The 57,484-nt window shown below is 69.2% G+C and carries 50 protein-coding genes, 2 tRNA genes and 2 pseudogenes (1 of these 54 cut by a window edge); 37 read left to right on the top strand and 17 right to left on the bottom strand.

Annotation, left to right across the window (positions count from 1 at the left end; translation table 11 throughout):
- The first annotated feature begins 314 nt into the window (after positions 1–314).
- Positions 315–548, top strand: a complete 234-nt coding sequence (locus ABD848_RS18675) for a hypothetical protein (RefSeq protein WP_344974062.1) — start codon at positions 315–317, stop codon at positions 546–548.
- A 108-nt stretch (positions 549–656) separates the two neighbouring features.
- Here the strand turns inward: ABD848_RS18675 and ABD848_RS18680 are convergent, their stop codons facing one another.
- Positions 657–1,559, bottom strand: a complete 903-nt coding sequence (locus tag ABD848_RS18680) for a nucleotidyl transferase AbiEii/AbiGii toxin family protein (RefSeq protein WP_344974065.1) — start codon at positions 1,557–1,559, stop codon at positions 657–659.
- Positions 1,556–2,257 (bottom strand): type IV toxin-antitoxin system AbiEi family antitoxin domain-containing protein, encoded by a 702-nt coding sequence (locus ABD848_RS18685; protein WP_344974068.1) that lies wholly within the window; start codon positions 2,255–2,257, stop codon positions 1,556–1,558. The genes ABD848_RS18680 and ABD848_RS18685 overlap by 4 nt, the downstream gene beginning before the upstream one ends.
- Before the next feature lie 130 nt (positions 2,258–2,387).
- Between ABD848_RS18685 and ABD848_RS18690 the strand changes: the two genes are divergently transcribed.
- Positions 2,388–2,750, top strand: coding sequence for a hypothetical protein (locus tag ABD848_RS18690; protein ID WP_344974071.1), 363 nt, complete (start codon positions 2,388–2,390; stop codon positions 2,748–2,750).
- A gap of 317 nt (positions 2,751–3,067) precedes the next feature.
- On the opposite strand, the gene ABD848_RS18695 is transcribed toward ABD848_RS18690, so the two are convergent.
- Positions 3,068–3,217 (bottom strand): hypothetical protein, encoded by a 150-nt coding sequence (locus ABD848_RS18695; RefSeq protein ID WP_344974073.1) that lies wholly within the window; start codon positions 3,215–3,217, stop codon positions 3,068–3,070.
- Positions 3,218–3,439: 222 nt separating this feature from the next.
- Here ABD848_RS18695 and ABD848_RS18700 point away from each other — a divergent pair, with 222 nt between their 5' ends.
- From ABD848_RS18700 to ABD848_RS18710, 3 genes and pseudogenes are all read left to right on the top strand, one after another.
- Positions 3,440–3,655, top strand: a complete 216-nt coding sequence (locus ABD848_RS18700; protein ID WP_344974076.1) for a hypothetical protein — start codon at positions 3,440–3,442, stop codon at positions 3,653–3,655.
- A 54-nt stretch (positions 3,656–3,709) separates the two neighbouring features.
- Positions 3,710–4,103, top strand: a pseudogene (locus ABD848_RS18705) (IS982 family transposase); the annotation flags it as partial.
- A 228-nt stretch (positions 4,104–4,331) separates the two neighbouring features.
- Complete coding sequence (locus tag ABD848_RS18710) at positions 4,332–4,553, top strand: hypothetical protein (RefSeq protein WP_344974082.1); 222 nt, start codon at positions 4,332–4,334, stop codon at positions 4,551–4,553.
- Here the strand turns inward: ABD848_RS18710 and ABD848_RS18715 are convergent.
- Together ABD848_RS18715 and ABD848_RS18720 are read right to left on the bottom strand one after the other, a co-directional pair.
- Positions 4,538–5,248 carry a glutamine amidotransferase gene (locus ABD848_RS18715; RefSeq protein WP_344974085.1) on the bottom strand — a complete coding sequence of 237 codons (711 nt, stop codon included), beginning with the start codon at positions 5,246–5,248 and terminating at the stop codon, positions 4,538–4,540. The two genes, ABD848_RS18710 and ABD848_RS18715, sit on opposite strands and share 16 nt — an antisense overlap.
- Positions 5,249–5,295: 47 nt before the next feature.
- Positions 5,296–6,147: an AraC family transcriptional regulator gene (locus tag ABD848_RS18720; protein WP_344974088.1), complete on the bottom strand. Its 852-nt coding sequence runs from the start codon at positions 6,145–6,147 to the stop codon at positions 5,296–5,298.
- Positions 6,148–6,288: 141 nt separating this feature from the next.
- On the opposite strand from ABD848_RS18720, the gene ABD848_RS18725 reads away from it, so the two are divergent.
- The 3 genes from ABD848_RS18725 to ABD848_RS18735 all read left to right on the top strand — a co-directional run bounded on the left by ABD848_RS18725 (position 6,289) and on the right by ABD848_RS18735 (position 9,078).
- On the top strand, positions 6,289–6,834 hold the full coding sequence (locus ABD848_RS18725; RefSeq protein ID WP_344974091.1) for a carboxymuconolactone decarboxylase family protein: 546 nt from the start codon (positions 6,289–6,291) through the stop codon (positions 6,832–6,834).
- A 111-nt stretch (positions 6,835–6,945) separates the two neighbouring features.
- Positions 6,946–7,896 (top strand): acyltransferase domain-containing protein, encoded by a 951-nt coding sequence (locus ABD848_RS18730; RefSeq protein WP_344974250.1) that lies wholly within the window; start codon positions 6,946–6,948, stop codon positions 7,894–7,896.
- 138 nt (positions 7,897–8,034) lie between these two features.
- Complete coding sequence (locus ABD848_RS18735) at positions 8,035–9,078, top strand: LLM class flavin-dependent oxidoreductase (RefSeq protein WP_344974094.1); 1,044 nt, start codon at positions 8,035–8,037, stop codon at positions 9,076–9,078.
- Here ABD848_RS18735 and ABD848_RS18740 read toward each other — a convergent pair.
- From ABD848_RS18740 to ABD848_RS18755, 4 genes and pseudogenes are all read right to left on the bottom strand, one after another.
- Positions 9,067–9,969, bottom strand: coding sequence for a nitroreductase/quinone reductase family protein (locus ABD848_RS18740; RefSeq protein ID WP_344974098.1), 903 nt, complete (start codon positions 9,967–9,969; stop codon positions 9,067–9,069). The genes ABD848_RS18735 and ABD848_RS18740 overlap by 12 nt on opposite strands.
- A 51-nt stretch (positions 9,970–10,020) precedes the next feature.
- Complete coding sequence (locus ABD848_RS18745; protein WP_344974101.1) at positions 10,021–10,509, bottom strand: hypothetical protein; 489 nt, start codon at positions 10,507–10,509, stop codon at positions 10,021–10,023.
- 221 nt (positions 10,510–10,730) lie between these two features.
- Positions 10,731–11,790, bottom strand: a pseudogene (locus ABD848_RS25085) (beta-ketoacyl [acyl carrier protein] synthase domain-containing protein); the annotation flags it as partial.
- Positions 11,791–11,835: 45 nt separating this feature from the next.
- On the bottom strand, positions 11,836–12,060 hold the full coding sequence (locus ABD848_RS18755; protein ID WP_344974107.1) for a hypothetical protein: 225 nt from the start codon (positions 12,058–12,060) through the stop codon (positions 11,836–11,838).
- A 58-nt stretch (positions 12,061–12,118) separates the two neighbouring features.
- Between ABD848_RS18755 and ABD848_RS18760 the strand changes: the two genes are divergently transcribed.
- Together ABD848_RS18760 and ABD848_RS18765 are read left to right on the top strand one after the other, a co-directional pair.
- Positions 12,119–14,071 carry a DEAD/DEAH box helicase gene (locus ABD848_RS18760; protein WP_344974112.1) on the top strand — a complete coding sequence of 651 codons (1,953 nt, stop codon included), beginning with the start codon at positions 12,119–12,121 and terminating at the stop codon, positions 14,069–14,071.
- 27 nt (positions 14,072–14,098) lie between these two features.
- Entirely contained in the window at positions 14,099–14,695 is a 597-nt protein-coding gene (locus ABD848_RS18765; RefSeq protein WP_344974114.1) for a hypothetical protein, read from the top strand.
- Between the two features lie 114 nt (positions 14,696–14,809).
- On the opposite strand, the gene ABD848_RS18770 is transcribed toward ABD848_RS18765, so the two are convergent.
- Positions 14,810–14,897, bottom strand: a tRNA-Leu gene (locus tag ABD848_RS18770).
- Between the two features lie 119 nt (positions 14,898–15,016).
- Between ABD848_RS18770 and ABD848_RS18775 the strand changes: the two genes are divergently transcribed.
- From ABD848_RS18775 to ABD848_RS18790, 4 genes are all read left to right on the top strand, one after another.
- Entirely contained in the window at positions 15,017–16,351 is a 1,335-nt protein-coding gene (locus tag ABD848_RS18775; RefSeq protein ID WP_425567608.1) for a M20/M25/M40 family metallo-hydrolase, read from the top strand.
- A 136-nt stretch (positions 16,352–16,487) separates the two neighbouring features.
- The gene (locus ABD848_RS18780) at positions 16,488–17,531 is read left to right on the top strand and encodes a hypothetical protein (protein WP_344974117.1); all 1,044 of its coding nucleotides are present in this window, start codon (positions 16,488–16,490) and stop codon (positions 17,529–17,531) included.
- Positions 17,532–17,764: 233 nt separating this feature from the next.
- Complete coding sequence (locus ABD848_RS18785; protein WP_344974120.1) at positions 17,765–18,205, top strand: hypothetical protein; 441 nt, start codon at positions 17,765–17,767, stop codon at positions 18,203–18,205.
- A 276-nt stretch (positions 18,206–18,481) separates the two neighbouring features.
- A complete protein-coding gene (locus tag ABD848_RS18790; RefSeq protein ID WP_344974124.1) occupies positions 18,482–19,147 on the top strand; it encodes a hypothetical protein in 666 nt (221 codons plus the stop codon).
- Between the two features lie 464 nt (positions 19,148–19,611).
- Here ABD848_RS18790 and ABD848_RS18795 read toward each other — a convergent pair whose 3' ends face one another.
- The gene (locus ABD848_RS18795; RefSeq protein ID WP_344974127.1) at positions 19,612–19,797 is read right to left on the bottom strand and encodes a DUF5703 family protein; all 186 of its coding nucleotides are present in this window, start codon (positions 19,795–19,797) and stop codon (positions 19,612–19,614) included.
- Between the two features lie 247 nt (positions 19,798–20,044).
- On the opposite strand from ABD848_RS18795, the gene topA reads away from it, so the two are divergent.
- From topA to ABD848_RS18835, 8 genes are all read left to right on the top strand, one after another.
- Positions 20,045–22,771, top strand: coding sequence for a type I DNA topoisomerase (gene topA, locus ABD848_RS18800; RefSeq protein WP_344974132.1), 2,727 nt, complete (start codon positions 20,045–20,047; stop codon positions 22,769–22,771).
- Between the two features lie 655 nt (positions 22,772–23,426).
- Complete coding sequence (tmk, locus tag ABD848_RS18805) at positions 23,427–25,490, top strand: dTMP kinase (RefSeq protein ID WP_344974134.1); 2,064 nt, start codon at positions 23,427–23,429, stop codon at positions 25,488–25,490.
- Between the two features lie 208 nt (positions 25,491–25,698).
- Positions 25,699–26,871 carry a DNA polymerase III subunit delta' gene (locus tag ABD848_RS18810; protein WP_344974137.1) on the top strand — a complete coding sequence of 391 codons (1,173 nt, stop codon included), beginning with the start codon at positions 25,699–25,701 and terminating at the stop codon, positions 26,869–26,871.
- Between the two features lie 107 nt (positions 26,872–26,978).
- Complete coding sequence (locus ABD848_RS18815) at positions 26,979–27,830, top strand: PSP1 domain-containing protein (RefSeq protein ID WP_344974256.1); 852 nt, start codon at positions 26,979–26,981, stop codon at positions 27,828–27,830.
- 29 nt (positions 27,831–27,859) lie between these two features.
- Complete coding sequence (locus ABD848_RS18820) at positions 27,860–29,368, top strand: alpha/beta hydrolase (protein ID WP_425567610.1); 1,509 nt, start codon at positions 27,860–27,862, stop codon at positions 29,366–29,368.
- Positions 29,369–29,854: 486 nt separating this feature from the next.
- A complete protein-coding gene (locus ABD848_RS18825; protein ID WP_344974143.1) occupies positions 29,855–31,357 on the top strand; it encodes an aminotransferase class V-fold PLP-dependent enzyme in 1,503 nt (500 codons plus the stop codon).
- Positions 31,358–31,448: 91 nt separating this feature from the next.
- A tRNA-Thr gene (locus tag ABD848_RS18830) sits at positions 31,449–31,522 on the top strand.
- Between the two features lie 270 nt (positions 31,523–31,792).
- Positions 31,793–32,785 carry an alpha/beta hydrolase gene (locus ABD848_RS18835; protein ID WP_344974145.1) on the top strand — a complete coding sequence of 331 codons (993 nt, stop codon included), beginning with the start codon at positions 31,793–31,795 and terminating at the stop codon, positions 32,783–32,785.
- 152 nt (positions 32,786–32,937) lie between these two features.
- Here the strand turns inward: ABD848_RS18835 and ABD848_RS18840 are convergent, their stop codons facing one another.
- On the bottom strand, positions 32,938–35,832 hold the full coding sequence (locus ABD848_RS18840) for a glycoside hydrolase family 3 C-terminal domain-containing protein (protein WP_344974148.1): 2,895 nt from the start codon (positions 35,830–35,832) through the stop codon (positions 32,938–32,940).
- Between the two features lie 673 nt (positions 35,833–36,505).
- Here ABD848_RS18840 and ABD848_RS18845 point away from each other — a divergent pair.
- The 6 genes from ABD848_RS18845 to ABD848_RS18870 are packed head-to-tail and all read left to right on the top strand — an operon-like array spanning position 36,506 to position 43,522.
- Positions 36,506–37,915 carry an extracellular solute-binding protein gene (locus ABD848_RS18845; RefSeq protein ID WP_344974150.1) on the top strand — a complete coding sequence of 470 codons (1,410 nt, stop codon included), beginning with the start codon at positions 36,506–36,508 and terminating at the stop codon, positions 37,913–37,915.
- Positions 37,915–38,925, top strand: coding sequence for an ABC transporter permease (locus ABD848_RS18850; RefSeq protein ID WP_344974152.1), 1,011 nt, complete (start codon positions 37,915–37,917; stop codon positions 38,923–38,925). The genes ABD848_RS18845 and ABD848_RS18850 overlap by 1 nt, the downstream gene beginning before the upstream one ends.
- On the top strand, positions 38,922–39,896 hold the full coding sequence (locus ABD848_RS18855; protein ID WP_344974154.1) for a carbohydrate ABC transporter permease: 975 nt from the start codon (positions 38,922–38,924) through the stop codon (positions 39,894–39,896). Before ABD848_RS18850 ends, ABD848_RS18855 begins: the two co-directional genes overlap by 4 nt.
- A gap of 41 nt (positions 39,897–39,937) precedes the next feature.
- Entirely contained in the window at positions 39,938–40,435 is a 498-nt protein-coding gene (locus ABD848_RS18860) for a beta-galactosidase (RefSeq protein ID WP_344974156.1), read from the top strand.
- Entirely contained in the window at positions 40,432–42,789 is a 2,358-nt protein-coding gene (locus ABD848_RS18865) for a glycosyl hydrolase family 95 catalytic domain-containing protein (RefSeq protein ID WP_344974158.1), read from the top strand. The genes ABD848_RS18860 and ABD848_RS18865 overlap by 4 nt, the downstream gene beginning before the upstream one ends.
- A gap of 37 nt (positions 42,790–42,826) precedes the next feature.
- Positions 42,827–43,522 carry a glycoside hydrolase family 12 protein gene (locus ABD848_RS18870; protein WP_344974160.1) on the top strand — a complete coding sequence of 232 codons (696 nt, stop codon included), beginning with the start codon at positions 42,827–42,829 and terminating at the stop codon, positions 43,520–43,522.
- Positions 43,523–43,574: 52 nt separating this feature from the next.
- On the opposite strand, the gene ABD848_RS18875 is transcribed toward ABD848_RS18870, so the two are convergent.
- Positions 43,575–44,588, bottom strand: a complete 1,014-nt coding sequence (locus ABD848_RS18875; protein WP_344974162.1) for a LacI family DNA-binding transcriptional regulator — start codon at positions 44,586–44,588, stop codon at positions 43,575–43,577.
- A 634-nt stretch (positions 44,589–45,222) separates the two neighbouring features.
- Between ABD848_RS18875 and ABD848_RS18880 the strand changes: the two genes are divergently transcribed.
- Positions 45,223–45,582, top strand: coding sequence for a hypothetical protein (locus ABD848_RS18880; RefSeq protein WP_344974165.1), 360 nt, complete (start codon positions 45,223–45,225; stop codon positions 45,580–45,582).
- 36 nt (positions 45,583–45,618) lie between these two features.
- Here ABD848_RS18880 and ABD848_RS18885 read toward each other — a convergent pair whose 3' ends face one another.
- Positions 45,619–47,001 (bottom strand): 6-phospho-beta-glucosidase, encoded by a 1,383-nt coding sequence (locus ABD848_RS18885; RefSeq protein WP_344974168.1) that lies wholly within the window; start codon positions 46,999–47,001, stop codon positions 45,619–45,621.
- A gap of 471 nt (positions 47,002–47,472) precedes the next feature.
- Between ABD848_RS18885 and ABD848_RS18890 the strand changes: the two genes are divergently transcribed.
- Entirely contained in the window at positions 47,473–48,633 is a 1,161-nt protein-coding gene (locus ABD848_RS18890; protein WP_344974171.1) for a carbohydrate kinase family protein, read from the top strand.
- 42 nt (positions 48,634–48,675) lie between these two features.
- On the opposite strand, the gene ABD848_RS18895 is transcribed toward ABD848_RS18890, so the two are convergent.
- Entirely contained in the window at positions 48,676–49,545 is an 870-nt protein-coding gene (locus ABD848_RS18895; RefSeq protein ID WP_344974174.1) for an exonuclease domain-containing protein, read from the bottom strand.
- A gap of 296 nt (positions 49,546–49,841) precedes the next feature.
- Here ABD848_RS18895 and ABD848_RS18900 point away from each other — a divergent pair, with 296 nt between their 5' ends.
- The gene (locus ABD848_RS18900) at positions 49,842–50,054 is read left to right on the top strand and encodes a hypothetical protein (protein ID WP_344974177.1); all 213 of its coding nucleotides are present in this window, start codon (positions 49,842–49,844) and stop codon (positions 50,052–50,054) included.
- Positions 50,055–50,210: 156 nt separating this feature from the next.
- Complete coding sequence (locus ABD848_RS18905) at positions 50,211–50,585, top strand: hypothetical protein (protein WP_344974180.1); 375 nt, start codon at positions 50,211–50,213, stop codon at positions 50,583–50,585.
- Positions 50,586–50,670: 85 nt separating this feature from the next.
- On the opposite strand, the gene ABD848_RS18910 is transcribed toward ABD848_RS18905, so the two are convergent.
- Entirely contained in the window at positions 50,671–51,276 is a 606-nt protein-coding gene (locus tag ABD848_RS18910; protein ID WP_344974184.1) for a hypothetical protein, read from the bottom strand.
- Positions 51,277–52,179: 903 nt separating this feature from the next.
- On the opposite strand from ABD848_RS18910, the gene ABD848_RS18915 reads away from it, so the two are divergent.
- Entirely contained in the window at positions 52,180–52,764 is a 585-nt protein-coding gene (locus tag ABD848_RS18915) for a nuclease-related domain-containing protein (protein ID WP_344974187.1), read from the top strand.
- 353 nt (positions 52,765–53,117) lie between these two features.
- Positions 53,118–53,717 carry an RNA polymerase sigma factor gene (locus ABD848_RS18920; RefSeq protein WP_344974190.1) on the top strand — a complete coding sequence of 200 codons (600 nt, stop codon included), beginning with the start codon at positions 53,118–53,120 and terminating at the stop codon, positions 53,715–53,717.
- A gap of 87 nt (positions 53,718–53,804) precedes the next feature.
- Here the strand turns inward: ABD848_RS18920 and ABD848_RS18925 are convergent, their stop codons facing one another.
- Complete coding sequence (locus tag ABD848_RS18925; RefSeq protein WP_344974193.1) at positions 53,805–54,323, bottom strand: inorganic diphosphatase; 519 nt, start codon at positions 54,321–54,323, stop codon at positions 53,805–53,807.
- Positions 54,324–54,412: 89 nt separating this feature from the next.
- Here ABD848_RS18925 and dacB point away from each other — a divergent pair, with 89 nt between their 5' ends.
- From dacB to tilS, 3 genes are all read left to right on the top strand, one after another.
- Complete coding sequence (gene dacB, locus ABD848_RS18930; protein ID WP_344974196.1) at positions 54,413–55,795, top strand: D-alanyl-D-alanine carboxypeptidase/D-alanyl-D-alanine endopeptidase; 1,383 nt, start codon at positions 54,413–54,415, stop codon at positions 55,793–55,795.
- 114 nt (positions 55,796–55,909) lie between these two features.
- Entirely contained in the window at positions 55,910–57,001 is a 1,092-nt protein-coding gene (locus ABD848_RS18935; protein ID WP_344974260.1) for a zinc-dependent metalloprotease, read from the top strand.
- 125 nt (positions 57,002–57,126) lie between these two features.
- Positions 57,127–57,484, top strand: partial view of a tRNA lysidine(34) synthetase TilS gene (tilS, locus tag ABD848_RS18940; protein ID WP_344974199.1) — the 5' end (the start) only. The gene runs 620 nt beyond the window's last position; the window shows 358 of its 978 coding nt (coding positions 1–358); its start codon is at positions 57,127–57,129; its stop codon lies off the right edge, out of view.

The raw sequence follows: 57,484 nt of genomic DNA on the forward strand, positions 1-57,484 counted from the left end.
GCGGTCGTGCGGCGCCTCTGGTGCCCGGTGACACCACCCCCCGGATCATCGGTGACAGGGGGACACAGTCATACCGGGACCAGAGGCCGGGAGTCCCATTGCGGGACTGCTCTAAAAGGTAATGGGGGCGGTACGGCAGCTCACTCGGGCGGCCTCCCGACTCGGTGACGCCGTAGAGACACTGGCCGAGCTGCACACCGGGGTCGTCAGCGCCACTCCCCGTGGGCGAGACGCCCAGGCCGCCCAAGCGTTCACCGCGGTTCCCGCGAACGAGATCGGTCCGACCGCGGGTGTCCTCGAAGTGCTCCTGACGGGTGGCGAGCTTTCGCACGGTGCGGTTCCTCTCGCCGCCGATGGGGGCGCGGTTGCTGGACTTCACCGCGATGGCCGATCGGCTGGTAACACCACCGCGACGCAGGCTCGACACCGGCGGTCCGGTGCGATCCGACGAGCCGCTTGAAAACGCCGATGAGGTGTATGAACAGTTCCCGGAGCAGTTTCACAACACCGCGCACGTCCTACGGACCCGGCGGGCCTGCCCGGGATGAAGGCGCGACTGTCGGACCTCTTGGAGGATGTGGACACGCTCTTCGCCCGCCCCGATCATTGAGAGGGCTGTAGCGCAGAACATCAGCTTTGTTGAATCTCCGGGCCTTTTATGCCGAAGGTTCCCATGAGGCCATGTGCGGATTCCAGGTCCCAGCGGCGGTCCCGTCCAGCAGCGGGTCGAGGAAGGGCGCTGCGATTGCGAGGGCCCCGTCGAGGGTGGTTGTCGGCAAGGGCGCCACGGCGCGGCGGGCTTCGGCGGCGAAGCCGCGTTGCCACAGTTGGCGGTCGGGCACCGTGAACCCGGACGGGAGCGTGAGGCGCCGGCGCTGAGCCTCGGATCGCAGCGCGTCGAGTTGGATGTCGGCGGCGACGTATTGGCTGCCGATGACGGAGAGCATGTCGACGAGGTCTTTGAAGCGGGTGGAGGGGCGCTGTTCCGACCCGTGCCGTTCGAGGATGGCGCAGGTCTTGTCGGCGATGTGGTCCGCAAGCGGGTAGACACGGTAGCCGGGGCGGTCCAAGCCGGGGATCGCGACCGCGGGCAGTGGTGGGACCTCATCCGGGGAGCCGGTCATGCGGATGTCCTCGGCGACCACGTCGACGTGGAAGCGCACCCATTCGGTGGTTCCGATACGGGCCGTCGTCGGTATACGAACGCCGTTGGCGCCGTCGGAGACCGGGCTCGCGCGGCCGGTTTCGAACGTGAACCAGTCTCCGAGATCGAGGGCGGCGGCTCGCCGGAGGTCGTGTTCTGCCTGGCCGCGGTCGCTGGGCCGGTAGACGTCGATGTCCACGGTGCGGCGGACCGCGAGTTCGCGGGCGAGGAGCGCGGTGGCGCCTTTGACGATCCATCCGCTGTCGAGGTGGTAAAGCCGCGCGAGCAGCCGGTCGTAGGCGAATTGGCGCTGGAGTTCGGCCAGCGGCCACGGGCCGTTGGGGTCGGCTGCTGCGCGCAGGCGTTCGGTCAAAGCGCGGCGGAACGCGGCCGGGGTGGTGTAGGGGAGGGTCATGGCGGCGGTGGGCTGCCTTCCTGATCGGGCGTTGCGTCGAGCCAGTAGCGCCGTTCCGGGGCGCCGGCGAGGTCGAGGAGCCAGCGCAGCAGTCCGGCGCCGTCGCCGCGGCGCAGTCCGAAGCGCGCGGCGCGCAGAGCCAGAGCCTGGGCAGCGGTAGTCGGGTGTTCGTGGCCGGCTCTGAGTGCGTCGGCGAGGACGTGTCCGACGGCGCCGGGATCCTCATTGTCTGTGAGCAGGTCGGCGGCGGTGCGGGCGGGTCGAGTGACCGGCAGGCCCCGTAGAACAGTGTGTTCGTCTTCGGACAGGCGGGCGCGGTGCAGGCGGACGTCGGGGCGCCGAGTCTGGCGTCGGGTCGGCAGAACGAACTGGTGGACGTCGGCGGGGAGATGTCCCAGCTCGTAGAGGGAAGCCGCTGAACGGTGGGAGACCACGCCAGTATCGGCGGTGCGTTCCCAGGCGGGAATGGCCGGTGCGAGTTGCAGCCAGGCGGCGCGCAGGTCGAGGTGGTCTGTGGGCGGGGCGCCGCGCAGGCGGTACACGCCGTGGGCGACGCGTTGGACGGTGGCCTCGTCGGTGGCCATGCGTGACAGGGTGCTCCAGGCCATCCCGGTGGACTCGGCCTGGCGCCGGGTGAAGAGTCCCCACTGTTCTTCGGCCAGGTCCGCTAGGGACGCGATGGCCGGCGAGCGGTGCATGGCTGCATTCTATAGCGGATAAGCGCTATATTGCAGAAACTCTAGAAGCAGAGCTGCGAAATATCCGGATGGGCTATACAACGCAGTTGCGTCCTGCGGCGAGCCTGCCCGCTGGTGCACCAACGCTGCCGTGCTCTGGGGCGAACTCCACCAGCAGGGCTCCAACGGGAGCTATGCGAGCGTGCACGAGCACATTCGTCCCTGGCGCTCCCATGCCGCCTCACCCTCGGCACCGGCCCCTCCGTCCTCCGTCTGCCAGGTCACCGCTTGGATCTTCACCCACCCTGGCCACCTCGAACGCGAGCAGCAACTCCAACTCAAGGCGGTGCTAGGTGTCTGCCCCGAACTGGCCCGGCTCAGCGAGCGCGTTCAGGGCTTCGCTCGGATGATGGTCGAGCGGCAGGGCCACCGGTTGGGAGAATGGACGAAGGCGGCCCGGGGCAAGCAGATCGGAGAACTCGACTCCTTCGGCCGCGTCCTGGTGCGCGACTGAGGTGTCGTCGTGGTGCCGCACAGCTTCCGGCGCAATAGGCTCAGATGTACGGGCACGCCAACCCCGGCCTGCTACGCAAACGCATAGCTCCTCACAGCCTGATCGTGGAGGCAGAGCTTCACCGAATCCGTGCCAGAGCCAGTGTTCACGCGTTGCCGACACACCGTAGGCCGGATCAGCCGCATGGACGGTTTGGATCGCCATGGTTGGCTTCGCGCCACCTCCGATCCGCTCGATACGTTGTCGATGGTCAGTGAGTTTTAGCCCTCGCTCTCACGTGGTGAAGCACTGGTGGGCGGTCGGGTCTCGCCTCCGATTCAGGAACCGTGTTCGTCGATCTCGCCATCATGGAGGCCGAGTTGGCGGAGCGCTTCTTTGACGGTGGGGTCGAGGGTTTGGCGGGGTACGCCTTGAGGGCCACCTTCGGCGGTGACCCGGATGTCCACGGAGACCTCGGCGTGACGCATTAACGGCAGCACGGCGGACTTGACGACCTCGCGCCTCTGGTCACCGGGGCTCCCTCGCGCGGCGACTGTGACCCTCGAAAGATCGTCCCTACCTTCACCAGGCTGGCTGCCGTTGTCTTGATTGAAGCGGCTGTAGCTGTCGTCGTTGCCGGATGTGGTGGTCTGCTGGCCCGTTGCTCCTTTCCCGCCGGTCTCCTCTTGCGGCTCTCCTGGGTGCCCACCGTGCTCGTCACCGTTCCGCTCGCCGGGCTGGCGACGGTCGAGGAGCTTTTGAGTGGAACCGGCACGTACAAGCCAGGTTTCGGGCTGGAAAGTGATCTCGACAGGATCAATGGTCTCCTTAAAGCGGATCAGCGCATCGCTGGCATCCCAGGAGGAGTCGCTGGCGAGGGCAAACTGCCCAGATTCGGCCCCGGCGGCCAGGGCCTAGATCGTTGATGGGAGTTTCCCGAACCGGCTGCGGACATGGCGAAGGGCGCCCATGCTCAAGCTGTGAACACGAACCTGGACGCCCTTCTGATCGCACTCTATGTCCATCTGGACGACCACGTCCTGCCCCTCGGGCCGCAGTCCGGGAAAACGCGGCCCCGCCCGGCTGCTCGCCGACGCCGAACTGGTCAGCGTGGCCATCGCCCAAATCCTGCTGCGCTGCGGCTTCGAGCGCCGCTGGATGCGCACCGCACCTGCCCGGATCGGCCACCTGTTCCCCCGCCTGCCCGGCCAGTCCGAGTACACCCGCCACCTACGCGATGCCGCCCCGGCCCTGCTCGCCGCCTCCACCTGGCTGGCCCGGCCGGTATCGACACGGCAGGAGAGCCTGTGGCTGATAGAGGGCACCCCGCTGCGCTGCGGCGCCTCCCGGGTTACGGTCAACGTTGGGGGCGTCGCTAGCGGGACCAGGCCAGGACTCGCTGAGCGGTGGTCGTGGCGAGGGGGCGAGGACGGTGAACAGTCGTGGGGCCTCGCCGAGGATGATCGCGATCAGGTCTGCCAGTGGCGCTTGCCGCCGTCCTGCTGTGGGCCGCCTCCGTGAGCAGTCGTCCTCGCTTCCGCGCTGGCGGCCGTCGGTGAGGAGCTCGTCGTCAACAGCCGGGTGGTCGAGGAGCTGGCTGGTGTGCGCGCAGGGGGTGTGGGCGGTGGCCCAGAGCTGCGTGAGGCACTGCTGCGCCGCCGTCCGGAGGTGGCGGTGGTCGACGTGCGGCTGCCGCCGAGGTTCACCGTGATGGGGAAGGCCGTCAGTAAGCACATCAACGCGGTCGTGAGCGAGCTCGACCTGCCGTCGACCGACCGGGAGGCCCGCCGGGTCCGCGTCGTCCTGTCCTACCTGGACGGCTGAGGGATCTCGTCGAGCCACCGCTCGAACACGCGTACCGCGGCCTCGGCGAGCCGGGGGCCGTGTGCGGCGGCGTCCGCCCGGACGCGGCCGGGATCGATGCCTGCGGTCGCGAGCTCGTGGGCGTGCCCGACCAGCCACTGCTCGATCCGCGCGTGGTCGGCCTCCAGGTGGAACTGGAGCCCCAGCACGTGCGGCCCCGCGCCGAACGCCTGGTTCGGGAACCCGGGCGTGTGCGCGAGACGGTCGGCTCCCTCGGGCACGGCGAACTCGTCTCCGTGCCAGTGCAGCACCGGGACACCGTCCAGGGGCGCCAGCACGGAGCGGCACCCCTCGTCCGTCAGCGTCAGCGGCGCGTAGCCGATCTCCGTGCGCCCGGTGGCGACGACGTCCGCCCCGAGGGCCGTGGCCACGAGCTGTGCGCCCAGGCACACGCCGAGGGTGGGCAGGCCCGCGCGCACCCTCGCCCTGACCGCCTCCTTCTCGGCGCGCAGGAACGGGTAGGCGTCGTCCTCGTACACCCCGACGGGGCCGCCGAGCACGACCAGGAGGTCGGGCCGTAGCGCTGCCTCCGGCGTGATCGGCTCGATCGGGACGTCCAGGTACGACGTCCGGTAGTCTCGGGCGCCCAGCAGGGGCGCGAGGAGCCCGAGGTCCTCAAAAGGCACGTGTCGCAGCGCCAGCACGTCGCGTGTCATGGGTGTTGTTGCTCCTCGGCAGACCTCGGGTGAGGGACAGGACAGGGTCAGCGGGTGCCGGCCAGCCAGGCGCGGGGCGACTGCCCCAGCTCGCGGGCGAACGCGCGGGAGAAAGCCGGCGGGTTGGCGTAGCCGAGCTCCGTCGCCGTCCGGGCGACGGAGGCCCCGCCCCGCAGCCGCTCCTGGGCGACGGTGAGCCGCCACCCCGTCACGTACTCGGCCGGCGACTGCCCGACGGCCGACTTGAACCGGGCGGCGAACGCGCTGCGCGACATGTGCGCCTCCCGCGCCATCGTGGCGAGCGTCCACGGCCCGCCGGGGGTCTCGTGGACCGCCACCAGGGTGCGGGCGAGGCGCTCGTCGGCGAGGCCCGTCAGCAGACCGGCGGGCATGGCGAGCTCCTCGGTGTGGTCCAGCAGCCACCGGAAGAGGTGGACGAGCACCACCTCGAACAGCCGGTCGGCCAGCACCCGGCGGCCGCAGCGCACGTTGTCGATCTCGGCGAACAGCAGGTCGAGCGACGGCTCCAGACTGTCGACCGCCGCCACGGGCAGGACGATCACGGCCGGAAGGGTGCGCACGAGCGGGTGCGTGGCCCCGCCGTCGAAGTCGAGCGTCGCGCACGCGAAGTCGGAGTCCTCCGTGGGCGCGTTGTGGAAGGAGTGCTCCAGGGGCCTCGGGTAGAAGAGCAGGCTCGGCCGATCGATCGCCCGGCGCTCCAGGCGCCCGCCCGCGCCACGGTGGGTCACCTCCATCTCCCCGCGCCGCAGCACGTGGAGGAAGCCTCGGCCCGGCTGCGCGGCGAACGTCGTGACGCCGCACAGCGGCCCGGTGTGGAAGACGCGCGTGCGCACCCGGAACCGGTCCAGGAGGGGCGAGAGCCGGTCGATGGAAACCACGAGCCTAGTATGCCAGACGATCTGGTACGAACCACGGACGATTTCACGCCGTTCATCCACGCTCCGATGCCAGTCTGTGAGTACGCCCCCTCGGGGACCCCCACGAGGGGGCGATTCCGTCACGACCGAAGGAGTATCCCCATGCCCACCGTCCACCTCGTCGAGCACGACTCGGCCACCGGCAGCGTCAAGAACCAGCTCGACCAGATCCACGCCACGTTCGGCACCGTCCCCGCGATGTTTCGGGCCGTCGCGAACTCTCCCGCCGCGCTCACCAGCATGTGGTCGTCGTTCGGGGCCTTCGCCGGTGGGGCGCTCGGTCCCGCGCTGGGCGAGCAGGTCGCCGTCGCCGTCGCCAACCGCAACTCGTGCGAGTACTGCCTGGCCGCGCACACCGCCCTGGGCCGCAAGGCCGGCCTCAGCCAGGACGCCCTGACGGCCGCGCAGGACGGCACCTCCGAGGACCCCCGCACCGCGGCGCTCCTCCGCTTCGCCCTGCAACTCGTGGAGCACCGCGGGCAGGTGAGCGCCCAGGACGTGCAGGCCGTCCGCGACCAGGGCTGGGACGACGAGCACATCGTCGAGGTAATCGCCCAGGTGGCCCTGAACCTGTTCACCAACTACATCAACATCGCGCTCGACGTTCCGGTCGACTTCCCCGGGGTACGGCTGCGGCCCGCGAGCTGACACCGGCCGGCGGGGTCGTGCGGGCCAGCACCGCCGAGCGATCCGTACGACCCCGCCGGGCCACCCATCACGCACCGACCGTGTCCTCACGCGGGCGGCGTCCGGCCGGCACTGCGGCAACGGCTCGAGTTCGACACGGCCCTCGCCGCGCTCCCCCGCGGCCAGGGCGCACAGTACCCGGGAATGGCCACCGACCTGTACGCCCACGACTCCTCATTCGCCGCGACGGTCGATACCGTCCTCGACCTCTTCGACGACGCCGAGCTGCGCGCGGACTGGCTCTCCGAGCGGCCACGCGTCCCGATCGGCGACGTCACCCGGGCGCAGCCGCTGCTGTTCACCATGGACTACGCGCTGGCGCGGCTGGTGCTCGACCGCGGTGTGCGGCCGGCGGCCCTGCTGGGACACAGCGTGGGGGAGCTCGTCGCCGCGGTGCTCGCCGAGGTGTTCAGTCTGCAGGACGCGGTCGCCATCATGCGCGACCGCGTGCGGAGACTCGCGGACGGACCACGGGGAGGCACGCTCACCGTGGCCGCCGGGGTGCAGGAGATACGCCCGATCCTGGGAAAGCATCCCGAGGTCGCGATCGCGGCGGTGAACGCGCCACGGCAGACCGCCATCGCCGGTCTCGATACTCCACTGCGGGCCGCCGAGGCGGAGCTGCGGGCCGCCGGTTTCACCGTGCTGCCCGTCGCCGCCCGCACCGCGTTCCACAGCCCGGCTCTCGCGCCCCTGCTGGAGGGCTTGTCTCCCTACGAGAGCTGTGCCCGCGGCGACCCGCGCATTCCACTGTGGTCGTCGGCGACCACCCACCCGTTGGACGCGGCGGCGGTGCGGGACGACGCGATGTGGGCGCGTCAGCCGATGGCCCCAGTGCTGTTCTGGGCAGCACTGGACCGGCTGGTCACCACGAACGGTCCGGTACACCTCGTCGACGTGGGGCCTGGCCAGGGCCTGGCCACTGTCGCCCGCCGACACCCCGACGTCCAGCGCGGGCACAGCACCGTCACCGCTTTGCTACCGGCCCGGCGGGGGGTCCGGGTGCGGAGGCTGACGCGGTAGCCGAGGGCCTGGAGGCGATCCAGTCCGGAGCGCACCAGTGATGCCCGTCGAGGAGAAGCGCCCGCGGTGCTCTCGGCCGCACACCTGCCCCGCGCACCAGACCGCGACCGCGGGTCACCCGATGGAAAGGTGCCACTGATGCGTCTCGCTGCGAACATGACCTACCAGGGCGTGGGCGACCTCGCCTGCGCGGCCGAGCAGCTCGGCTACGACCTGGTGCTCGCCTCCGAGGGATACCGCTCGGACGCGGTGAGTGTCCTCGGGGCCGTCGCCGGGCGGACGTCGCGCATCGGCTTGGCCTCCGGCGTCATGCAGATCCCGGCCCGACCGCCCGGCGCCGCGGCCTTGGCCGCGGCGACGCTGGACGCCGTGAGTGGTGGACGGTTCCGCCTCGGGCTCGGGGTGTCCAATCCGCGCGTGTCGGACGGCTGGTACGGGGTGCGGTTCGCCCAGCCGTTGGCACGCACCCGAGAGTACGTCGACATCGTCCGCCGTGCCCTTGAGGGCGGACCGGTCCGGTATGCCGGGGAACACTTCTCCCTGCCAGCCTGGGGACACGAGCAGGCGCCACTGCAGCTGTTTACCGAGCGTCCAAGCACGGACCTGCCGATCTACCTGGGCGCGCTGGGGCCACGCAACCTCCGGCTGGCCGGGGAGATCGCGGACGGATGGGTCAGCGGCTTCACAACGCCGGACCTGGTCGCCGAGTCGGTGAAGGAACTGGAGGCGGGACGCGCACGCGGCGGGCGGACGATGGACGGCTTCGAGGTGATCCCCTACGTCGCGGCCGCCGTGGCCGCGGACGTGGCCACGGCGGCCGACGAGCTCCGCGCGCACTACGCGCACCTGCTCGGCATCGGCGGCTCGGACAACTTCTACTGCGCGATGGCGGCGGACATGGGCTTCGAGCGCGAGATCGCCGAGTTCCGCCAATGCCTGGAATCCGGGGACCGCGCGCGGGCCGCGGCCAGCGTTCCCCTGGAGTTCATCGACCGCACGGCGCTGCTGGGGCCGGTGGAACGGATCTCCGAACGGATGGCGGCGTGGGCCGACGCCGGCGTCACCACACTGAGCGTGCTGGTCTCGGCGAACCACACCGACGCAAGACGCCCGGGATCGCGTTTCCCGGGCGTCTGCGGGTGCTGCGGCGTTCCGGTCCGGCAGGGGAACTCAGCTCAGTGAGTTCAGCACGGGAACGAGTTGCTCCTCCTCGTAGTCGAGGTGTCGTTCCAGCTCCTCCGCAAGTTCCTCGAACCGCTGCCGCACCCCGGCGGCGTCACCGGTGCTGAGTTCGGTCAACGACTCCTCGATCCCCCGCAGGAGTCGGGCCACCACAATGTGCTCCTCGCGCAGCCTGGCCACTATGTCCGCGAGTTCCGGGAACCGGTTCGCCAGGTCCGGGAAGAGCCGGCTGTCCTCACCCTGGTGATGCTCCTCCAAGTCGGCGCAGAAGGTCAGGCAGTACGTACGCAGGTCCCGCCCCGGTTCCAGAGTGGGGCCGGCCCCCGCGGGGTCGTGGTCATCGAGTTCCTCGCGGATCCTCGCCAGCGCCCTGCGGTACTGGTTGTGGAGCCGGACGAACTCCTCACCCATGGCCCACGCCCGCGACGTATCCGGTTCGGTGCCCGCCCGGAACAGTCGGACGATCGGAATCTCCCGCTGCCTTGCCTCCTGCGCATCCGCGAGTCCGGGTTGGACGCGCGCGGCGTGGGCGAAAAACCAGTCCCGCTCTCCCGCGCGGGCGATTAGCGCGCTAGCCGCATAGGTATCGTCGCCGGTTTCTACGGTGACCCGCGGATGCGCCTGGATATCCAGGTACCACGGCGGGTCCTCCGATCCGGAAACATCGCACGCGGCGAGGATGATCCATTCGTCATCGGGGACGCATTCGACTGGCGTAGTGCGCGGTGTTCCGGTCCCCGCCCGGGTGGTGGTCAGGAGAATAAGGTTCGCGTCCGCGCGCGCACCGCTTACCTTTCCACCATTCTCGCGGAACTCGGAAATGACATGCTGATCGAGGCCACCAGAAACAGGTGAACTCAAGAACGACTCCTTCGGATCACGGACCTCCATGCGGTCAGCGTCCTCCCGCTGCCTGCACGCGATCCGTGAGGTATTGGAATACTAGCCGTTGAGCGTGGGCAAGGCATCGGACCACGATTCCACCGCGTCCGGAAAATCCCGATCGAACCAGTAGGAGCGCCGGGTGAACGGAGTGCCGGGCAGGTCTGCGCGCCGCGGTGGCTCCCCGTCCCGCAGCGTGTCCCAGTCGGCCGGCTCGTGTGCCAGCCAGTCTCGCACCACGCGGGCCTCCGCGGCGTCCAGTACGGCGGTCCGGGCGTCCTCGGGTGGTTCGAACTCGGTGCGGACCTCGGCCGCCGTCGCCACCCCGTGCAGGCCCTCGCGTAGCTCCGCGAGGTCCCGCGCGCCCAGGACACGCCGCACCGGCCCAGCAGGTCGGCCGCCCCGCAGGCTCCGGGCGAGCGCCGACAGCGTGGGCGGCGGCAGGACGGCGATCTCCCGGCCGAGCCGGTCGGCGAACGCCGCGAGGGCGGACTCGGTGCCCGCCGAGATCGGTACGGCATACGCGCGGTCGTGGGACGCTGCGGGCACCTCGGGGCCTCCTCGACGATGACGTGGGAGAGCGCCCCGCCGAGACCGAAGGAGTTCACCCCCGCACGCCGCGGGGTTTCGCCCGGCGGCCACGGTGCGTCCTCAGTGGCGATGGCCTGTACGGCGGCGTCGACGGGCAGTGCCGGATCAACCTCATCCAGCCCGGCAACCCGGGGAACCTGTCCCTTCCGGAGCATGAGCACGGTCTTGACCAGCCCGATGAGTCCGGCTGCCCCCTCCAGGTGCCCGATGTTGGCCTTGACCGACCCGACCCAGACGCGGCCGTTCGGCCCGGTGGGAGACCGGCGTGGTTCGGCCGGAGCGTGCAGGGCACGGACGAGCGCATCGACCTCCACGGCGTCGCCGTGGGGCGTTCCGGTGCCGTGGGCCTCCAGGTACCCCAGGTCACGAACCCGGCAGCCGGCACGTGCTGCGGTACGGTGCAGCAGCTGGGCCTGTGAGCCGACATCGGTTCCGGTGAGCCCGCCGCCTCGCCCGTTGTGCGCGTTGCCCACGGCCGGGATGACCGCGTGCACCGGGTCCCCGGCGGCGAGCGCGTCGGCCAGCGGGCGCAGCAGCACGCACGCGCCACCCTCGCCGCGGAGGTAGCCGTCCCTGCCGGGCGCGAACGGCACCGAGGCACCGGAGGCGGACAGCGCTCCGCTGCGCTGGGCGTTGTTCGTGTAGAGACCGGAGCTGATCAGGTTGGTGGCACCCACGAGAGCCATCGGGTACTCCCTGCACTGCCAGGCCCAGCGCGGTCAGGCCGGATGAGCAGGCCGAGTCAACGACCGTACTCGGGCCGGTCCACCCGAACTGGTAGGAGACTCGGTTGGCGAGGAAGGACGCCAGCGTTCCCGGGAACGCGGCGGCGTCCGACCGGCCCACCGCGCTCATCCGCTCCCGGTAGTCGGTGAGGAACGCGCCGGCGAACACGGCGACCGGTTCGTCCCGCAGGGCCTCAGGGGCAATGGCGGCGTTCTCCACCGCGTGCCAGGCCAGTTCCAGCATCATCCGATGCTGCGGGTCCATCCAGGCCGCCATCCGCGGTGAGATACCGAAGAAGCGGGCGTCGAACCTGTCCGGGCGGTCGATCAGCGACGCCCGTGGCGGGTCCGGCCATCCCGTCGGGTCCATGCCGTGCCACCGGCCAGGCGGCACGGCCGTGAATCTCCTTTGGGCGCCCGCGACGACTTCCCACAGGTCGGCCAGCGTCTCGATCCCGGCCGCTCGACAGGACATGCCGATGATCGCGATGGGTTCGAGTGTGTGTTGCGTCATGACCGCTTCCTCGAAATGGTTGGTGAGCGCCCGTGCCCGGGGCGATCAGGTCCGTTGCCCGTCCTGAACCGGGGGGTGTTCGGTCGTATACCGGCCCAGCCGCTCGCCGTGCAGCCGGCGCACGCGGCGACGTGCCTCCTCGCCGCCGACCGTGCTCTCGTGATCGGGGATCTCGCGTTCCAGCGCCTTCTCGATCCCGAGCCGGCCAGCCCCGCCGAGCTGGTTCAGCTCGCGCCTTGGCCGCGTCGAACCCGCCGGGGACGGGCGCAAACTGTGGGAGCTGGCCCGGGATGCTTTCGCGCGGGTCCACGCCGCCTGGCGCGACCCCGTGTCCCCCGAGGAAGGGCTGGTCGCGGTACTGCTGCAAGGCGCGGTCACTCTGGCCGACCATTCCGGCTCGGCCCACGTGCCACTACAGACGCACATGCCGCTCCCACCGGCTTTCCTCACCACCCTGGCCACGCCCTACCCCCACCAGAAGGCCGCCGCCGACACGCGGGGCCACCTCGTGCTACGGGCTCCCACCGGCAGCGGAAAGACCGAAGCCGCCCTGGCCTGGGCCTCGCACCAACTCGACGACATGAGCGGCCAGCCCCGCCTGATATGGGTGCTGCCCTATCGGGCCTCCATCGACGCCGCCTGGAAGCGCTTCCTCCACAACCTGGTGCCTGAGCCCGGAGCCGCCCAGCCCGACATCGCGGTGCTGCACGCCACCACCGTCCAGACCCTGCTCACCCACGCCGTCGCCGAGGACACCACCCCCACCCGGGAGGCTAGCGCTGTCCCGAAGCACACGATGGCGGTGCAGGCCCGCGACCGTGCCCACGCGATGCGCACCCTGTTCGCCCAACGGGTGCGCGTGTCCACCCCGCACCAGTTGCTGCGCGCGGCCATCGCCGGGCCCCGCTATTCCAGCTTCCTCCTCGAACAGGCCAACGCCCTCATCGTGCTCGACGAGCTGCACGCCTACGACCCGACCACCTTCGGCCGGATCTGTGCGGCCATGGGCCTGTGGGAACAGCTGGGAAGCCGGGTGGCCATCGCCTCAGCCACCTTGGCCCCGCCCATGCTCGACCTGATCCGCGACACCCTCACCAACGGCGTCACCGTGCACCAGGCGCCCTCGGGCACCGCGCCGGACCGCCACCGTCTCGTCGCTCATCACCCCTGGAGGGTTCGCAACCTGGCCATCTCCGACCTTGCCCGCGCCGCCCGCGCCAGCCTCTGCGGCCAAGTCGAGTTGATGGACATGCAACTGGGCACCAGTCTGGCCGACATCTGCGCCGCCATCACCACCGGCGACTACGACCTCGTGGGCATCTCCGCCACCTTCGGCCAACACGACCTGCTTACCCGTGCTCTCGACCACACCTTCGCCCTCACCGAGCCACCAACCGTGATCGCCGGCGGCAGCCTCACCGCACGCAACGAAGCGCTCCTCCTGCAACGCTACCCTCACCTGCTCATCGCCCGCGGCGCCGGCGAACCCACCATCGCCGATCTGATCACCTGGCACCACGGCGACCTCGCTTTGGAGGAGGTCCGCGGACTGGGCTACACCGGCGCTCCCCGCGGCGGCGCACTGGCGGTCACCCCTCCCTCGGTGCGCCGCACGCCCACCGTGGCCAACCGCCACCAACCCGACATGTTGCCCGAACTCGATCTGCTAGCGGCAACGCTTGACCACCACGGCGTCGCCCAACTGGAAACCTCACGCGGCTGCACCAACTACTGCTCCTTCTGCCCTCGCGGCCACAAAGGGATGTGGTCGAGCCTGACCCTCCAGTCCCTGCCGTGGATGCTGGAGGAAATCGGCGCGGCCTTCGACCGCCACCCCGGCACCGCACGCACGCTCTACCTCGTCGACGAGGAGATCATCGGCCACGGCCCCGACAGCCTCCCCCGCATCCGCGACATCGCCAACCAGCTTCACCAAGCCGGTATGACCTGGGAGTCCTCCTGCCGCATCGACCGAATCGTTGACCCCAGCCACGACCGCGCCTGGCATCTGGAACGCGCCCAACTCTGGCGCGACCTGTGCGGCCAAGGCCTGTGCCGCATGCTCTTCGGCGTGGAATCGGGTGTCACCTCGGTGCTCGCACGCTTTAACAAGGAGACCACCGCAGAACAGAACGCCCTGGCCATCCGCACCCTCTCCGCGCTGGGCGTGCCCACCCGCTACACCTACATCACCTTCGATCACCTGATGAGCGCCGAAGAACTTGCCGCCACCCACGCTTTCCAAGCCCGCACCGACCTACTGTTACGCCCCCTGCCGTAACTGCCCGTCGAGACCATCGTCGACGGCGTGCGCGACGAGGACTTCGTGGCCGAACACTCCAGCGGGCGCCCCTTCTACACCGCCATCTCCTACATGCTGGTGTCCATGGAATGCCTCATCGGCGCCGCCTACACCCGCCGTGTCGAAGCCGCCGGCCTCTCCGGGCACCCCCGCCCCTCGCTGGGCCGCATCGACGCCGACTTCGCGGACTGGCGGATCGGCATCTGCTCCCAGCTCGCCCAGCTCTGGATCGATCGCAACTTCGCCCTGGACTACACACTGAAGTCCATCGAAAAGATCTTGGAAGGAGAGGCCCGCCACCAGGTGCGCCACACCCGCTCCCTCCTCAAGGACGCCGCATTCGCTCTGCTCGGGGCGATGCTGGAGCACATCGCTCAAAAGAGAACTTTATTCAGGCGATCTCACGCCCAAAAGTGCCTCCACACCAGTTGCGATCCCTTCAGGGGTGATGAGCGGACAGTGCAGAAGATGTTGGGCCACGCCAAGCCGTCGATGACGCTCGACGTCTACGGCCTCCTCTGGCCCGATCGCCTCGACGAGGTGGCCGATGGCCGACGCCATGGACGCGCGCCGCATGGCGGCGCTGACGAACGCCGAAGATAGCGCGAAACGAAACGGCCGCTCCTGAAGCGTGTGCACTATATGTGCAACGCCTGGAAGCGACCGCCTTCCACGACCGTGAACCATACACTCTGACCTGCGAGTTCACCGGCCATCTGGTGTCCGAGGGGGGACTTGAACCCCCATGCCCTTAACGGGCACTAGCACCTCAAGCTAGCGCGTCTACCTATTCCGCCACCCGGACTTGAAATGTCGGGCGTCTGTGCGCCCTGACGTCGTCAACGATAGCAAATGTATGGAGTTGCTCGTACATCGTTTGGCCGATGCGGGGACCATAGGGGGAAGCCCACGACAGCCAGACGAATGGGGGACGCCATGGTGGACGACGAGCAGGCGATGAGTCGAGCCGAGCGGGAGGTCGTAGACCTGTGCCGGGAACTCATCGCCATCGACACCTCCAACTACGGGGACCACTCCGGGCCCGGAGAGCGTGAGGCGGCCGAGTACGTCGCCACCAAGCTCGACGAGGTCGGCGTGGAATCGCGGATCTACGAATCCCACCCCGGGCGCAGCAGCGTCGTCGGTCGAATCGCCGGCCTCGACCCGACGAGACCGCCGCTGCTGCTCCACGGGCACCTAGACGTCGTCCCCGCCGACGCCGCCGACTGGACCCACCCGCCCTTCGCGGCAGAGATCGCCGACGGGTGCGTGTGGGGACGCGGCGCCGTCGACATGAAGGACATGGACGCCATGATCCTCGCCGTGCTACGCCAGCGCATGCGCGAGGGCCGCAGGCCGCCCCGCGACATCGTGCTCGCCTTCCTCGCCGATGAGGAGGCCGGCGGCACATGGGGGGCGCAGTGGCTCGTCGACCAGCACCCGGAACTGTTCGCCGACTGCACCGAAGCCATCAGCGAAGTCGGAGGCTTCAGCCTGACCATCAACCAGGACCGGCGGCTGTACCTCATCGAGACCGCGGAGAAAGGCATCGCGTGGCTGCGGCTGACCGCCCGCGGCAAAGCCGGACACGGCTCGATGGTCAACGACGACAACGCCGTCACCGAACTCGCCGAGGCCGTCGCCCGACTCGGGCGGCACACCTTCCCCGTCCAGCTCACCAAGGCCGTTCGGGAACTGCTGGAAGAGATCTGCCAAGAATTCGACATCCCCTTTGACGAGGACGACATCGAAAGCGTGGTGGCCCGACTCGGACCCATCGCCAACATGATCGGCGCAACACTGCGCCACTCGATCAACCCCACCGTCCTCAACGGCGGCTACAAGGCCAACGTCATCCCCGGCACCGCCACAGCCGAGGTCGACGGCCGGTTCCTGCCGGGCATGGAGGAGGAGTTCTTCGCCGAGATCGACCGGCTCCTCGGCCCCAAGGTGACTCGGGAATTCATCCACCACCTGCCGGCGGTCGAGACCGGCTTCGAGGGCGGGATCGTCACCGCCATGACCGACGCGCTCCAGGCCGAAGACCCGGGGGCGCGGACCGTGCCCTACTGCATGTCAGGTGGCACCGACGCCAAGAGCTTCCAACGGCTCGGAATCCGCAACTTCGGGTTCGCGCCACTGCGTCTGCCCCCGGAACTCGACTTCGCCGGCATGTTCCACGGCGTTGACGAGCGGGTGCCGGTGGAGTCGTTGCGCTTCGGCGTGCGGGTACTCGACCGCTTCATCGACCTCAGTTGAGGGCCCGCCCCGCGCGCAACCTCGGTTACCGCCGGGGCGGCCCGGTAAAGATCTCCAGGTGGATTCTGTCGTTCCGGTTGCGCCGGCCAGCGTCGCCAGTGGTAAATTACAGTGCGTCGATGTCACGTAGCTTTACGTGTCGGTCGTGGTGCTCATCGCCGCCAAGGCCGTCACGTATGTTTCCTGTAAAGGGGTGACCATGGTGTTCGCGAGCCGGCAGCAGCGGGAACGTCCCGCTGGCGCGGCTCGTGGCTCCCTGGCTCCCACAGTCCTTCGTCTTCTCACGCTGGGCGGGATCGCCGCCGCGGGGTGGCTGCTCGGCGGTGCTGGCTCGGCACTGGCCGAGGATGCTCCGCTGGAGCCCGCCACCGTGGCGTTGGGGCAAGCCGTCGACGCCGCTGCCGAAGGCGCGACCTCGGCGTCCCCGGTCGGTGGGGCCGTCGACAGTGCTCTCAAGGGCGACTCCGCGGCGGTGGTGACCAGCGTCGCCGACGAAGCCGACGAGGCGGTCAGCGACACCGTCGAGGCCGGCCGCGGTATCAGCTCCCACGCCGACCGTTCGCTACAGGCGGGCACGGCAGCCCTCACCGAGGGCGTGTCGCGAGGGCTCGCCGGCTCGACGGAAGGGGTCGCGTCGGGGGTGCGTCAGACGGTCGACAACGCTTCCACCGGCGACGCGATCAGCGGCATCACCGGTGCAGAGAGCGCCGGCTCCGACCGTTCCGCGCCGACGTCCAACGGCGATGCAGCGGAAGCGCCGCAGACCGAGTCGGCACCCGCTGAAAGCCGGGGAGCCGAGCGTGCCGGCGCTGACCGAGAGGTCTCCTCGGCCGGCGCCGCCTCAGCGGACACCAGCACCGAAGGTGCGGCAGACGTCCCCGCCCCGGAGGACGTGCCGACCTTCAACATCGTCGCCTCCGGCAAGGAAACCAGTGCCGGCCGTGTTGACCTCGCCGGCGAGGAAACCCCAGCCAGCGCACCGCTGTGGCCGCACAGCTCCGAGTCCAGCGCCACCACGTCCTCGGTTTCCTCCGTGTCGGTTCCGGGAGCTACTCCGCCCGCGTTCCTCGCCAGCCGAATCGACTCGCTGCGCCCCGTCGCGCACCGTGTCTCACTGCCCGCGGCTCCTGCTTTCGTCGCGCGTTACGCCGCCGACGACCCTTCCTTCTCGCCTGACTAGCTCCTCGCCCGGATCAGCCTAGGCGCCCCCGTTTCCCGGCCCTCGTCGCCGAATGTGCGTTTGCACACTCCTCGCGCCTCTGCCGACCAAGACCCGGCCCTTTTCGGAACCGTCTCGTAACGCGCGCCCCTTTCAACTTTCAAGGACCTGCCATGCCGAGTGCGCACAACACGTCGCGAAAAACGGCTTTTGTCACCCTTGCCGCTGTTGTCGCCGCAGGCTCTCTCGTCGCTGTGACCAGCGCGCACGCCACCGAGGCGCCGTCCAGCGCCCCTCCTTCCGGTGCCACCGCCGCACCCGCCACAGCCGGGTGTGCCACCCCTACAGCCGAGATGGACATGCCCAGCGTGTGGCTGCCCCGTGCCGAGTCCACCGACCAGTCCGGCCCGCTGCCGCCGGGGCCTCCCCGGGCCCCGGAATCTTCGGCGCATCTTCGTGACCCCGACAACGAGGAGAACGACCATGCCCCCGCCCCATCCGCTGCCGCATCCGCGTCGCCCACAGCCAACGACACCCCCTCCACCTACGGTTCCCCCACCGCGTCGCGCGCCCTCGTAACCAGCCTCCCGGCCGCCGGTTCCACCATCCTCGCCTGTGCCGGTATCGCGGCCACCGCGATCGTCACAGCCGCGGGCGCCGTCATGCTGAACCGCGACTCCATGGGTCCGCCGTAACCCGCGCGGCTCCCGGTCCACGGACCGGGGGCTGGCGTGACCGCCGCGACAACGCGGCGCGGCGGTCACGCCAGCCCCGCCCAGCCAGGGCGGAGCTGTAGGGGCGGGTGGAGGCGAAAGAACGCCGCTCGCCCTTCGTGTCCCGGCACGACCCGTCAGCCAGACGGGCGATACCGGACGATCCGGGCCGTGAACACTCGCTCTCGCCAGGAGCGACAGTCGCCGCGGTCGTCAGGATCTCAGCTCATCCGAACAATCGCTGAAAGGACATCCCACATGCGCACGTGGGTTCGCAGCTCGACAAAAATAGCGCTGCTCACAGCCGGATTCGTCGCCATGGGCACCGGGATTTCGCTCGCCGACACTCTCCCGAACGCCGAGGGGGCCACCTCCGAGCGCGGCGAGCTCGCGGTCACCGAGGAGATCAAGGAGACCCTCGGTCACGTCGAACGCACCACCGACGGGCTCACACCGGTCGTGGACACCCAGAACACCATCCCCAACCCCAACAGGGACGGGGGAGTGCTGGCCCGGCCCGTCGACAGCGCCCTTTCCCTGGCGCAGGAGGGGGAAAGCACCGCCACCGTGCCGATGCGTCACTCCGGCGGCGGGCACGCAGCCGAGGTCATGACCTCCGGCAACGGCTCAGCGGTCGGTGGTAACCAACTCGTCGCTGATCTCGACGCCCCGGCGAACGCATCTGGTAACGCGGTCGCCGCCGTCCTGGGCGTCTCCGGAGCGACCTCCGAAGACGTCGGCGCTGTGGTGGTGACGCAACGTAAGGACATCGAAACGTCTGGCAATGGTTCGGCCGTTGGCGGCAACCAAGGGGTCGTCGACGTTGACACCCCGGTGAACGTCGCGGGTAACGCTGTCGGTGCGGTCGCCGGTGTCGCGGGCGCGGCAGCCGAGGACACCGGCGCTGCGGTCGGGGGGCGCTAGTCGCCCTCGGCCGGGTTGGGCCTTTCGGGGCCTCTTGAGCCGAGGGCTGTCTCAGCGGCGCCTCGGCCGGCCTTCCCGTGGGAGGTGGGCCTGCCCTTGCGGGGCCGTGAGTAATCTCCCACACCTGCCAAGTAAGCGTGTGCCGTTGTGGGCCGGAGCCTTGGACACGTTCCGGTCACCTCAGCGGCACCGATAAGAGATTGTGAATCGGCGGTCCGGCCGTCACCGTGTCCCTCCCTGCCGTCTTTACGATCGCGGCGGACCAGACGGGGGAGGGGCGTGCGGATGAGCGCCGGTGCGGCCGGCCATCCGGTGTCCCGCCGGCATACGCGGCGGACGGGCGGGAGCAAGCGGATGGGGTGGCCGTACGCCGAAGCGGTGAGCCCCCTGGAATATTCCGGGGGCTCACCGCTTTGTTGTCTGGGGCCGGCCACGCCCACCAGGGACAACCATTGTGGCTTAAATCACATCGTTCGGACGGGGCGGATGATCTTTCGGCGCAGCGTGACACGTCGAGTGCCGTCGGGGTACAACCGCACTCTGGCGAGTTCCCAGTGCCCGTATTCGGCGTGTTCCGTGAGAGCTTGGCGAGTGGCCCCGCGTGTGCTACCGCGTGGGAACCGGAGATCCTGGTACTCGTATTCCACCATTGCGCTTATTCTGCGACTGCCGACGGGGGTTGTGCCATAGCGTGCGGTCGTTTGGGTAATCACCACATGGCCACAACGAGAACATCTCAGGGGCCCTAAGTGGCCAGCCGCCCTCACCCGCGTGGGCGGCGCGGCCTTGGTCCTTCGGTTACCGTCAGTTGCCGGGGACCGATAGTCCACGATTCGCGAACTCGGATCGTTATAGACGACACAAGGCTTTAAAGACAGTTAGACGTAGGGGAACAGCGTGCCACCCAAGAAGGGCAGCGCCGGCAAGAACGGCTCAACCGGCTCAACCACGGCCGCAACCAGCGGAGGCAACCGTCTCGTCATCGTCGAGTCGCCTGCCAAGGCCAAGACGATCGCCGGTTACCTCGGCCGGGGATACGTCGTGGAGTCCAGCATCGGCCACATCCGGGATCTGCCCACCAAAGCCGCCGAGATTCCGGCCAAATACAAGGAGTTGCCGTGGGCGCGCCTGGGTGTGAACGTCGAAGCTGACTTCGAGCCGCTTTACGTCGTCAACTCCGATAAGAAAGCCCACGTCAAAAAGCTCAAAGAGCTGCTGTCGGAAGCTGACGAACTCTACCTCGCCACGGATGAGGACCGCGAGGGGGAGGCCATCGCGTGGCACCTGCGCGAGGAGCTCAAACCCAAGATCCCGGTGCGGCGGATGGTGTTCAACGAGATCACTCGCGAAGCCATCCAAAGCGCCGCGCAAAACACCCGCGACCTCAACCTGCGGCTGGTCGACGCCCAGGAGACCCGGCGGATTCTCGACCGTCTCTACGGCTACGAAGTCTCACCGGTGCTGTGGAAGAAGGTCATGCCCAAGCTGTCGGCCGGCCGGGTGCAGTCGGTGGCCACGCGCCTGGTCGTCGAGCGCGAACGTGAGCGCATCGCCTTCGTCCCCGCTGAGTACTGGGGGCTCAAGGCGCTGTTCATGGGCGCTGGAGCCGCCGATGACAGCGACGCTCCCGCCAGCTTCGCCGCCCACCTCGTCTCGGTCGACGGCGCCCGGGTGGCCCAGGGCCGCGACTTCACCTCCGAGGGCCAACTGCGCTCGGCTAAGGGAGTGCTCCACCTCGACGCCGAGGCTGCCCGCGGCCTGGCCGAACGGTTGAGCGGCACCGCTTTCACGGTCGACTCCATCGAGCGCAAGCCCTACAAGCGCGCCCCCTACGCCCCGTTTCGCACCACCACGTTGCAGCAGGAGGCCTCGCGCAAGCTCGGCTTCTCGGCCAAGCAGACGATGCAGATCGCGCAGCGGCTCTACGAGAACGGGTTCATCACCTACATGCGCACCGACAGCATCACCCTGTCGGAGAACGCGATCGCCGCTGCCCGTGACCAGGCGCTGCGTCTCTACGGCGACTCCTACGTGCCGCCCAAGCCGCGGGTCTACACCAGTAAGGTCAAAAACGCCCAGGAGGCCCACGAAGCTATCCGTCCGGCGGGCGACTCGTTCCGCACTCCAGCCGAGACCGGTCTGAGCGGCCCGGAGTTTCGCCTTTACGAACTGATCTGGAAGCGCACGGTCGCCTCGCAGATGAAGGACGCCCGCGGCGAGTCGGTGACGGTCAAGGTCACGGGGACCTCCGCTTCCAGTGAGCGGGTCGAGTTCACCGCCACCGGAAAAATCATCGAGTTCTACGGTTTCCTCAAGGCCTACGTCGAAGGCTCCGACGATCCCGAAGCCGAGTTGGAGGACCGTGAGCGCCGGTTGCCGCCGGTTGAAGAGGGCGATCCCCTCAAGGCTGAAGAGATCGAGGCTGAGAGCCACAGCACCCGCCCGCCGGCGCGCTACACCGAGGCCACGCTGGTCAAGGAGTTGGAAGAGCGCGAGATCGGCCGCCCCTCCACCTACGCCTCCATCATCGGTACCATCCTCGACCGCGGTTACGTGTTCAAGAAGGGCACGGCGCTGGTGCCCTCCTTCCTGGCGTTCGCCGTCGTGCAACTGCTGGAGAAGCACTTCGGCAACCTCGTCGACTACGACTTCACCGCACGCATGGAGGACATGCTCGACGAGATCGCGCGCGGGGAGGCGCAGCGAGGGCCATGGCTGCGCCACTTCTACTTCGGTGGTGACGACGAGACGGGCCTGCGAGAGCTGGTGGAGGACCAACTCGCCCACATCGACCCCAAGGAGATCAGCTCCTTCCCGCTGCCCGACACCGACATCGTGCTGCGTGTCGGGCGCTACGGGCCTTACATGGAGCGCGACGGCCAACGTGTCAACGTGCCCGAGGACCTCGCTCCCGACGAGCTGACCAAGGAACGGGCTGAGGAGCTGTTCGCCCAGCCCAGCGGTGACCGCGAGCTGGGGACCGACCCGGAGACCGGGCACACGATTATGGCCAAGAGCGGACGCTTCGGCCCCTACGTCACCGAAGTCCTGCCCGAGCCCGAGGAGGGCGCGGCGAGCAAGACCACCAAAACCAAGTCGAAGTCCAAGAGCGCGCCCAAGCCACGGACCGCCTCACTGTTGAAGTCCATGTCACTCGACACGGTCACCCTCGACGACGCGCTGCGGCTGCTCTCGCTGCCGCGTGTCGTCGGCGAGCTGGACGGCGAGCAGGTCACGGCCCAAAACGGGCGGTTCGGCCCCTACCTGAAGAAAGGCACCGACAGCCGTTCCCTGGAGACCGAGGAACAGATCTTCACCGTCACCATCGACGAGGCCAGGGAACTGTTCGCCAAGCCCAAGCAGCGGGGACGCAGGGCGGCCACGCCGCCGCTGCGGGAGCTGGGCAACGACCCCGAGACGGGCAAGCCCATGGTGATCAAGAACGGGCGCTTCGGTCCCTATGTCACTGACGGCCAGACCAACGCCTCCCTGCGCAAAGGCGACGAGGTGGAGTCGGTCACCGACGCGCGCGCCGCCGAGTTGCTGGCCGAGCGCCGGGCCAAGGCGCCCGCCAAGAAGAGCGGCTCAGCCAAGAGTTCCACGACCTCGACGAAGAAGTCCTGACGCCCCGGCTGTGACACCGCGTCCCGCGGACTCGCCGGCCGTTGCGGCGCCGCGGGAACGCGGGTGGTCGGAGGCGCCGCCCGTTGCGGCTGAGAGCCGGGGCGATGTGACGGCTCGTCCGTCGCCCGTACCTCGACCGCTGCACGATCTCGGCAGCCCGGGGGAGGCGGGCGGCCAAGGGGCCCGGGTCTCGCCTTGTGCGCTGGGGTGGCTGCTGGCGACGCCGGCCGCCGTCGCGGCCTCCTGCTACCTCCCCTCCAGCCGTTCAACGGCGATACCCGGGCGGCGCGCCTGTACTCCCCCGGGGGGGTAAGACGCCCGCACGTGAGGTGGCTGAAGCAGACCGCGCGGCGCTGCGGCGCGGTAGGGTTGGGCTCGGTGGGATCCGCTGACCACACCGGTCACCGCCGGAAACCGCGAGTCCCGCCGACAATCGCATGGGGACCGCCGGTCGAGCGGAACCCCGTGCTCCCGAGACGTCCACCCGGCCGAGCGCGGAGCCGCCCAGCGCCGTCAGAGAGCGGTTTCCCGTCGAGCGGCAGCCGTGCCCGGTCAGGGCCACACCCCTCGCGTTGGGGGCGAGGGGCACAGCCAAGTGGGGGCGCTTGGCTGGAGCATGTGTCTTGTACCCGATATCCCGATACTCTTTACCGCCATGAGCAGACCTGGACCGATCGGATCACTCGGAGCACCCAGTGGGGCCCGCGGTGTGTTGGCGAGCAAGCCGTTCCGCCGGCTGTGGATCTCACTGTCGCTGTCCAGCCTTGGTGACTGGCTCAGCCTGCTCGCCCTGGTGTCCTTGGCGGCGCTTCTCACCCGCGACCAGCCTCCCCTGACGATTTCAGCGGCGGTCGGCGGTGTCATCGCCCTCAAGCTCGCGCCGTGGCTCGTGCTCAGCCCACTCGCCAACGCCCTCGCCGGCCGCGTCGACCGCCGCATCACCATGGTCGTCGCCGACCTGCTACGGGCAGCCCTGTACGTGTCCGTTCCCCTGGTGGGGCGGCTCGACTGGCTGCTGGTAGCCACGTTCGTGGCCGAGTGCGCCGCGCTGTTCTGGGCGCCGACTAAGGAGGCGGCGACCCCCAGCCTGGTGCCGAAGAGGTGGCTGGGCCAGGCCGATCAGCTCAACCTGCTCACCACCTACGGTTCGGCGCTGGCGGCTGCCGCGCTTTTCGCGGTCGTGACCTCGACCGCCACCGTGCTGGCCGGGCTGTTCCCCCCGATGAGCATCCCCGACGCCGATATCGCCCTCTACATCGCCGCTCTCCTCTCCCTCGCCGCCGCCGTTGTCGTGTGGACGCTTCCGCTGGCGAAGGAACACGGTGAGCAGCGGCGGGCTGTTTCGCTGCCGCGGGCGCTGTGGAGCGGCTGGCGCGGCGGCACCGTGCGCCGACTCTCGGTGGGGATGCTCGGTGCGCTCGCCGCCGCCGGCGCGGTGATCGGTGTCGCGCGGTTGTTCGTGCCCACGGTCGGAGCGGGCAACGCCGGCTTCGGGGTCCTTGTCGGCGCGGTCTTCACCGGTGTGGTCGCCGGTGTCCTCATCGGGCCGCGGGTGCTGCGCGATTTCAGCCGCCGGCGCCTTTTCGGGCTCAGTGTCGGTATGGCCGGCGCCGCCCTGCTGCTGGCCGGGCTGATCCCCAACATGGTCTTCGCCGCCGGCGCGGTCACGGCTGTGGGGATCGGGGCGGGGCTCGCCTGGGCGACCGGAGTCACGCTGCTCGACCGCGAGGTCGCCGACCACGACCGCGCCGGTGCGTTCGGGTTCGTTTACGCGGCTGCGCGGGTCGCGCTCATGGGCGTGGCGGCGGTGGCCGCGGTCGCCGCGGGCCTGGTCGGCTCCTACACGCTGCCGTTGGGCGAGCTGACCTACGACTTCTCCGGCGCAGCGGCCGTGCTGCTGATCATGGCTGTGCTTACCCTCGTGCTGGCGCTGGTGTGCTACCGGCGGATGAACCGCGAGCCCGCCGACGTTTCCCTGGCGGTAGAGCTGTGGGCGGCGCTACGCGGGGTGCCGGTCAAGCGTGGCGGCGACGAGGAGGCCACACCCGTGCCCGGCACGTTCATCGTCGTCGAAGGCGGTGAGGGGGCCGGTAAGTCCACGCAGGTGCGCCAGCTCTCCATCTGGCTGCGCGATGAGGGCTTCGACGTGGTCACCACCCGCGAGCCCGGCGCCACGAAGCTGGGCACCCGGCTGCGTGCCCTGCTGCTCGACAAGGAGCACACCGGCATGTCGTCGCGGGCTGAGGCGCTGCTCTACGCCGCCGACCGCGCCGAGCACGTCAACTCGGTGATCCGTCCGGCACTGCAACGCGGCGCCATCGTCATCAGTGACCGTTTCGTCGACTCCACCCTCGCCTACCAGGGCGCCGGCCGGGAGATGGCCGAGTCCGAGATCGTGGAGATCAACCGGTGGGCCACCGAAGGGTTGGTGCCTCACCTCACGGTGCTGCTCGACGTGCCGGCAGCGGCGGGTCTGGCGCGTCACGCCAGCCCCACCGACCGGATCGAGGCCGAGGCGGCGGAGTTCCACGAGCGCGTTTGCCAGGGATTCCGTGACCTCGCCGAGCGCGAGCCCCAGCGCTACCTGGTGCTCGACGCTCAAGAGTCCCCCGAGGAGATCACGCGCGCGATCCAGCGTCGCATCCGGCCGATCCTGCCCGACCCCGTCCCCGACGACTCAGAGGCCGTCACCAACATGATCCCGGTCATCCGGGAGTGACAGCGAGGGCCGGTCCACGCCCCCGTCGTGAACCGGCCTGAAGCTGTGTGAGCGTCCCGAGAATCGCCGGGCGGCGACACGTCATGGCGGTCACGGTCGTCTCACCTCACCACCGACGTTCACCGTGGGTGCGTTGTGGAGAGTCCGGCACCGAATCGTTGGGCAGTCAGTCCGCGATGTCGCCCGCTGCTCGTATGCTTGAGTCCCGATGAGCGTCTTCGACGACCTGGTAGGCCAGGACGCGGTCACCGATCAACTGCGCGCTGCCGCGCACGGCGCTGCCGACCTGCTCGCCGGCGGCGACGGCGGGGCCATGACGCACGCCTGGCTGTTCACCGGGCCGCCGGGCTCGGGGCGCGCCGAAGCCGCCCGCGCCTTCGCCGCGGCACTGGAGTGCCACGACGGCGGGTGCGGGCACTGCGACTCCTGCCACCAAGTGTTCGCCGGCACGCACGCTGACGTGTTCTACGTGCGCCCCAGCGGCTTGAGCTTCGGGGTGGAAAAGACCCGCGAATTGGTATTGCAGGCGGCGTCGCGTCCCACGGGCGGCAGGTTCCGAGTGGTGCTGTTCGAGGACGCCGACCGGGCCACCGAGGCGGCCTCCAACGCACTGCTCAAGGCGGTCGAGGAACCCTCCAGCCGCACCGTGTGGCTGCTGTGCACCCCCACAGCCGAGGACCTGCTCGTCACGATCCGCTCGCGCTGTCGCGTGGTCAACCTGCGCATGCCCAGCCCCGAGGCCGTCACCGAGCTGCTCGTCTCGCGCGACGGGGTCGACCCGACGGTGGCAGCAGAGGCCGCACGCGCCGCGGCCGGCCACGTGGAGCGGGCCCGCGAACTCGTCCGCGACCCCGCTGCTCGGGAGCGTCGCGAGCAGGTGCTGGCCATCCCCGGGATGTTGGAAGGGATGGGGGCGTGTGTCTCCGCCGCCGCCCAACTGCACGAACTGGCTGAGGCCGAGGCCAAGGCGAAAACCAGCGAGCTCGACGAGCGGGAGAAGTCCGACCTGAAGGCGGCCTATGGCGAGGGCGCCACAGGCAAGGGGGTCGCCAAGGCGGTGCGCGGCGCCGCGGGAGCCCTCAAAAGCCTGGAGGAGGAGCAGAAGCGCCGCGCCACCCGAATCAAGCGCGACACCTACGATCTCGCGCTGCTGGATCTGGTGGCCTTCTACCGCGATGTGCTCGCCAAACAGGTGGGGGCGCAGGTTGAGCTGTCCACAGCCAGCCACGACAGTCAGCTACGGCGTATCGCCGAGCGTTCCACCCCCGAGGCGACCCTGCGGCGTATCGATGCCATCATGGCCTGTCGCCGCCGCATCGCCGCCAACGTCCATCCCCAGATTGCGCTGGAGGCCATGACCGCCGCGCTGTACATGGGGTGAACACGCGCCGGCGCCCCGCTGCCCCCTCGGTGCCACGGCGATCCCGCATCGCCTGCGCCATGACGGTGACGTGAAGCACGACAACGACCTATGGTGTGCTCGTGGGCATGATGATGGCGGTGAGCTTCGAGCGTTACGGTCGGCTGTACTACCTCGACCCGGGCGGTCACAGCCCGAGCGTGGGCGACAAGGTGCTTGTTCCCACCGACGACGGTCCTGAGGTGGCCGAGTGCGTCTGGGCGCCGGAGTGGGTGAGCGAGGAGGTCGACGACCTTCCGGTATGCGAGGGCATGGCCACGCGCGCCGACATCGCCCGAGACGAGCGCAACCGCACCCGCCGTGCCGAGGCCCGTTCTCAGGCCAAGCGACTGATTCGCGCCAACGGCCTGCCCATGAAGGTGGTCGGGGTTGACTACCTCTCGGAGGGCCCCACCTTCGTGGTCTACTTCTCTGCCCCCCACCGGGTGGACTTTCGTGACCTCATCCGCGAAATGTCGCGCGCCCTCGACACTCGGGTGGAGTTTCGCCAGGTCGGCGCGCGTGACGAGGCACGGCTCCAGGGCGGTATCGGTCCATGCGGGCGTGACCTGTGCTGTGCCACGTTCCTCAAAGACTTCGAGCCGGTGTCGGTTCGCATGGCCAAGGACCAGAACCTCCCCGTCAACCCGATGCGCATCGCCGGCGCGTGCGGTCGGCTCATGTGCTGCCTCAAATACGAGCACCCTCTTTACCAGGAGTTCAAGGCCAGCACCCCCGACCCGGGCAGCAAGGTCGGCACCCCCGAAGGTGACGGGGTGGTGATCGGCCACGACGTTCCCCGCGAGAAGGTCGTGGTGCGGCTCAACGACGGGGGACGGCGCTGCGCCTGCGACCGCGCCGATGTATGCGGTCCCCGCCAGGCCTACGAGAGCACCCATGGCCAGCGTTCGACCTCCGACGACGAGGGCGAGGCCGGTTGAAGCGCGGCTCCCGGTGTGTCGCCTTGGCCATGGTCGTGTCGCTGCTGGCAGCCGGGTGCGCCGCCGACTCCGGGCAGCAGGGCCAATCCGCCCCGGCGGGGCTCGCGACGTTCTACGAGCAGCAGGTCAGGTGGCGCGGCTGCGGGGATGACGCGGCGGGCTTCGAGTGCGCCACCGTCGAGGTGCCGCTGGACTACGACGCCCCGGAGGGCGAACGCCTGGAGATCGCCGTCAAACGGCTGCCCGCCGCCGACGGCCACGCCCGCGGGTCGCTCCTGGTGAACCCGGGCGGTCCGGGGGGCTCGGGGGTGGACTACGTCAGCGTCGCCGGCAGCGCCCTCAGCGAGCGGTTGCGCGCCGAGTTCGACATCGTCGGCTTCGATCCGCGCGGCGTCGGCGAGAGCAGCCCCGTTCGCTGCCTCGACCGGGACGGGCTCGACGACTACCTCGGCCACGATGCCGGCAGCGACGGCGACTCAGCGGTAGCGCGGCTGACCCCGCGAGAGCGCGCCGAGTTGGCGCAGGTCAACCGGGAGTTCGTCGAGGCGTGCGAGCGCCGCTCCGGCGAGCTGCTCCCGCATATGGACACCGTCTCCACCGCCCGGGACATGGATGTGCTGCGCGGCGTGCTCGGCGACACCGCGCTCACCTACCTCGGCAAGTCCTACGGCACCTACCTCGGCGCGGTCTACGCCGACCTGTTCCCCGAGCGAGTGCGGGCGCTCGCGCTGGACGGCGCCATCGATCCCAACCTCAACCAGCTCCAGATGAGCCTGCACCAGGCGGAGGGGTTCACGCTCGCCCTCGAAGCCTTCATCGACGACTGTCTGAGCCTACGGCGCTGCCCGCTGGCACGCGGCGGAGCCACCACCGCCGAGCAGGCCACCGCCAACCTGAGTGATCTCCTGGTGGCGGCTCAGCGGGAGCCACTGGCTACCACCATGGGCGACGGCCGCGAGGTCAACCGGACCCGGGTGGAGACAGCGCTGATTTCTGCGCTGTACAACGAGTCGTATTGGCCCCGGGCGCGCGACGCGCTCGCCGACGCCTTCGACGGGGACGGCACCGCCCTGCTGCGCCTGGCCGACCAGCTCTATGACCGCGAGCCCGGCGAGGACTACGAGAACACCACAGCGGCGCTCATCGCGGTGAACTGCTCTGACCACCCCAACCCCCGCGATATCGACGCCTACGCCGACGCCGCGGCCGAGGCCGCCGAGATAGCGCCGCTGTTTGGCCCCTCGCTCGCGTGGGGCGCGCTGCCCTGCGCCTACTGGCCCGCCGAGGCCACGGTCGAGCCGGTCCAGGTCGACGCGCCGGGGGCCGCCCCCATCCTGGTCGTGGGGACCACGCGCGACCCGGCCACGCCCTACCAGTGGGCGCAGAACCTGGCCGGTGCCCTGGAGTCGGGGGTGCTGCTCACCCACGAAAGCGGTGGGCACACGGCCTACCGCAGCGGCAGCGTCTGCGTTGACGAGACGGTCGACACTTACCTCATCGAGGCCGAGCCGCCAGAGGACGCCACCGTGTGCCGGTGACCCCGGGGCAGTCGCCGGAGTCCAGGGGCTTAGCCGGCGTGAGGCGCTGGGAGGACGGGAGGCGAGCGGCGACGTCGCCGGGATCGCCCACGCCGCTGCGAGGGTGTCCCACCTGCCAGCCGGTCGTCGTGACAGGGACCCCCCAAGAAGTTATGTCCGTTTTTTCGCTTTCCGGGAAAATGACGGCTAATCCATTCCGCCGCAAGGGCGTGGACTGCTTTTCTTGACTGAGTGTCGCGGCGTACGATCTGCTGACTTTTACGTATTTTTGCAGTTCACTAGGTGGGGTGCGCAGGAAGGCAAGGCGGACACGCGAGCTGCCTGCCCGGCTGTGTAAATTCTGACTAAAGGCCGTGTCGTAGCTGGATCGGTGTTCTTCTGCGCGGGAAAGTCCCAAGCAGGGGGATTGTTATGCAGCGTGGAGATCACACGGCCTCGTCACCGGGGACGGACGAACCGTCATCGGGCGGGCCGGAACGCGTGCCGGTGGGAGAGGTTCCAGCCGTCTCCGCTCCACTCCCGTCGGTTCCCCGACAGTCGGCTTTCCTGCACGATTATCCGGAGTACGCCGATACGCTCCACCTCGACGAGGTGCGCGCCACCGAGTACGCCTACCTCGACCACGGGGGCCACGTCTACCTGGATTACACCGGCGCAGGTCTTGCCGCCCACCGCCAGTTACAGCACCACGTCCAGCGCCTTGAGCGCGGTTGCTTCGGCAACCCGCATTCGGCCAGCCCGAGTTCGCAGGCCTCCACCCAACTGGTCGAAAGTGCCCGGGCCGCCGTTTTGGCCCGGTTCAATGCCTCGCCCCAGGAATACACTGCGATCTTCACTCCCAACGCCACCGGCGCTTGCCGGCTGGTGGGGGAGGCGTACCCGTTCCGCCCCGGCCGCCGGTTCGCCCAACTCGTCGACAACCACAATTCGGTCAACGGCATCCGGGAGTTCGCCCGTTCGCGTGGCGCCACACTCGACACCGTCGGGATCGCCGGTTCCGACCTTCGCGCTGACCCCACCGAGGTGGAGGAGGTGCTGCGCCGGTCGCGGCCGTGGCTGCCCAGCCTGCGGGGGCGCAAGCGCGCCGGTGGCCGTGTCGGCCTGTTCGCCTACCCGGCCCAAAGCAACTTCACCGGCGTCCAGCACTCGCTTGACTGGATCGAAAGCGCTCACGAGTACGGGTGGGACGTCCTACTCGACGCCGCGGCCTTCGCCCCGGCCAACCGGCTCGACTTGAGCGAGGTCAAACCCGATTTCGTGCCGGTGAGCTGGTACAAGGTTTGCGGCTACCCCACCGGTTTGGGCTGTCTCGTGGCCCGCAGGCAGGCTCTGGCGCGGCTGGAGCGGCCATGGTTCTCGGGCGGCACCATCACCGCGGCCAGTGTCCTTGGCGACTGGCACCGCCTCGCCGGCGACGAGGCAGGCTTCGAGGACGGCACCGTGAACTTCCTGTCCATCCCCGATATCGAGGCCGGCCTGGGGTGGCTGGACGAGATCGGCGTCGACCCCGTCCATACGCGGGTTCGCTGCCTAACGGGGTGGCTCATCGACCACCTCACCGCGGCGCGCCACTCCACGGGGATGCCGCTGGTTCGGCTGTATGGGCCGGCCACGACGCGAGCGCGCGGCGGAACGGTGGCGTTCAACTTCTTGGACCCGCGCGGCAGGGTCATCGACGAGCGGGTTGTCGCGCGAGATGCCGCGGCCCACCGTATTTCGCTGCGGACCGGCTGTTTTTGTAACCCCGGGGCTGGAGAGGCGGCCTTCAACCTCGATCCGGTCGCGCTGGCCGATCCGGGGGCCGAGAGGCCGTTCCCGCTTGAGGACTACCTCGGCCGGCTCGGCTTGCCCTCAGGCGGCGCCATCCGGGTCTCGTTGGGGCTGGTGTCCAACTTCGCCGACGTGGCGCGCTTTTTGGAGTTCGCGGTTACGACCTACCTCGATCAGACCCCTGACGAGCGTGATCTGCCCGCGCGCAGTGGTTGCTGAGCGTCGCAGCGCCGCCGGAGCCGTGGCGATGTGCTCGATGGTCCCTGGAAGCGCTAAACTGAGCACCGGTCCGCCGCAGCGGTGGGACTACGCCGCCTTAGCTCAGTCGGTCAGAGCGACGCACTCGTAATGCGTAGGTCGGGGGTTCGACTCCCCCAGGCGGCTCTCTTTAAGCAGCGCGTGCCTAGGGCGGTGCCTTTTCGGGGCACCGCCCTAGGCGTCTCCAGTAGCCGTTCTCGTGGCCGTGGGGTAGCTTCGCGTCCCTTGCCCCCGGCTGGTGTCGTGGCCTGCCGTCCCCGCCTGCAAAGGCCCAGCAGTTCTTTCCTCCTCCGCTGCCGTGCCGGTCGCCGCGGGCTCGTGTTCCGTTGGCGGTTGCGGTCAGTGGAGCGGCGGAGGCTGCGGCCCGCAACCACGACAGAAGAGGGGGAAACGGTCATGGCCGAGTTGCACTTCGCTTCCGGAGCCGTGGCGCTGGAGCAGTATCTGGTCACCGTCGACGAGGCCGACCTCGCCGAACAGCGTGCGTGTTACGCCGACGCCGGAGAGGCGCTGGCCAGTACGCCCCTCCACGAGGGGTACCTGGAGACGGTGCGCCAGGCATGGGAGGAGCAGGTGGAACCGCGCGACCCCGATGCCCACCACCGCCACGTCGCCGGGGTGGACCTCCGCGTACTCGCCCACGAGCGGCCCGGCGCCATCGTGCTGCACGCCCACGGCGGCGGTTGGACCACCGGCCACAACGACATGTACGACGAATGGCTCGGCCTGCTGCGCGACCGGGCAGTCGTCACCGCAGTCTCGGTGGGCTACCGCAGGGCGCCCGAACACCCCTACCCGGCGGCCGTCGCCGATCTCGAGACGGTGGCGGTGTGGCTGGCCCGCCACGGGAAGCGGGAGTTGGGGAGCGATCGGATCATCCTCGTCGGGGAGTCGGCCGGCGCCAACCTCATCGCGGCGCTGCTCGTGCGGCTGCGCACCTCCCGTCCCGAGGTGCTGGAACGTGTCGCCGGAGCCGTGCTCACCTATGGCGCCTTCGACCTGGCCAACGTCTTACCCAGCCACCGCAACTCCACATCGGCCACGCCGGTGATCTCGGCGGCGGAGCTGGCCTGGCACATCCGCGCCTACGCCGGCGACACCGACCTGTTCCACCCCGAGATCTCGCCCCTGTGGGCCGATCTGGACGGTATGCCCGCCGCCCTGTTCACCGTCGGGGAAGCCGATATGCTCGTCGACGACTCGGTCCTGCTGGCCAACCGCTGGGCGCTGGCCGGCAGCCCCGCCCGGCTCGACATCTACCCCGAAGCGACCCACGTTTTCGACGAGCTAGGCACGCGCCTTGGGCGCCAGGCCCGCGAACGCATCGCCGACTGGATGGCCACGCTCTCGCAGGGTGCCGGCGTTGCGCTCGGGGCCTCGCCGATCTGAGCCCCTCGCGACCTCGCTGCGGGGCCACGCGGGGGAGGGCGCGGAGGGGACGGGACCGACGGGCACCGCAGCGGACCCGCCGCACCGGGCCGGCGGCGCTTCCCCGCTCCCGTCCCACCCCCGCGCCGGTGGGGACCGAGCCGGAAGAGGGCTCAGCCGGTGGCCGAGAAGTCGACGCGGTTCAGCCGCAGCGAGCCGCACAGGATCAGCCGCAGGTCATGGGTGCCCGCCGGGATCGCCACGGGAACGCTCACCCGGGTCCAGGTGTAGCGGTCGCCGGTGCTGGGCACGGTCGCGGTGGCGATCGGTGTCTCGCCCGAACGCAGCTCCACGCTAGCCGCGCCGGCGGACTCGCGTGCCACCTCGAAGGTGACCGTGCGCGGGGCCGGGGTGAGATCACAGTCGCGGAACAGCAGACGGCCGGGGTGCTCGCCGTCGCAGGCCACCACGTCGCCGCGCTGCTTGTCGCGGTCGGCCAGGACAATGCCGTCGCACTCGTCGAACGCGCACGCCTCGATCCCGTCACTGAGCGCCGGCCGCGGCTGCGGAGCCGCGCCTGTCACGGTCACCACGCTGCGCAGCTCGATCGCCTCGCTGGAGCGCCCGACCAGGATCTCGTAGCTTCCCGGGTCGACAGTCCAACGCCCATGGGCCACATCCCAGTGGCCCAACTCGGTCACCGGAAACGCCAGGGACACCCGCTGCGACTCGCCGGGGCGCAGATGCCCGCGCCAGTGGCCGCGCAACTCCCGCCGCGGGCGGGGCACGCGCGGGTCAAGGGCGCGGATGTAGAGCTGGGCGACCTCGTCGCCGGGGCGTTCACCGGTGTTGGTCACCGTGAACTCCGCGGTGACCGTCGTCTCGGAGCGTTCGACGCGCAGGTCGGTGTAGCCGAACGAGGTGTAGCTCAGGCCGTGGCCGAAGGGGTACAGCACCGGCCCGGTGAAGTACTGGTAGGTGGCGCCCGCGCCGATGATGTCGTAGTCCAGCAGGTCCGGGAGGTCTCCGGTGGAGCGGTACCAGGTCTGCGGCAGCCGCCCGGCGGGGGAGACCTCGCCGAGCAGCACGCGCGCCAGTGCGTGGCCGGCCGCCTGCCCGCCGTGGGCGCTCCACAGCAGCGCGGGCAACTCCTCGTGCAAGTCCGGCACCGCGTAAGGGTAGCTGCTGGTCATGGCCAGGATTGTGCGCGGGTTCGCCGCTCGGGCTGCCTCGACCAGCCGCCGCTGCTGGGCGGGCAGTTCCACATCGGCGCGGTCCTCGGTCTCGCGGCCGTTGATGTGCGGATCGTTGCCGACGACCACGAGCACCGCGTCGGCGTCGCGCGCCGCGTCGGCCACGGCCGAGGCGCCCTCGCTGACGGGCAGCACCATGAAGTGTTCGGCGGTTTCGGCGTCGCGAGAGAAGACCCGGAGGGCGCCGGTGGCCGGGTCGGCGCTCACGTAGCGACCACTGCCCAGATGGAACAGGCGGTGCGCACCACTGTTGCCTCCCTCGGTGGAGACCGGTTCCAGGTGGAAGGTTTCCTGGACCACCCAGCCGCCGGGCTGTTCCTTGTCGGCACGCAGCAGGTCGTCGTCGCCGACGGAGAGGTAGTGCCGGTTGGCCACGGCGCGCAGCGTCACCACCCCGCCGCCCCAGTCGAGCAGATCCAGCTCAGAGGGCACGTCGGACAGCGTCACCGGCGGCAGTTCGGTCGTGCCGCTGACGTGGGCGGGGTTGAGGGCGGCGGAGTCTTCTCCGCTGCGGTCGGGGGTCTCGGGGGCGACGGTGAGCCACCGCCCGCCGTCGACCGCTTGGAGCAAGATCCGGTCGGCGCCCTCGGCGTGGACGACGGTGCCGGCACCCAGCCGTTCCCGCAGCCCCTCCAGCGGCGAGCAGCGCCGGATCAGGTCGCCGCTGTACCAGTCGAGCTTGACCTCGTCGGCCAGGGGGCCCACAACGGCGAGCCGTCGCATGCGCCCCGAGTCCAGCGGCAGCGCCGCGTCGTTCTTCAACAGCACCACCGCCTCCTCGGCGGCGCGCTGGGCCAGGGCCTGATGGTGGGGTGTGTCGATCTGGTCGACTCCGATGCCGGCGTAGGGGTCGACGTCGGGGTCGAACTCGCCCAGTCGTAGCCGCATCAGCAGCAGCCGCCGCGCGGCCCGGTCGATGTCGGCGGTTTCGATCAGGCCGGCTTCCAGCGCGGTGGTGAGCCGGGCGATGGTCTTGCTCGAGTCCTGGTCGTGGTCGGTGAAGCTGTCCACCCCGGCGCGCAGCGCGGCGGCGTGCGACTCTTCGTGGGTGTCGAAGTAGTGCTCCTCGTCGACGAGGTTGGAGGGGGCGGCGGCGTCGCTGCACACCACCAACTCCGCGTCGGTCCAGGCCCGCAGGTGGTCGCGCAGGTGCGAGCCCACATGGTTGGGGCGCCCGTTGACCAGGTTGTAGGCGGGCATGACGCCTATGACCGTACCGGCGACCACCGGGCCGCGGAAGGCCGGAAGTTCGTATTCGTGCAGCACGCGGGCGCGCACTGACGAGGAGGTCACGCTGCGGTCGGTCTCGTTGTTGTGCGCCAGCCAGTGTTTGAGCAGCGGCGCGGTGCGCCAGTACACCGGATGATCGCCGCGCAGCCCGCCGCTGTAGGCGGTGGCCAGCGCGGCGGTGAGCCGTGGGTCCTCGGCGTAGCCCTCCTCGTTACGCCCCCACCGTGGGTCGCGCAGCAGGTTCACTGTCGGCGACCACACGTTCAACCCCACCCGCGAGTCACGCGCGCGCATCGCCCTTACCTCGGTGCCCACCGCCGTGCCGACCTCACGCAGCAGTTCCGGGTGCCACGTTGCGCCCAACCCCACAGCCTGCGGAAAGACCGTGGCCGGTCCCATCCACGCGACTCCGTGCAGCGCCTCCTGCCCGGTGCGAAACGCGGAGATCCCCAGGTGGGGGAAGGCCGGCGTGAATTGGTGCAGGAGAGCGATCTTCTCACTGGTGGTTAACCGCTCCAGTAGGTCGTCGACACGTTCGTCGAACGACAACCGGGAATCGCGGAAGGCAGCGGAATCGTCGGTCATGGGGGATGTCCTTGCTGCGTTAGGGGCCGGCGCGTCTAACGGACATTTCGAAGCGCTTCAATGCTGAACTCTCGCCAAAGCTCTGTCAATAGGTTCACAAGTTCACCGAGCGGTCTAGACCCGTGAGGAGCCGAGCGGGCTGGGCTGTTCTCGCGCGCAACAAACCGTAAAGCCCAGCGGGCAAAGATCAATCTTTTCTCGGGACTTGTGTGTTCTGCTTGGTTAGCTTAACCTCTTCGCAATATTGAAGCGCTTCGACCATATGATGCTTCAAGAAGGGACCGACAACTCATCCGAAGCCGCCATTGCTCTGCCTGAAACGCCAGTTCCCCCACCTGAGCCGACCAGTGGCCCCGGCCGCTGGTGCCCTGGCGCACCACGAAGGGTTGCCGCAGCAATGAAGAACACACCTCCCCGCGTGCCTACCGCTTTGAGCCGCAGATCGTTCCTGGGCGCGGTGACCGCAACAGCCGCTGTCACTGCGGCAAATCCGCTGCTCACGGCATGTTCCCCACCGTCGTCCTCCCCGAATTCGGGCGGGGTCGCCACCGGCGATGCCCTCCAGAAAGTGCTGCCCAACTACATCCCCCGAGACGTAGTCTCTCCCGATATCCCAGGTGTTGAGGGGTCCATTCCGGGCTTTACCCAATTCCCGGATAATCCGCTGACATCTGTGGAGGGCAAGCCCGGCAGCGGTGGTGAGTACACCGCGATGACTCCGGCGTGGTGGGCTATCCCACCTGGCCTGGGAAGCAACGAATATTTCCAGGCCGTCAACGAGGCTCTGGGCGCCACCATTGACTTCGAGGTCGCCGACGGCAACACCTACGCCGACAAGTTGCAGGCGGTACTGGCCTCCGATTCCATCCCCGACTGGGTGTGTATCCCCGGCTGGAACCTGCCGCCGCGCACATCTGAAGTGGTAGCGAACAAGTTCGCCGATCTCACCGATTTCCTCGCCGGTGACAAGATCGCCAAATACCCTAACCTCGCCAACATTCCCACCGATGCCTGGCGCTACGCCGTTTTCAACGGGAAGTTGAGCGCGTTGCCGTTCCCCTCCGAGCTGGTGGGCAACCCGATCTACTACCGCCGCGACCTGTTCGAGAAGCTCGGCGTCGAACCTCCCGGCAGCGCTCAGGAGTTCCTGGAGCTCGCCAAAGAGATCACCGACCCCGACAACAAGCGCTGGGCCTGCGACGACATGTGGACCACGGCCCAGACCATCTTCCACACCCCGCCCGATCGGCCCCACTACTGGAAACTCGTCGACGGCGAACTGGTCCACAAGGTCGAGACCGAGGAGTACATCGAGGCCCTGGAGTGGTGTCGCAAGCTCTACGAGGCCGGCGTGGTCCACCCCGACGCCGTCGCGGGCAAGACCGCCGACGCCAAGCAGCGCTTCGAGAGCGGCGAGACCCTCATCTACAACGACGGCACCGGCGCCTGGTACGAGGCGGTCAACCGCCAGGCCGAGTCCAACCCCGAGTTCGACATGCAGGCGATGGACTTCTTCGCCCCCGACGGTGGCCAGCCCCGGATTTGGGCCGCCGCGGCGGCCAGCCTGTACAGCTTCATCAGCAAGGAGAAGTCCACGGCCGAGATCGAGGAGCTGCTCGCCTTGGCCGACTTCATCGCCGCCCCCTTCGGCACCACCGAGCACCTGCTGATCAACTACGGCGTCGAGGGAGTCCACCACGAGCGCAACGCCGACGGCGCGCCCGAACTCACCGAGAAGGGCAGCACCGAGGTGACCCAGACCTACAGCTTCCTGGTGACCCCGCCTCGTGTCTACGCCAAGGTCGACCACCCGCAGCTTGTCAAGGATTACTGCGCTTGGTCCGCCCGCCAAGCCCCCCACGTCGAGAAACCCCTCTTCTACGGCATGCAGATCCAAGAGCCCACCCGCTACGCCACCCTCTTCACCCCCTTCGAGGACCTGCAAAAGGACGTCGTCCGGGGGCGCAGGAGCATCGCCGACGTCCGCGACGCCGTTGAGAACTGGCGCAAGCAAGGCGGAGACGAACTGCGCGGCTGGTACGCCGACCTGCTTGAAAAAACCGAAGAGAACAGCGGCAACTGATGAGCCTCGACGTGCGGAGCCGCCCCGACGAGTCCGCCTCCCAGCGTCCCCGCCGCGCCCGCCGCCGAACCGGCGGCGGCCGGCGGGAGACGCGCGGCGGCACCACCTGGCGCACCCGGCTGCGCCGGGATCGCCCACTGATCCTGATGACGCTGCCCTGCCTGGCGATCCTGCTGATCTTCAACTACGTGCCGATCCTGGGCAACGTCATCGCCTTCCAGAACTACTCGCCCTATGCCGGCGGCATCCTGGGTAGCGAGTTCGTCGGCTTCTACAACTTCCAGCGGATCTTCAGCGACCCCCGCTTCTGGGAGGTCGTCCTCAACACCCTGGCGATCAGCTTCTTCCAGTTGGTGTTCTTCTTTCCCATCCCCATCGCGCTGGCGCTGCTGCTCAACAGCATCCTCAGCCCCAAAGTCCGCACCGTGGTCCAAAGCGTGGTTTACCTGCCCCACTTCTTCTCGTGGGTGCTGGTCGTCACCATCTTCCAGCAGATGCTCGGCGGCGCCGGCCTCATCGCCCAACACCTGCGCGACCATGGCATCGAGGGTTTCGACCTCATGACCGACCCCGCCCTGTTCAAGGTGCTGGTCACCGCGCAGGTCGTCTGGAAGGACGCGGGCTGGGGCATCATCGTTTTCCTCGCTGCGCTCAGTTCGGTCAACCAGGGTCTCTACGAGGCGGCGGCCATCGACGGCGCCGGCCGATGGCGGCGGATGTGGCACATCACGCTGCCCGCCCTGCGGCCGGTGATCGCCCTGCTGCTCGTGCTGCGGCTGGGCGACGTGCTCACGGTCGGCTTCGAGCAGATCCTGCTGCAACGCGACGCGGTCGGCGCCGGTGCCTCCGAGGTACTCGACACCTACGTCTGGTACGTCGGCATCCAAAACGGCGACTTCTCTTACGCGGCAGCCGCAGGGCTGGTCAAGGGCGTGATCTCGCTGGGGATGGTGCTGTTGGCGAACAAGGCCGCCCACGCCTTGGGCGAGCAGGGGGTGTACCGAAAATGACGTCCGTCGTGGACACTGACTCCACCGCCGCGACCGAGTCCACTGGCGGCTCCGCCGGCGCGTCCCGGCCCCGCCACCCGCAGCGGCCGGTGTGGGAGGAGCCACCGGGGCGGGTCGCACAGGGGCTCAAGGGGGCCACGCTGGCCGTGGTCATCCTGGTCGTGCTGGGGCCGCTGTGGGTGGTCCTGGCCACCAGCCTCTCTGACGAGCAGACCATCACCGAGGCCGGCGGCCTGGTCATCATCCCTGACGGCATCACCTTCGACGCCTATTGGCGCGTCCTCAGCGGCGGCGTGGTCACCCGCGCCGTCCTCGTCAGCGTCGGGGTGACCGCGGTCGGCACCGCGATCTCGATGTTCGCCTCGGTGCTGTGCGCCTACGGGCTGTCGCGATCGGGCTCGTTCGGCCACCGCACGATCCTGTTCACGCTGCTGTTCACCATGCTGTTCCAGGCCGGCATGATCCCGACCTACCTGCTGGTCGACAGCCTGGGCATGCGCGACACCTACTGGGCGCTGATCCTGCCCACCGCCATCTCGGCCTTCAACATCCTGGTGCTGCGCGCCTTCTTCATGAACGTCGCCCCGGAGATGATCGAGAGCGCCCGCATCGACGGTGCGAGCGAACTGCGCATTCTGGTGCAGATCGTGCTGCCGGTTTCCAAAGCGGTGATCGCGGTCATCACGCTGTTCTACGCCGTGGGGTACTGGAGCTCCTGGTTCAACGCCATGCTCTACCTCGACCACGCCGACAAGTGGCCGTTGCAGCTCGTGCTGCGCTCCTATGTGCTCCAGCAGCAGTCACTCCCCAGCTCGGGGGCGACCAGCGGGATCGACGCCATGGGTCAGGTTCCCTCGCTGGCCATCCAGATGGCGGTCATGATCATCGCCGTCGTGCCGGTCCTGATCGTCTACCCCTTCGTCCAACGCCATTTCACCAAGGGAATGCTCACCGGCGCGATCAAGGGCTGACCGTGCCGTCCCACGACACCAGGCACAACCAGGAGAGATCCGTGCCCGACCGCAACGACCTCACCCGAGGGCGCATCCGCCACGGCGGTGACGACCACCCCGAACAGTGGCCAGGGCAGACCTGGCGCGACGACGCCCGCCCCATGCAGGGGGCCGGAACCACTCTCGCGACCATGGGCGTTTTTTCCTGGTCCCGGCGCGACCCCCGCTCCGGCGAGCGCGACGTCGCCTGGCGCGACACAGCTCGCGACCTGCCGCACACGGCCGGGAGCGGGGTGGGGGGCGGCGGGGCCGTCCTTTGCTTGCGGAAGCTGGTAGGGCCGGCCACCGGCCACGAGGGATGGCCGATAGACGATACGAGCCTGAACCGTGTCCCTGCGGACCCCGCCCCCTTCACCAGCTCGCTGTGGAGCGCGCAACGGGAGGGGCCCACCGCCGAGACCGTCACCACGAGCGCCGGCGGCGAGCCGACCGGTCCGCCCGCGCTCACCCGCGCCGCCGCTGTGGACCCCCTGCGGCTCGGGTGGGCAGAGCAGTGACGACAGCACCGCGTTGGCGGGGCAACTGGGACAATACCCCCGCGGCCCAGTGGGAGGACGCCTTCCTGACCGGCAATGGCCGCCACGGCGCCATGGTCTACGGTGATCCCTTCGACGAGCGTGTCGTCGTCAACCACCACACCCTGGTGCGTCCCAACGGTAGCCAGGGCCTGCGCCCTCCACACTTGGCGCCCTTCCTCGGCCGCATCCGCGACGTGCTCCTCGCCGACGCGACCTCCCCCAGTGTCGCTGAGGCGGTGAGTCACGCCATCGACGGCTGGGACCTGCGCTGGGTCCAACCCTTCCACCCGGCCTTCGCCATACGGGTACGCATCAGTGACACCGCCCAGGAGACCTCTCCCGACCCCGTGGCCGCCTACCGGCGCGAGGTCGACTACCGCACTGGGGTCGTCACCGCCCGCTGGCGGCGCGACGGCGGCGAGTGGCGCTCCGAGTGCTTTGTCTCCCGTGCCGACGACGTGGTCGTCTGGCGGCTCAGCGCACCCCCAGGATGTACGATCACCGCCTCCGTGACCCTCGATCCCCGCCTGCCCGGCATCCCCGAGCAGGTGGAACGCCTAGGTACGGCCACCAGCGCCCTGCTGCGGTTCGACGCGCGCCACCCCGGTGGCGGTGACGGCTACAGGGGACTGACCCGCCTGATCCCCACCGGTGGCCACGTCACTACCCGCACGGCCGCCGACACGGCCACCGAAGGCGCCGAAGATGCCGTGTTCGGCATGGCCCACGCCGAAGGCTGCACCCGCCTCACCCTGCTCACGCGGGTCGCGCGCCACACCCCGTGGCCTTGTGACAGCGAGCCGCCCCTAGCCTCTCTGGAATCGCTACCCGAATCCTTCGACGCCCTGCTCGTCCGCCACCTTCCCGCCCATCGTGACGCCTATGACCGGGTGAGCCTCGACCTTGGCGCGCCCCGGGAGGAGCGCGACCTGCCTGTGGCCACGCTGCTGGCTCGGCCGCAACGCCACCGGCTCGCCCTGCTGGAGCGCCTCTTCGACGCCGGCCGCTACCACCTGCTCAGCTCCTCGGGCATGTTCCCGCCCCGGCTGACGGGGATCTGGACCGGCGAGTGGGAAACCGCCTGGTCTGGGGCTTTTACGACCAACGCCAACCTCAACCTGCAACTCGCCTCTGCCGCCGTGGCCGCTCTGCCTGAAGTCTCCCTCGCCCACGCCCGGTTGGTGCTGGGCCAACTCGACGACTGGCGCTCCAACGCCCGGCTCCTGTTTGGCGCGCGCGGGGTCGTCGCCCCCACGCACACCGACGGTCACAGCGGCCACAGCTACCATTTCCAGCGCGCCTACCCACAACACCTGTGGGCCGCCGGCGCCGATTGGCTCCTCCACCCCCTCCTTGAGTACGTGCACACCACGGGCGACGATGCGTTTCTGCGCGACCGCCTGGCTCCGGTGCTGGCTGAGGTCGCCACCTTCTACGAGGACTTCCTCACTCCCATCGGGGACGGCGACCAGGTCGCCGCCGTGCCCTCCTACTCGCCGGAGAACCAGCCCGCCAACGGCTACAGTCCCGCCGCGGTCAACGCCACGATGGACGTTGTCGCCGCCCGCCACGCCCTGCTCACCGCCGCCGACGTGTGGCAGTCGGCCGACCCGGCGCGAGCCCAGGAGTGGCGCGCCCTCGCCGAGCGGCTGCCCGCGCTGCGGGTCAACAACGACGGTGCCCTCGCCGAATGGGCCTGGCCCGGCATCACCGACAACTACGACCACCGCCACCTCAGCCACCTCTACCCCGTCTGGCCCCTCGACGAGATCACCCCGCAGGACACGCCCCAGTTGGCGCGTGCGGCACACACGGCCTTGGTCAAGCGCGGCACCGAGAACGACTCCGCGCACGGTTACCTCCACACCGCTCTCGTCGCTGCGCGGCTGCACGATCCCGAACTCGTCGAGCGTCCACTAGCCGCGCTGCTGGCCGGTGACTTTTTCCACCGCAGCCTGATGAGTTCGCACTATCCCCAGCGCCACGTCTACAACGCCGATGCCGCCCACACGCTGCCGGCGATCCTGCTGGAGGCGCTCCTGCACTCCACGCCGGCCACCCACGAGCGTCCCGCCCGAGTCTTCCTGCTGCCGGCCGCGCCGGAATGGCTGTCCACAGGCACGCTGCGTGGGGCTCGCACCCGTAACCGCATCACCGTGGTCAAGCTCGCGTGGGATTTGGTCCAACGCCGCGTCTGGGTGGTGCTGTGCTCGGCGGTCGACCAGGAGGTGGAACTCTACACCGGAGCACCGCCCCCGCCGGCGGCCCCACCTGAACGGCTGTGGCTGCGCGCCGGTGAGGAGATCGCGCTCACCCGCGCGCTCGACGGCTGACTCCGGCCGTTGTATCCCCCGAAAGGAGAGTCCAACCGTGCACCCGAGGCTACGTTCGCTCATCCTCGCGCCCTTGATGACGCTCGCGTTGTTGGCGATGGTCGGCACCCCCGCCCACGCCGCCGCTTGGTCCTCCTCGGACCGGTGGGGAACCTGGACCGACCAGGGATACATCCTCTACAACAACGTCTGGGGCAGCGGGCACGGCTACCAGGGAATCTGGGCCAACTCCTACCACGAGTGGGGGGTCTATGCCGACCACCCCGACACCGGCGGCGTCAAGTCCTACCCCAACGTCACCTGGAACGTGGACCGGCGCATCAGCGAGATCACCGACCTCACCAGCAGCTTCGAGGTCGATGTCCCCAATGGTGGGGCCTACGCGACCTCCTACGACATCTGGGACGTCAACCACGATTACGAGATCATGCTGTGGATGAACCAGCACGGGCCGGTCGGCCCGCTCGGTTCCTACCAGACCACCACCTCGGTCGGCGGCCACACCTGGAACGTCTACCGCGGCTCCAACGGCGCCAACGAGGTCTTCTCGTTCATCCGCACCAGTGACACCTCCGCCGCCACCGTCGATATCGAGGCGGTCCTGGACTGGCTCGACAACGCCGGCTGGATGGGAGATGTCATCCTCGGCGACGTCCAGTTCGGCTACGAGATCACCTCCTCGGCCGGTGGCCTGGAGTTCGTCACCAACGACTACGCGGTGGCCGTGAACTGATCCCCCGGTTGACCATCGGGCGCGCGGCGGCCGACGTGAGGTGGGCTCACGGTCACCGCGTGCCCAGCACGGGCCCGGAGCTGGCGCGCTGGGTAAGGTGGGGCTCCAGCAGCGTCAACTCTTGGGGCGTTTCGCCGTCGATCTTGGCCATCACCAGTTCCACCGCCCGCTTGCCCATCTCCTGCGCCGGGATGGACACCGACGTGAGTTGCGGAGAGGACTGAAGGGCGACCTGTTCGGGGCAGATGGCCACCACGGACACGTCCTCAGGTACCGCCCGCCCGGTTTGCCACAGCAGGCTCAGCAGAGGCCCCACCGCTGCTTCGTTTTGCACCACCAACGCTGTGGTGCCGGGACGCTCACCGAAGATCCGCGTCAGCGTGCCCGCTGTCGACTCGTAGGTGCCCTCGCAGGGGCGGTGGATCACCTTGATGCCGCGCTCATCGGATCTGCGGCGCAACCCCTCCAAGGTACGTTCGGCAAAGCCGGTGTGGCGCTGATAGACCGAGGCGGCCTCCCCCACCACGGCGATCTCGCGGTGCCCGAGGTCGGCCAGATGGTCGGCGCACAGCGCACCGGTCGCCGTGAAATCCAAGTCGATGCAGGTGAGTCCGCTGGCGTCGGCGGGCAAGCCGATCAGGGCGGCGGGTCGGCCGACCTCCTTCAGCAGCGGGATCCGCTCGTCGTCGAGTTCGACGTCCATCAGGATCACAGCGTCGGCCAGGCCGCTGCCCGCCACTCGCCGTACGGCCGTGGGCCCTTCCACGTCGGTTAGGAGCAACACGTCATGGCCGAACTCCCGGGCGGTCGTAGAGACGGTGATCGCGATCTCCATCATCACCGGCACGTACATGTCGCTGCGTAGCGGTACCATCAGCGCGATGATGCTCGAACGGCTGCTGGCCAGGGCACGGGCCCCTGCGTTGGGGTGATAGCCAAGCTCTCGGATGCTGCGCCGCACGCGCTTGCGCGTCTTGTCGGAGATCGAACGTTTGCCGCTGAGGACGTACGACACCGTGCTGGCGGAAACACCGGCGTGCCGGGCGACCTCAGCGAGGGTGACCATGCGTGTTCTCCATCCGATCTATCGATTTCCCGGTTATTGGAAACGGGGGTGCTAGGAGGGGAAAAGTGTTCCGATAATAGGCGGCAGTAAACGTCGAAAAAGGACGACATTCTGACAATAGGTTGCTCGGCAGCGACTGTCCAGCAAATTATTGAAGCGCTTCAACGATAGTTTCGTAACTTTGAATCTCCGGCCGCTGTGACGAGCGTTTCCCGCTCTGCCGCCGTCGTGTCAACCTGGGTGATGAAGGCGGCGCACCACGTGTGTTCTCGCATGTCTCGCCGTTCGCTGGTCATGAGGGCCAACGCGCCGGTGTTTCCCGCTCGCGCTAGAACCGGAAATGCAGCCGTAGGACGTCGGGATGCGTAAGATACCCGATGGCCGGATTCGGCCCCGCCGCACAGGTGTCCCACCCGGAGAAGATGGGTAGCGCCCCTTATCCGGTAGCCGCGCGGTACTCGCCCCACCGGAAATGTCTCTGGTGACGGGGCCGGAGAAATCGCTGCGGCTGCTCGCCGCCGCGGGGGCCAGCTCTTATCGCCGCCGCGCCCCGCGGATGCGGTCGAGCCTCGACCCGCCCACCCCACCGGTTAATACAGGGCCTCCCTCCTCGGCAGGGCTAGTCTCAGAGGTTATGAGCCTGCTGCTGATGATGCTCGTGCTTCTGGGGGCGCTGTTCGTGATCGGCGCGGGGGCGGCGCTGGTCGCCTGGATCATCCGGCACATCCAAAGCGGGTCCGCCGCCGGCCACCCCCTCCCCTCACCCCAAGAAGAGACCGGGGTCGGCGGTTACACTCCACTGCCAGAGGCGCTGGCGACCACGCACGCACAGCCGGCTCCCCAGTTGCCCGACCAGACCCTCGCGCGGGTCCGCGAACTGCTGGCCCGCGGCAACAGCGCCGAGGCGGTGCGCGCCGTACGCGCCGATACGGGACTGGACGCCCACCGCGCCCAAGAGGCGGTAAGCCGCATCCGCGACGGCGACTCCTCCTAAACGCCGCCGCCACCGGTATCCGGTTGCGCTCGCGGGTCATGGCCGCGGTAGAACCTCGCTGAGATGGGGAAACGCCGCCAGGTAGCCCTCAAGCAGGGTTTGGGCGGCCGTCACCGAATCCACGAGCGGATGCTGAGCGAACGCGCGCAGCGCCGGCGTGCGCGACCCCTCCCGAACCGCCGCCATCACCTCGCGCTCGACCCCCTTGACCGCGCGCACCAGTGAGGTCTGGTGGTCGGTGAGCGTTCCAACCGCCAGCGGGCGCGCCCCCGTGGCGTCCACCAGACAGCCGACTTCGACGACGGCCTCGCTGTCCAGGCCGGCTATCGCCCCCCGGTTGGCCACGTTGACGATCAGCCGCGCCGGCTCGTCACGAGTGACCGCGCGCATCACCGCCAACGCCACTTCTTCGTAGCCGCCCCCGTCGAGGTCGGCCGCGTCGCGCTCGCCACCGCCCGCAGCCCGGCGGCTATCGGCCATATAGGTCGCTTCGCGCTCCAGGCGGGTCTGTTCCCACAACTCAAGGGCGCGATCTGGGGTTTCCAAGGCCGCGCGGTAGAAGCGGGTCTGCTGTTCAAGGAGCTGTTCCCCCCGCGTTTGCCCGCCCCCCGCCACGGTCTCGGCGATCGCCGCCTGGGCCTCGCGCGCCATGTAGTAGTAGTGCAGGTACTCGTTGGGCAGAGCGCCCAGCGCCCGCAGCCACGCCGCGCCGAACAGTCGCCCCTCCTCGAAGGAGGCGAGCGCGGTGTCATCGGCCAGCAGAGCGGGCAGGTAATCGTCGCCGGCCACGCGTAGCGCGCGCAGCCATCCCAGATGGTTCAGGCCCGCGTAGTCGAACTGGGCACGCCGTGGGTCCACGCCCAGGGCACGAGCGGCCCGGCGACCCAAGCCCACGGGGGAGTCGCAGATGCCGATGACGCGCTCGCCCAGAATCCGCGCCATCGCCTCTGTGACCAACCCCGCCGGGTTCGTGAAGTTGATCACCCACGCGCCCGGCGCGTGCTGGGCGATCGTGCGCGCCACGTGTTCGGCGACCGGCAGTGTGCGCAGTCCGTAGCTGATGCCTCCCGCGCCCACGGTCTCCTGGCCCAGCACGCCGCAATCCAGCGCCACGCGCTCATCGCGTACCCGCCCCGCCATCCCTTCCACCCGCACGGCGGAAAAGACGATGTCACAGCCGCGCAGTGCCGCGGTCAGGTCGGGCTGAGCCGCGAAGTCCACCCCGGGGGCGTCATGAGTGCGACGGTGGGCCTCGCGTTGGCGCTCGACCACCGCGCCGATCGCGCGCAGGCGCCGCTCGTCGCTGTCGTGGAGAACCACCTCGGTGATCGGAGACGTGTCGCGGAGCGTGTCCGCCAGCAGCGCTCGGTAGACGAGCGGGACTCGGAAGCCGCCGCCACCGAGGATCGTCAGCCGCACGCGCACCACCCTTTCACCCGTGGATCAAAGCCGTCTTCACGCTAACCCGCGCCACCGCCGCCCGACGCCCCCGCAGCCGCGGCCGGCGGGAACACATCCGAGTCGACAAAGCGGGTGGCCGACCGTGAACCGACACGCTTCGGGCCGGATGAACAGCGAGCAAGGCGACAGCGACGACTACTCCTGTCGGTGACGTTGGCTAGTCTGCACAGCAACCCACCGATCACCGCCAAGAACATCCTCAGCGCCGCAGGGTAGTGCGGTGCCAGCCGGGCCCCGCTGCGCGATCCTGGCGAAACTCGCGCAGTGAGGGCGAGAGACCTCGGGCAAGCCGGGCTGCGAAGCGGGGAACTAACGGGAACCCGTGAGGAAGTACCGCACCGACCAGCCCGAAAGCTGGTGGGAATCCCGCGGCGTCAGCCGCGGGGAAGGAAGTCGACAACTGGGATCGCGTTCGCGCAGGGAGCCACCATGGCCGCCACACACGGGGAGGGGACCGCCCCTGACAGCCCGGGACCGGAGTACATCGAACTCGAATCCACCCCACTGGTCGGGGAGCCACGCGATGTGCTCGCCGGTGCGCGCGAGCCCGACAGTCCCACGATCGATCTTGCGCTCAGTGGCACGGTCTTTTTCGACATCGTCCTCACCGGGCTCGCCGCTCCGCCCGCCAGTGGGACAGAGGTCGACGCCGAGGGGATGGGCTCCTGCCCGGGAGGGGTGGCCAACCTCGCGGTCGCCGCGTCCCGGCTGGGCTTGCGCACCGCGGTGTCGGCGGCGTTCGGCGAGGACGTCTACGGCGACTTCAGTTGGGAGACCCTGGCACATCAGGAGATGGTGGACCTGTCGGCGTCCCTGCGCGTGCCCGATTGGCACTCGCCGTTCACCGTCTCGCTGGCCTACCGTGGCGACCGCAGTATGGTCACCCACGAGCATCCCCCGCCCACCCCTTTGGAGGAGATGGCACAGCAGTTGCCCCACGCACGGGCGGCCTTCATCGGTCTCAGCGCCGAAGGCGACATACCCGACTGGGCCCTGAGCCAAAGCGCCCACGGCGCGATGCTCTTCGCCGACGTGGGATGGGACGTCACGCAGGAGTGGTCCAGTTCGGTCCTTCGCCAGTTGCGCCATTGCCACGCCTTCGTGCCCAACGCCATCGAGGCGATGTCCTACACCCGCACCGGAAGCCCCACGTCGGCGTTGGCCGCCTTAGCCGAGCACGTCCCGGTGGCCGTTGTCACCGACGGTCCCCGCGGGGCGCTGGCGGTCGACCAGACCACGGGGGAGAGCTCCGAAGTGGAAGGGCTGGTCATGGAGTCGATCGACACCACCGGCGCCGGGGACGTGTTCGGGGCCGCGTTCGTCGTAGGCACGCTCGCCGAGTGGCCCTTGGAGCAGCGCCTGCGTTTCGCGAACCTGTGCGCAGCGCTGTCGGTACAGCACACTGGCGGGTCGCTGTCCGCGCCGGGGTGGGCCGACATCGCCGCGTGGTGGGGCCGGTTGCACGCCGGCCACCGTGACACCGACCGCCGACTGCTCCGTGATTACGGTTTCCTCGCTGACCTCGTGCCGATGCCGTGGCTGCCCACTGAGCAGCGCCGCGCCAGTGCCACCATCGGGCTGCGCCACTGAGGCGGTTCCCGCTCCTGTCGCGCCGGGCCACGGCTGCGGGGACTACAGCAGTTCTCCAGGGGGAGCGGCGGCGACCAGGGGCCAGGTGCCGTCGATGACCGTGCCGTGACCGGGGCGGCGCTTGTCGAGCCATGCCTGCCGGTCGCGCGCGTATTCGTTGGCCCAGTCGATCTGTCGCTGGTGCAGCTCAGGCAGGGACAATACGGCCAGGTCGGGGTAGCGCGCCCCAATCTCTTGGGACAGGGCCAAGCATGCCGCCGCGTCGGCGAGGGCGGTGTGGGCGTCGCTGAGATCGACCCCGTAGTGAGAGCACATCGCGGCGAGGTTGCGCGGCCCCCGGCGGTAGCGGTCGATCCCCCGGTCCAGCACGAGCGGGTCGATGATGGGCGCCACGGGGCCGCCGATCCGTTCGGACAGGGAGGGCAGGCCGCGCCGCCATAGCTCATTGTCCAGCACGCCCAAATCGAACGGGGCGTTGAAGATGGCCAGCCCCTTGCCCGCGCTCAGGTGGGCGCTCAACACGTCGGCGATCTCGGTCAACGCCTGCTCGGCCGGGCTGCCCTCGGCGCGGGCGCGTTCGGTGCTGATGCCGTGGATGGCCACGGCCTCCTGCGGGATCTCCCGCTCACCTGGATCGACCAGCCAGGTGAGCGGTTCCCCGGTGTCGTCGACGATCGCGGCGGAGACCAGAAACGCCTCGCGCGGATCGTTTGAGGAGGTCTCACAGTCGTAGCCGGCCAGCTCGGCAGTGTGCCAGCCGGGGTGGTCGCCTCGTGTAGGGGGAGCGGGATGCGCCGGCGCGTGGTCGGCACAGTAGACTCGCCAGCGGTTTGAGTCCTTTACGGCCGCTCCCGCGGCCGCTGCGACCTTCATGCCACAGGTAGTGCAAAATCCTGCATAGCGGTTGCGCATGGGCTACCCCATTCTTTCGAGACCGTCGCAATCGTAACGGCGTGGTGTGACGTTACCGGCGGTTTTACGGGCCGCTGGTCGCGCGCCATGACGACGGCGCGCGGTGGGGCGGGCGGGAACGAAGGGGCGAGTTGCCGGCAGCGCCGGCGCGCGGTCGCAGGCGGGAATAGCGAGTGTTCACGGGGTAGAGGCTCCTGTAAACACCTGAGCCAGGAGTGTGCCGTAGGGGGCGATGGAGCCGGCGGGTGGCCACCGCGGTGTTGTGGACCGCTGTCAGTGCAGAAAAAGGGGAGACCATGAGCAGCTTGGACGAAGCGGCGCGCCAGCTTGAGCAGGCGATTCACGACGCCCGCGTGGCGTTCGACTGCATCGCCTTGGATGCGTTGGAACGGGCCCATACCAACGCGATCACCGCGCGTGCGGCGGTTGACGCCGCTGAGAACGTGATCCGCTCGGAGCTGGAGGCCCGCCAGGAGGAGTCCACCACCGAGGAGGACACCACCGGCTGAGCCGTCCCCGACGGCGCGACGTCGCCCTGCCCCCGGTGCCGTGACGGCGCCGGGGGCAGAGCGCGTGTGCCCGCGGGGGACGTTGCTCCCTGACAATCTGCCCCGTTTGCTGGCAGATGGTCGAACTTATATTCGAATAGTCGGTACCTTGGTGATATGTCGGATCAGGAGGTGTCCCGAGACTGGCCGGCGGGCGTGCATCCGCCCGGCGCGGAGTCGTTCGAGCAGACAGCTCTCGTCTGGTTGTTCGAGCAGGTCCCTGCGGATTACCGGCTGCACGGGGTGCTGCGCCGCCACCCGCTGGCCCTGGCGCGCCTCGCCCGTCTGCACGTCACCGCCTGCCTGGAAAACGCCCGGCAGGCTTACCGCACCACGCGCGCCGACCTGGGCGACTGGCTGCCCACGCACGCTGTGGACCAGGTCATGCGGGTCTACCTGACCGAGGGGCAGCGGCTGGCGGCCACGCTGCGCGCGGTCGAAGCGGTCGAGGCGGCCCTGCGCGCCTCCTACGCCGGTCCCCGGGGCTCGTGATGAGGCGGGCGCGGTGTGCGGCGTCGGGACTGTGGCGGGGCGTGGCCGCCTTTCTGGCCGGCCCGCGCCTTTGCCCAGCAACGGGTCAGACAGCGCTGACCCGCACCACCACGGCCGTCTCCGTGCCGGTGTTGACGAGTTGCCGTCCCTGGCCGCCGGCGAGGACCCGTGCCCGATCCGTCGCCAGGGCCCGTACCGCTCGCAGCGCCCCGCCGGCGCCCTCGGAGGGGGCGAGGGTGTCGATGACGTGGGTTCGGCCCCGTACCGCGTACACCACCTCGGCAGCAGGGACGCCATGGCCGCCCTCGGCTGCTAGAGAGACGAACTCTTCAGGGCGCAGGCGCACCGCTGTCACGCGCACGCCGTGGGGGACGCCGCGCCGCGCGCTCCGGGGAACCCGGTGCCAGTGCCCGAAGCGCCGTGGCCACATGGGGGGCCGAGCCAGTGCTTGGGCGGCGCTGCGGGCGAAAGTGGTGAGCCGCCCCACGGTGGGCGGGCCGGAGGAAGCGAGATGGGCGTAGCCACTCGTCGCGCCGGCCATGGCGATGTCGCCAATGCTGGCCAGCGAACCGGCCGCTCCTTCGTCAGGGTCCGTCTCGGTCGAAGGGGCGGAGTCGAGCGGCCGGTCGGGAACCAGGGTCACGGTGCCGCCGTGGCGTGGCTTTGTCGAGACAGCGGTGTCATGAGACACGGGTAACCGTCCTTCACAGGGATTGAGGTGCGCTACTGGTGAGAGACAGGCGTTACACGACCGCGCGCAACTGCGGCCCTCGTCCTGGCTCCACGGCCGGGGTGGCGACACGGGAGGCAGGTGAGACGGCAGATGGTGCCGGAGAGCAGGCGCGGGGCGAAGAAGTCGCCTCGGGCGTGGCGCCGTCGTTCGGTCAGAGTCCGCTTAGCGACAACACGAAGGACGGCAACACAGCGCACCGGTCACGCGGGACAGGCCAACGTCGGGTGTGGCGGCCATGACCGGTCGGACCAGGTGAGTGCGCTGGTGCATAGCGTCAAGCAGACCAATCCGGGGCCGGTGTTGTCAAACTGCTCTGGTCAATTCGGAGTGTTGCGGGGAAGTGCCGATGGCGATCGGTGGTGTCACGATTTTTCGCTTCTTGCGACTTGGTTGTTCCCAAGGGTGATGATTGTGGTGCTCACGGTGCCCGTCGCCGCGCAATGGCTTGAGCGGCGCGGGGCCGACACTCCGCTCACCTTCTCTAGTAGCCGGAATTAGCAATATGAACGGTCCGGATTTTGGCGAAAACATTGCGCTGCCGCGGCTGCCGGTGATGGCATAACGGCAAGGCCGCGGTGGCGGCACAGGGTGGAGCGAGCACTTGACTAGTTGCGTGAGACGAACGGCGGCAAAGCGCCCCCCACCCCCCGCGGACACGACAAGCGAGGTGCCGGGGCTTGGCCCCACCAAGAGTCGCCCGGGCCCGCCGGGGCGATGGGTGCCGGGGCCGGCGTGGGACGCAGAAGACCGGGACCAACGCCCCAGAACAGGGTGCCCGGAGGTGACCAGTGGGGGGAGGGCGGACCGATTCGCTCGGGCAGGAACGGGCCCGCCGCCACGCCCGAGGCCACGGAGGCGAGAGTGGTCAAGCTGATCGTGCGCACCGTGGTGGTCGCCGCTGCCGGGATCATGGCCTGGGGTTTTCTTGGACGGCAGGCGGGTGTCCTCGTGGCCGGACTGGTCGCGCTGAGCTACCTTCTCCTCAGTGCGGCACCACGTATGCGCGCGCCTTGGGGGCGTGGACGGCTGCTGCGCACCCTCCAGCGCCGGGGCTACCACATCGTCGCCGACGGGACGGCGCGCCATCTCGCGGTGGGGCCGAGCGGGATCTACCTGTTGGAGACGCGGGCCTGGCGCTACGCAGTCTCGCGTCCCGGGGGCCGCTGGCGCATCGGAGCCACCCCCGCCGCGCACGTCGTCGACCAGCTCACCGCGCACGCGGCGCTGCTAGAGCACTCCTTGGGGCTGGCCAACACCTGGCCCGGTGTATCGGTCGTGCCGGTACTCGCGGTTGTGGGGCGGCTTCCCGAACCCGTGATGCGTTCGGGAAACGTGGTGCTCGCACGCGGCCGAACGGCACTCGATCACATTCTCGCCAGCCCTGAGATTCTTTCCGCCGAGGAAGTGTCTGCGATCACTGCCAGGGCTGATCAGCGGCTACCGTGAGCCGGGTTTCCCGGCCCCACCTTCCACGGGGATCGCGCGGCGGCCGGCGAGTGGCACCGCGAAAAGGTGGCGTGGCCTCTCAGCGCCGAAAACACCGTGAATTTCCTCGTCACAGCAGTCTCATGCGGCACTATAAGAGTTGAGATACAGACTGGGGGCTGCCACAGGAGCGACAAATTGTGAATTGCTTTCACGACGGGTAGTTGCGGCTCTGCTATTTTCAGCTTATTTTGTCCTGTTTGGCTTTTTCTGTGGGATGTATTATGACATGATGGCTCATGCTCGTGTCGTATTAGTGGCAGATCCGTGTAGTGAGCGGTGACCGTGGCCGGGGAGACCGTGCGACCGTGATCATGACCGACCGTGAGTTAGCCAAGGCCCTGCGCTCGCCCAGCGTTTCCCCCACCCGGGCCTGCGGGCGCCTCTTCGACGTCTACGGCGAGGAGCTGTACCAGCGCTGCCTGGCCCGCCTGCGCGATCCCGACGTCGCCCAGACCGCGCTGCGCGACACCTTCGTCGTCGCCTACTCCCATATCCACCATCTCCCCGACCCCTGCCAATTGCGCGACTGGCTCGTCGCTTTGGCCGACGCCGAGTGCGAACGCCATCGTCCCACCATCGAGGCCGCCGAGGTCCTCAGCCCGCCCGCCCAACTCGCCGCAGGGGGCTCCTCCCTGCTCCGACTGCGGGTGCTCAGCGGGATCACCGCTCCCGAACTGGCCGGCTACCGTGCCCACGTCGCCCGGCGCGCCGCGCGGTTCGGCCGTGACGGCTTTCCCCTCGCGGCAGGGCAGCGTCCGCGGGCCCGCCCCAGTTCCTACGTGCTGCCCGGACTCGTGGTCGCCTTCTGCGCGGTGGTGCTCGTGACGTTCGTCCTCATCGAGCTGGCCGGCCTCGGCCCCACCCCACTGTCGGCCCTGATCGGCTCGCCCGGTCCACTGCGTCCCACCTAAGTGCCGCCACCCTGCTGCGCGTGGTCCGGTGCCAACGGCGCGCACCGGACCACGAACGCCTGCGGAGACCTCGCCCAGCCGAGTCCGCTAGTCGAATTTGATGTGCGCGGCGTCGCCGTGCACTCCGCCCTCGGAGCCCCGCTTGACCGAGGCCCGGATCTCCTCTTCGGCGTGGTGGCGCCCCACCCAGGTGGCACCCTCGACCGATTTTCCGGGTTCGAGATCCTTGTAGACGGTGAAGAAGTGCTGGATTTCCAGCCGCTCGAACTCGTTGACGTGGTGAATGTCACGCAGGTGTTCCATGCGCGGATCGGTGGAGGGCACGCACAGTACCTTGTCGTCCCCGCCGGCCTCATCCCGCATCCGGAACATGCCGACGGCGCGGCACCGGATGAGGCACCCGGGAAACGTAGGGTGCTTAAGCAGCACCAGTGCGTCCAATGGGTCCCCGTCATCGCCGAGGGTGCCCTCGATGAATCCGTAGTCGGCGGGGTAGCTCGTCGAGGTGAACAGCATCCGATCCAGCCGGATACGGCCGGTGTCGTGGTCCATCTCGTACTTGTTGCGTTCGCCTTTAGGGATCTCGATCGTGACGTCGAATTCCATGCTGTTCTCGGTTCCCCTTACGACTACGACTAGTGTCGCTACATCAGTTAACAGCTTCTCGCGATGCCGAAGGAAGGCAGGTACCGGGGGTGCGGCACGACCGGTTGTGGGCGCTGCTCACGGTGGCTCTACTCAACATATTCGCGCTGACCGTGGGTTTGGTCGTTCGCGATGTCATCGCGTCTCGGCCACCGGAGCCCCTCGCTCATCCCGTTGTGCGGGCTGAGGAGGCTCCCGCCCCGATGGCGTCCGGTGGGGTTCCCGTCGATCCCGGATTACTCGCCGACACGCTCGATGATCGCATGAGCAGTTCCGGTCTCGGCGACGACCTCTACGCTTATGTCGCCGACGCCGAGACGGCGACCTCCCTGTTCGCCCAGCAACAGCAGGAGGGCGCGGTGCCCGCCTCGACCACCAAGCTCGTCACGGCGGTGGCGGTCTTGCACGCCGCGGACACTGACGAGCGGCTCGCCACCACGGTCGTCCAAGGCGCCGATCCCGGCCGGCTCATCCTGGTCGGCGGCGGCGACCCGACGCTGACAGAGACGGCCGACGCCCGAGGCGCCTCCTACCCTCGCCTGGCCACGCTCTCGGACCTGGCCGCCGCCACCGCCGCCCGGTTGCGCGAGTCCGGGGTCGACAGTGTGACGCTGGGCTACGACAGCACGCACTACACCGGCTCCACCACCGCCCCCGGCTGGAAGCCCGGATACGTCTACGAGGGCAGCGTCTCCACCGTGCACGCCCTCATGATCGACGGCGGCCGGGTGGACAAGGAACGGGCGTATAGCCAACGCTTCGACGACCCGCCTCAGGCCGCCGCGGAGGCATTCGCCCGACAATTGGAGGCCGCGGGCATCAGTGTCGAGGGCGAGCCGGCCCCCGCCGAGGCCGCTGCCGAGGCCGCAACCATCGCTACGGTCGAGTCGCCCACCATCGCAGCGCTCGTGGAGAAAATGCTGCTGGAGAGCGAGAACAACATCGCCGAAGCGCTCGCCCACCACGTCGCGGTGACCAAGGGCATGCAGCCCTCCTTCGAGGGAGCCGAGGCGGCCGTGGCCGAGGTCATGACCGACTTGGGGATCGAGGGGGTCCACGTCGAAGACGGTTCCGGGCTGTCGGTGAACAACCGCATCACCCCCAAGGCTTTGGTCGAGCTGCTGCTGTTGGCCGCCGACCCCCAACACCCCGAGCTGCACTACGTCCTCAGCGGGCTGCCCACCGCCCACTTCACCGGCACCCTCGACGACCGCTACGCCCCTGACAGCGACGCCGCCCCCGCCGCCGGACTGGTGCGCGCCAAAACCGGCACCCTCAATGGGGTGAGCACGCTGGCGGGCCTGGCCTACGACGCTGAGGGGCGGCTCCTGGCGTTCGCCTTCATGGCCAACGCCGAAGGCGCCAGCATCGCCGAACTAGCTCAAGACCTCGACACCTTCGCCGCCACGATCGCCCGGTGCGACTGCTCATAGGCCCCGTCTGGAACGGCCCTGGCCGCCCCCTCAGGGGTTCCCCTGAAGAAACCCCCGGAATCTTCGGTGGTCCCGGCGTAGTCACGGATGAGTGGGTACTGTGAAGACGTGAGTTTGATCGACTGGGACGTGGCCGTCAATACCGGTGTCCGTCTCGTACGCCCTGGCCCGCAGGTGGAGCTCTCCGAAGCGCGCGAAGCCGTCACGCAGCTTCGGGAGCTTTCCGTCACGGCGCAGCGCCACGTGCGCGAGTTCACCGGCATGAACAGTCTTGAGCCGGCCGGGCCGGCGGTCGTCGTCGACCGTCCCGGGTGGATCAAGGCCAATGTCGACGGGTTCCGCGTCGTGCTGGAGCCCATCATCGACCGTCTTGCCTCCGGGCGCACAAGCGACTCCACCGCAGCCGCCATCACCAGTGCGGTGGGTTCGCGGGTCACCGGCGCCCAACTCGGCGCCGTGCTCGCCTATCTCGCCGGCCGCGTGTTGGGGCAGTACGAGCTGTTTTTGCCTCCCGATCCGCAGGGCAACGCCCCCACCGGGCGGTTGACCCTGGTCGCCCCCAACATCGTGCAGGCCGAACGCGAGCTCGACGTCGATCCGCACGACTTCAGGCTGTGGGTGTGCCTCCATGAGGAGACCCACCGCACCCAGTTCACCTCTTCGCCTTGGCTGCGCGACTACGTGCAGGAGCAGATGCGCGAGTTCCTGCTCGCCTCCGAACTCGACGCCGGCGCGTTCATCGACCGGCTCCGCGCAGCGGGGGAAGCCGTGGCCGACGTGGTCCGCGGCGGCGAGGCCAATCTCATCGACGCCTTCCAGACACCGCAGCAAAGCGAGATCCTCGACCGGGTCACAGCCGTCATGACACTGGCGGAGGGCCACGGTGACTACGTCATGGACGCCGTGGGGCCCGGCGTGGTGCCCACCGTCGCCGAGATCCGCCGCCGCTTCCAGCGTCGCCGCGAGGGCGCCAACCGCCTCGACCGGGTGATCCGGCAACTGCTCGGTCTCGACCTGAAGATGAAACAGTACGAGGAAGGCGCCGCCTTCGTCCGTACCGTCATCGCCGAGGTCGGCATGGCCGATTTCAATCGCGTGTGGGAGTCGCAGGAGAGCCTGCCCACGATGGACGAGATCCGCAGCCCTGAGAAGTGGATCGAGCGAGTGCTGCGGCCCACGCCTCAGTTGCCCGCGGGCGAGGAGTAGCTCCGAAGACGGCCTCGACCGTAGCGCCACCCCGTTGCCGCCCGGCGCGCTCGGGGTGAGGCCGGCCTGGTGCCATCGGCGCCTACGGTGGTCACGACGGCGCCGAAAACCAGCGGGAGGCGAGCATGGGTGGACCACCCGCGGCGCTGGCCAGTGTGCGCTCGGCCGTGCGGCGGGCCCTGACGCAACCACCGGTGGTGCGCGCCGGCGCTTTGGTCCTGGTCGCGTGCAGTGGCGGCCCCGATTCGCTCGCCCTCGCCGGGGCGACGGCGTTTGTCGCCCCGCGGCTGGGGCTGCGGGCCGGCGGGGTCACCGTCGATCACGCGTTACAGGAGGGCTCGGACCGTCAAGCCGCCCAGACCGCTGCGACATTGCGCGCGTTGGGCCTGGAACCGGTCGAGACGGTCGCGGTGCGCGTTACCGCCGGCGGTGGCCCCGAGGGGGCTGCGCGTAAGGCCCGCTACGCCGCGCTGGAACGGGTCG

It is taken from the genome of Salinactinospora qingdaonensis (genome assembly GCF_039539445.1).
Classification (GTDB): Bacteria; Actinomycetota; Actinomycetes; order Streptosporangiales; family Streptosporangiaceae; genus Salinactinospora; species Salinactinospora qingdaonensis.

Bases quoted from the DNA above. Each gene is read 5' to 3' on its own strand.
- ABD848_RS18680 (WP_344974065.1), bottom strand. From the start codon at position 1,559: ATGACCCTCCCCTACACCACCCCGGCCGCGTTCCGCCGCGCTTTGACC.
- ABD848_RS18685 (WP_344974068.1), bottom strand. From the start codon at position 2,257: ATGCACCGCTCGCCGGCCATCGCGTCCCTAGCGGACCTGGCCGAAGAA.
- ABD848_RS18695 (WP_344974073.1), bottom strand. From the start codon at position 3,217: ATGCGTCACGCCGAGGTCTCCGTGGACATCCGGGTCACCGCCGAAGGT.
- ABD848_RS18715 (WP_344974085.1), bottom strand. From the start codon at position 5,248: ATGACACGCGACGTGCTGGCGCTGCGACACGTGCCTTTTGAGGACCTC.
- ABD848_RS18725 (WP_344974091.1), top strand. From the start codon at position 6,289: ATGCCCACCGTCCACCTCGTCGAGCACGACTCGGCCACCGGCAGCGTC.
- ABD848_RS18735 (WP_344974094.1), top strand. From the start codon at position 8,035: ATGCGTCTCGCTGCGAACATGACCTACCAGGGCGTGGGCGACCTCGCC.
- ABD848_RS18740 (WP_344974098.1), bottom strand. From the start codon at position 9,969: ATGGAGGTCCGTGATCCGAAGGAGTCGTTCTTGAGTTCACCTGTTTCT.
- ABD848_RS18775 (WP_425567608.1), top strand. From the start codon at position 15,017: ATGGGGGACGCCATGGTGGACGACGAGCAGGCGATGAGTCGAGCCGAG.
- ABD848_RS18790 (WP_344974124.1), top strand. From the start codon at position 18,482: ATGCGCACGTGGGTTCGCAGCTCGACAAAAATAGCGCTGCTCACAGCC.
- ABD848_RS18795 (WP_344974127.1), bottom strand. From the start codon at position 19,797: ATGGTGGAATACGAGTACCAGGATCTCCGGTTCCCACGCGGTAGCACA.
- tmk (WP_344974134.1), top strand. From the start codon at position 23,427: ATGAGCAGACCTGGACCGATCGGATCACTCGGAGCACCCAGTGGGGCC.
- ABD848_RS18810 (WP_344974137.1), top strand. From the start codon at position 25,699: ATGAGCGTCTTCGACGACCTGGTAGGCCAGGACGCGGTCACCGATCAA.
- ABD848_RS18815 (WP_344974256.1), top strand. From the start codon at position 26,979: ATGATGATGGCGGTGAGCTTCGAGCGTTACGGTCGGCTGTACTACCTC.
- ABD848_RS18820 (WP_425567610.1), top strand. From the start codon at position 27,860: ATGGTCGTGTCGCTGCTGGCAGCCGGGTGCGCCGCCGACTCCGGGCAG.
- ABD848_RS18835 (WP_344974145.1), top strand. From the start codon at position 31,793: ATGGCCGAGTTGCACTTCGCTTCCGGAGCCGTGGCGCTGGAGCAGTAT.
- ABD848_RS18840 (WP_344974148.1), bottom strand. From the start codon at position 35,832: ATGACCGACGATTCCGCTGCCTTCCGCGATTCCCGGTTGTCGTTCGAC.
- ABD848_RS18850 (WP_344974152.1), top strand. From the start codon at position 37,915: ATGAGCCTCGACGTGCGGAGCCGCCCCGACGAGTCCGCCTCCCAGCGT.
- ABD848_RS18855 (WP_344974154.1), top strand. From the start codon at position 38,922: ATGACGTCCGTCGTGGACACTGACTCCACCGCCGCGACCGAGTCCACT.
- ABD848_RS18875 (WP_344974162.1), bottom strand. From the start codon at position 44,588: ATGGTCACCCTCGCTGAGGTCGCCCGGCACGCCGGTGTTTCCGCCAGC.
- ABD848_RS18880 (WP_344974165.1), top strand. From the start codon at position 45,223: ATGAGCCTGCTGCTGATGATGCTCGTGCTTCTGGGGGCGCTGTTCGTG.
- ABD848_RS18890 (WP_344974171.1), top strand. From the start codon at position 47,473: ATGGCCGCCACACACGGGGAGGGGACCGCCCCTGACAGCCCGGGACCG.
- ABD848_RS18895 (WP_344974174.1), bottom strand. From the start codon at position 49,545: ATGCGCAACCGCTATGCAGGATTTTGCACTACCTGTGGCATGAAGGTC.
- ABD848_RS18900 (WP_344974177.1), top strand. From the start codon at position 49,842: ATGAGCAGCTTGGACGAAGCGGCGCGCCAGCTTGAGCAGGCGATTCAC.
- ABD848_RS18905 (WP_344974180.1), top strand. From the start codon at position 50,211: ATGTCGGATCAGGAGGTGTCCCGAGACTGGCCGGCGGGCGTGCATCCG.
- ABD848_RS18920 (WP_344974190.1), top strand. From the start codon at position 53,118: ATGACCGACCGTGAGTTAGCCAAGGCCCTGCGCTCGCCCAGCGTTTCC.
- ABD848_RS18925 (WP_344974193.1), bottom strand. From the start codon at position 54,323: ATGGAATTCGACGTCACGATCGAGATCCCTAAAGGCGAACGCAACAAG.